At 63.3% G+C, this 56,144-nt stretch carries 53 protein-coding genes (2 of these 53 cut by a window edge); 27 read left to right on the top strand and 26 right to left on the bottom strand.

The window, feature by feature from the left end; all coding sequences use genetic code 11:
* On the top strand, window positions 1-124 hold the 3' end of the coding sequence (locus AC5E6W_RS12270) for an alanyl-tRNA editing protein (protein ID WP_491752590.1). The gene continues 845 nt to the left of window position 1, outside the view; only the last 124 of its 969 coding nucleotides appear in the window; its start codon lies off the left edge, out of view; its stop codon occupies window positions 122-124.
* 1,111 nt (window positions 125-1,235) lie between these two features.
* Window positions 1,236-4,148: a replication restart helicase PriA gene (gene priA, locus AC5E6W_RS12265; protein WP_491752589.1), complete on the top strand. Its 2,913-nt coding sequence runs from the start codon at window positions 1,236-1,238 to the stop codon at window positions 4,146-4,148.
* Window positions 4,149-4,460: 312 nt separating this feature from the next.
* Here the strand turns inward: priA and AC5E6W_RS12260 are convergent, their stop codons facing one another.
* Entirely contained in the window at window positions 4,461-5,489 is a 1,029-nt protein-coding gene (locus AC5E6W_RS12260; protein ID WP_491752588.1) for a site-2 protease family protein, read from the bottom strand.
* A 53-nt stretch (window positions 5,490-5,542) separates the two neighbouring features.
* Entirely contained in the window at window positions 5,543-5,812 is a 270-nt protein-coding gene (locus AC5E6W_RS12255) for an HU family DNA-binding protein (protein WP_491752587.1), read from the bottom strand.
* Window positions 5,813-6,059: 247 nt separating this feature from the next.
* On the opposite strand from AC5E6W_RS12255, the gene dcd reads away from it, so the two are divergent.
* The 6 genes from dcd (at window position 6,060) to AC5E6W_RS12225 (ending at window position 11,177) form a co-directional block, all read left to right on the top strand.
* Complete coding sequence (dcd, locus tag AC5E6W_RS12250; RefSeq protein WP_491752586.1) at window positions 6,060-6,614, top strand: dCTP deaminase; 555 nt, start codon at window positions 6,060-6,062, stop codon at window positions 6,612-6,614.
* A 22-nt stretch (window positions 6,615-6,636) separates the two neighbouring features.
* The gene (locus AC5E6W_RS12245; protein ID WP_491752585.1) at window positions 6,637-7,329 is read left to right on the top strand and encodes a LuxR C-terminal-related transcriptional regulator; all 693 of its coding nucleotides are present in this window, start codon (window positions 6,637-6,639) and stop codon (window positions 7,327-7,329) included.
* Between the two features lie 297 nt (window positions 7,330-7,626).
* On the top strand, window positions 7,627-8,319 hold the full coding sequence (locus AC5E6W_RS12240; protein ID WP_491752584.1) for a lipid-binding SYLF domain-containing protein: 693 nt from the start codon (window positions 7,627-7,629) through the stop codon (window positions 8,317-8,319).
* A gap of 150 nt (window positions 8,320-8,469) precedes the next feature.
* Window positions 8,470-9,423, top strand: coding sequence for a lysophospholipid acyltransferase family protein (locus AC5E6W_RS12235; protein WP_491752626.1), 954 nt, complete (start codon window positions 8,470-8,472; stop codon window positions 9,421-9,423).
* 23 nt (window positions 9,424-9,446) lie between these two features.
* Window positions 9,447-10,385 (top strand): UDP-3-O-(3-hydroxymyristoyl)glucosamine N-acyltransferase, encoded by a 939-nt coding sequence (gene lpxD, locus AC5E6W_RS12230; RefSeq protein WP_491752583.1) that lies wholly within the window; start codon window positions 9,447-9,449, stop codon window positions 10,383-10,385.
* A gap of 93 nt (window positions 10,386-10,478) precedes the next feature.
* Window positions 10,479-11,177 carry a hypothetical protein gene (locus AC5E6W_RS12225; RefSeq protein ID WP_491752582.1) on the top strand — a complete coding sequence of 233 codons (699 nt, stop codon included), beginning with the start codon at window positions 10,479-10,481 and terminating at the stop codon, window positions 11,175-11,177.
* 85 nt (window positions 11,178-11,262) lie between these two features.
* Here AC5E6W_RS12225 and bshB1 read toward each other — a convergent pair whose 3' ends face one another.
* On the bottom strand, window positions 11,263-12,039 hold the full coding sequence (bshB1, locus tag AC5E6W_RS12220) for a bacillithiol biosynthesis deacetylase BshB1 (protein ID WP_491752581.1): 777 nt from the start codon (window positions 12,037-12,039) through the stop codon (window positions 11,263-11,265).
* 11 nt (window positions 12,040-12,050) lie between these two features.
* Window positions 12,051-13,646, bottom strand: coding sequence for a hypothetical protein (locus AC5E6W_RS12215; RefSeq protein WP_491752580.1), 1,596 nt, complete (start codon window positions 13,644-13,646; stop codon window positions 12,051-12,053).
* Between the two features lie 134 nt (window positions 13,647-13,780).
* On the opposite strand from AC5E6W_RS12215, the gene AC5E6W_RS12210 reads away from it, so the two are divergent.
* The 3 genes from AC5E6W_RS12210 to AC5E6W_RS12200 all read left to right on the top strand — a co-directional run bounded on the left by AC5E6W_RS12210 (window position 13,781) and on the right by AC5E6W_RS12200 (window position 17,043).
* On the top strand, window positions 13,781-15,691 hold the full coding sequence (locus AC5E6W_RS12210; RefSeq protein ID WP_491752579.1) for a bifunctional homocysteine S-methyltransferase/methylenetetrahydrofolate reductase: 1,911 nt from the start codon (window positions 13,781-13,783) through the stop codon (window positions 15,689-15,691).
* Window positions 15,691-16,011, top strand: coding sequence for an exodeoxyribonuclease VII small subunit (gene xseB, locus AC5E6W_RS12205; RefSeq protein ID WP_491752578.1), 321 nt, complete (start codon window positions 15,691-15,693; stop codon window positions 16,009-16,011). The genes AC5E6W_RS12210 and xseB overlap by 1 nt, the downstream gene beginning before the upstream one ends.
* A 432-nt stretch (window positions 16,012-16,443) precedes the next feature.
* Window positions 16,444-17,043, top strand: coding sequence for a hypothetical protein (locus AC5E6W_RS12200; protein WP_491752577.1), 600 nt, complete (start codon window positions 16,444-16,446; stop codon window positions 17,041-17,043).
* Window positions 17,044-17,086: 43 nt separating this feature from the next.
* On the opposite strand, the gene AC5E6W_RS12195 is transcribed toward AC5E6W_RS12200, so the two are convergent.
* From AC5E6W_RS12195 to AC5E6W_RS12185, 3 genes are all read right to left on the bottom strand, one after another.
* Window positions 17,087-18,115, bottom strand: a complete 1,029-nt coding sequence (locus tag AC5E6W_RS12195; protein ID WP_491752576.1) for a polyprenyl synthetase family protein — start codon at window positions 18,113-18,115, stop codon at window positions 17,087-17,089.
* 95 nt (window positions 18,116-18,210) lie between these two features.
* Window positions 18,211-18,711 carry a YajQ family cyclic di-GMP-binding protein gene (locus AC5E6W_RS12190; RefSeq protein WP_491752575.1) on the bottom strand — a complete coding sequence of 167 codons (501 nt, stop codon included), beginning with the start codon at window positions 18,709-18,711 and terminating at the stop codon, window positions 18,211-18,213.
* Window positions 18,712-18,797: 86 nt separating this feature from the next.
* Window positions 18,798-19,640, bottom strand: a complete 843-nt coding sequence (locus tag AC5E6W_RS12185; RefSeq protein ID WP_491752574.1) for a TatD family hydrolase — start codon at window positions 19,638-19,640, stop codon at window positions 18,798-18,800.
* Between the two features lie 130 nt (window positions 19,641-19,770).
* Here AC5E6W_RS12185 and AC5E6W_RS12180 point away from each other — a divergent pair, with 130 nt between their 5' ends.
* The 4 genes from AC5E6W_RS12180 to AC5E6W_RS12165 are packed head-to-tail and all read left to right on the top strand — an operon-like array spanning window position 19,771 to window position 21,335.
* Entirely contained in the window at window positions 19,771-20,181 is a 411-nt protein-coding gene (locus AC5E6W_RS12180; RefSeq protein ID WP_491752573.1) for a cupin domain-containing protein, read from the top strand.
* Window positions 20,174-20,686, top strand: coding sequence for a cupin domain-containing protein (locus tag AC5E6W_RS12175; protein WP_491752572.1), 513 nt, complete (start codon window positions 20,174-20,176; stop codon window positions 20,684-20,686). Before AC5E6W_RS12180 ends, AC5E6W_RS12175 begins: the two co-directional genes overlap by 8 nt.
* Window positions 20,687-20,730: 44 nt before the next feature.
* Window positions 20,731-21,012, top strand: a complete 282-nt coding sequence (locus AC5E6W_RS12170) for a ribbon-helix-helix domain-containing protein (protein ID WP_491752571.1) — start codon at window positions 20,731-20,733, stop codon at window positions 21,010-21,012.
* Complete coding sequence (locus AC5E6W_RS12165; protein WP_491752570.1) at window positions 21,009-21,335, top strand: type II toxin-antitoxin system RelE/ParE family toxin; 327 nt, start codon at window positions 21,009-21,011, stop codon at window positions 21,333-21,335. Before AC5E6W_RS12170 ends, AC5E6W_RS12165 begins: the two co-directional genes overlap by 4 nt.
* Before the next feature lie 77 nt (window positions 21,336-21,412).
* Here the strand turns inward: AC5E6W_RS12165 and metG are convergent, their stop codons facing one another.
* The 8 genes from metG to AC5E6W_RS12125 all read right to left on the bottom strand — a co-directional run bounded on the left by metG (window position 21,413) and on the right by AC5E6W_RS12125 (window position 35,391).
* On the bottom strand, window positions 21,413-23,836 hold the full coding sequence (gene metG / locus AC5E6W_RS12160; RefSeq protein ID WP_491752569.1) for a methionine--tRNA ligase subunit beta: 2,424 nt from the start codon (window positions 23,834-23,836) through the stop codon (window positions 21,413-21,415).
* 182 nt (window positions 23,837-24,018) lie between these two features.
* Complete coding sequence (locus tag AC5E6W_RS12155; protein WP_491752568.1) at window positions 24,019-25,554, bottom strand: MFS transporter; 1,536 nt, start codon at window positions 25,552-25,554, stop codon at window positions 24,019-24,021.
* Between the two features lie 173 nt (window positions 25,555-25,727).
* Complete coding sequence (locus AC5E6W_RS12150) at window positions 25,728-26,021, bottom strand: permease (RefSeq protein ID WP_491752567.1); 294 nt, start codon at window positions 26,019-26,021, stop codon at window positions 25,728-25,730.
* A 71-nt stretch (window positions 26,022-26,092) separates the two neighbouring features.
* Window positions 26,093-27,961, bottom strand: a complete 1,869-nt coding sequence (locus AC5E6W_RS12145; RefSeq protein ID WP_491752566.1) for a VWA domain-containing protein — start codon at window positions 27,959-27,961, stop codon at window positions 26,093-26,095.
* Between the two features lie 154 nt (window positions 27,962-28,115).
* Window positions 28,116-29,159, bottom strand: a complete 1,044-nt coding sequence (gene mtnA, locus AC5E6W_RS12140) for an S-methyl-5-thioribose-1-phosphate isomerase (RefSeq protein WP_491752565.1) — start codon at window positions 29,157-29,159, stop codon at window positions 28,116-28,118.
* Window positions 29,160-29,735: 576 nt separating this feature from the next.
* Window positions 29,736-30,626: a CPBP family intramembrane glutamic endopeptidase gene (locus tag AC5E6W_RS12135; RefSeq protein ID WP_491752564.1), complete on the bottom strand. Its 891-nt coding sequence runs from the start codon at window positions 30,624-30,626 to the stop codon at window positions 29,736-29,738.
* Between the two features lie 103 nt (window positions 30,627-30,729).
* Complete coding sequence (uvrA, locus tag AC5E6W_RS12130; protein WP_491752563.1) at window positions 30,730-33,936, bottom strand: excinuclease ABC subunit UvrA; 3,207 nt, start codon at window positions 33,934-33,936, stop codon at window positions 30,730-30,732.
* Between the two features lie 528 nt (window positions 33,937-34,464).
* Complete coding sequence (locus tag AC5E6W_RS12125; protein ID WP_491752562.1) at window positions 34,465-35,391, bottom strand: hypothetical protein; 927 nt, start codon at window positions 35,389-35,391, stop codon at window positions 34,465-34,467.
* Between the two features lie 264 nt (window positions 35,392-35,655).
* On the opposite strand from AC5E6W_RS12125, the gene AC5E6W_RS12120 reads away from it, so the two are divergent.
* The 3 genes from AC5E6W_RS12120 to AC5E6W_RS12110 all read left to right on the top strand — a co-directional run bounded on the left by AC5E6W_RS12120 (window position 35,656) and on the right by AC5E6W_RS12110 (window position 38,717).
* Window positions 35,656-36,732: a hypothetical protein gene (locus AC5E6W_RS12120; protein WP_491752561.1), complete on the top strand. Its 1,077-nt coding sequence runs from the start codon at window positions 35,656-35,658 to the stop codon at window positions 36,730-36,732.
* Between the two features lie 270 nt (window positions 36,733-37,002).
* Entirely contained in the window at window positions 37,003-37,650 is a 648-nt protein-coding gene (locus AC5E6W_RS12115; protein WP_491752560.1) for a nitroreductase family protein, read from the top strand.
* Between the two features lie 98 nt (window positions 37,651-37,748).
* Entirely contained in the window at window positions 37,749-38,717 is a 969-nt protein-coding gene (locus AC5E6W_RS12110) for an alpha/beta fold hydrolase (RefSeq protein ID WP_491752559.1), read from the top strand.
* A 128-nt stretch (window positions 38,718-38,845) separates the two neighbouring features.
* Here AC5E6W_RS12110 and AC5E6W_RS12105 read toward each other — a convergent pair whose 3' ends face one another.
* Window positions 38,846-39,469 carry a UbiX family flavin prenyltransferase gene (locus tag AC5E6W_RS12105; protein ID WP_491752558.1) on the bottom strand — a complete coding sequence of 208 codons (624 nt, stop codon included), beginning with the start codon at window positions 39,467-39,469 and terminating at the stop codon, window positions 38,846-38,848.
* A gap of 215 nt (window positions 39,470-39,684) precedes the next feature.
* On the opposite strand from AC5E6W_RS12105, the gene AC5E6W_RS12100 reads away from it, so the two are divergent.
* Together AC5E6W_RS12100 and AC5E6W_RS12095 are read left to right on the top strand one after the other, a co-directional pair.
* Window positions 39,685-40,875, top strand: coding sequence for a hypothetical protein (locus tag AC5E6W_RS12100; RefSeq protein ID WP_491752557.1), 1,191 nt, complete (start codon window positions 39,685-39,687; stop codon window positions 40,873-40,875).
* A gap of 62 nt (window positions 40,876-40,937) precedes the next feature.
* Entirely contained in the window at window positions 40,938-41,195 is a 258-nt protein-coding gene (locus AC5E6W_RS12095) for a glutaredoxin family protein (protein WP_491752556.1), read from the top strand.
* A 171-nt stretch (window positions 41,196-41,366) separates the two neighbouring features.
* On the opposite strand, the gene AC5E6W_RS12090 is transcribed toward AC5E6W_RS12095, so the two are convergent.
* The gene (locus AC5E6W_RS12090) at window positions 41,367-41,828 is read right to left on the bottom strand and encodes a MarR family winged helix-turn-helix transcriptional regulator (protein WP_491752555.1); all 462 of its coding nucleotides are present in this window, start codon (window positions 41,826-41,828) and stop codon (window positions 41,367-41,369) included.
* Between the two features lie 265 nt (window positions 41,829-42,093).
* Here AC5E6W_RS12090 and purB point away from each other — a divergent pair, with 265 nt between their 5' ends.
* Window positions 42,094-43,419 (top strand): adenylosuccinate lyase, encoded by a 1,326-nt coding sequence (gene purB, locus AC5E6W_RS12085; protein WP_491752554.1) that lies wholly within the window; start codon window positions 42,094-42,096, stop codon window positions 43,417-43,419.
* A gap of 96 nt (window positions 43,420-43,515) precedes the next feature.
* On the opposite strand, the gene AC5E6W_RS12080 is transcribed toward purB, so the two are convergent.
* The 4 genes from AC5E6W_RS12080 to AC5E6W_RS12065 all read right to left on the bottom strand — a co-directional run bounded on the left by AC5E6W_RS12080 (window position 43,516) and on the right by AC5E6W_RS12065 (window position 45,636).
* Window positions 43,516-44,289, bottom strand: coding sequence for an SDR family NAD(P)-dependent oxidoreductase (locus tag AC5E6W_RS12080; RefSeq protein WP_491752553.1), 774 nt, complete (start codon window positions 44,287-44,289; stop codon window positions 43,516-43,518).
* Between the two features lie 121 nt (window positions 44,290-44,410).
* On the bottom strand, window positions 44,411-44,794 hold the full coding sequence (locus AC5E6W_RS12075) for a DUF3175 domain-containing protein (protein WP_491752552.1): 384 nt from the start codon (window positions 44,792-44,794) through the stop codon (window positions 44,411-44,413).
* Entirely contained in the window at window positions 44,745-45,329 is a 585-nt protein-coding gene (gene tadA / locus AC5E6W_RS12070) for a tRNA adenosine(34) deaminase TadA (protein WP_491752551.1), read from the bottom strand. The genes AC5E6W_RS12075 and tadA overlap by 50 nt, the downstream gene beginning before the upstream one ends.
* Window positions 45,330-45,438: 109 nt before the next feature.
* The gene (locus AC5E6W_RS12065; protein WP_491752550.1) at window positions 45,439-45,636 is read right to left on the bottom strand and encodes a hypothetical protein; all 198 of its coding nucleotides are present in this window, start codon (window positions 45,634-45,636) and stop codon (window positions 45,439-45,441) included.
* Window positions 45,637-45,855: 219 nt separating this feature from the next.
* Between AC5E6W_RS12065 and AC5E6W_RS12060 the strand changes: the two genes are divergently transcribed.
* Window positions 45,856-47,022, top strand: coding sequence for a dipeptidase (locus AC5E6W_RS12060; protein WP_491752549.1), 1,167 nt, complete (start codon window positions 45,856-45,858; stop codon window positions 47,020-47,022).
* On the opposite strand, the gene AC5E6W_RS12055 is transcribed toward AC5E6W_RS12060, so the two are convergent.
* On the bottom strand, window positions 47,015-47,326 hold the full coding sequence (locus tag AC5E6W_RS12055) for a putative quinol monooxygenase (protein WP_491752548.1): 312 nt from the start codon (window positions 47,324-47,326) through the stop codon (window positions 47,015-47,017). The two genes, AC5E6W_RS12060 and AC5E6W_RS12055, sit on opposite strands and share 8 nt — an antisense overlap.
* A 309-nt stretch (window positions 47,327-47,635) precedes the next feature.
* On the opposite strand from AC5E6W_RS12055, the gene AC5E6W_RS12050 reads away from it, so the two are divergent.
* Window positions 47,636-48,289 (top strand): peptidylprolyl isomerase, encoded by a 654-nt coding sequence (locus AC5E6W_RS12050; protein ID WP_491752625.1) that lies wholly within the window; start codon window positions 47,636-47,638, stop codon window positions 48,287-48,289.
* Between the two features lie 104 nt (window positions 48,290-48,393).
* On the top strand, window positions 48,394-48,906 hold the full coding sequence (locus AC5E6W_RS12045) for a peptidylprolyl isomerase (RefSeq protein WP_491752547.1): 513 nt from the start codon (window positions 48,394-48,396) through the stop codon (window positions 48,904-48,906).
* A 70-nt stretch (window positions 48,907-48,976) separates the two neighbouring features.
* Here the strand turns inward: AC5E6W_RS12045 and AC5E6W_RS12040 are convergent, their stop codons facing one another.
* Window positions 48,977-49,237 (bottom strand): RcnB family protein, encoded by a 261-nt coding sequence (locus AC5E6W_RS12040; protein ID WP_491752546.1) that lies wholly within the window; start codon window positions 49,235-49,237, stop codon window positions 48,977-48,979.
* Window positions 49,238-49,523: 286 nt separating this feature from the next.
* Here AC5E6W_RS12040 and AC5E6W_RS12035 point away from each other — a divergent pair, with 286 nt between their 5' ends.
* Complete coding sequence (locus AC5E6W_RS12035) at window positions 49,524-52,493, top strand: M14 family zinc carboxypeptidase (RefSeq protein WP_491752545.1); 2,970 nt, start codon at window positions 49,524-49,526, stop codon at window positions 52,491-52,493.
* Between the two features lie 89 nt (window positions 52,494-52,582).
* Here the strand turns inward: AC5E6W_RS12035 and AC5E6W_RS12030 are convergent, their stop codons facing one another.
* On the bottom strand, window positions 52,583-53,428 hold the full coding sequence (locus AC5E6W_RS12030; RefSeq protein ID WP_491752544.1) for a transporter: 846 nt from the start codon (window positions 53,426-53,428) through the stop codon (window positions 52,583-52,585).
* A gap of 129 nt (window positions 53,429-53,557) precedes the next feature.
* Window positions 53,558-54,490, bottom strand: a complete 933-nt coding sequence (mdh, locus tag AC5E6W_RS12025; protein ID WP_491752543.1) for a malate dehydrogenase — start codon at window positions 54,488-54,490, stop codon at window positions 53,558-53,560.
* 150 nt (window positions 54,491-54,640) lie between these two features.
* On the opposite strand from mdh, the gene AC5E6W_RS12020 reads away from it, so the two are divergent.
* Window positions 54,641-54,892, top strand: coding sequence for a type II toxin-antitoxin system Phd/YefM family antitoxin (locus tag AC5E6W_RS12020; RefSeq protein ID WP_491752542.1), 252 nt, complete (start codon window positions 54,641-54,643; stop codon window positions 54,890-54,892).
* Window positions 54,862-55,332, top strand: coding sequence for a type II toxin-antitoxin system VapC family toxin (locus tag AC5E6W_RS12015; protein WP_491752541.1), 471 nt, complete (start codon window positions 54,862-54,864; stop codon window positions 55,330-55,332). The genes AC5E6W_RS12020 and AC5E6W_RS12015 overlap by 31 nt, the downstream gene beginning before the upstream one ends.
* 71 nt (window positions 55,333-55,403) lie before the next feature.
* Here the strand turns inward: AC5E6W_RS12015 and AC5E6W_RS12010 are convergent, their stop codons facing one another.
* Window positions 55,404-56,144 carry the 3' portion of a glutamine synthetase family protein gene (locus AC5E6W_RS12010; protein WP_491752540.1) on the bottom strand. 693 nt of this gene lie beyond the right edge of the window, so 741 of the gene's 1,434 nt are visible here — the last part of the coding sequence; its start codon lies beyond the right edge, outside the window; it ends in the stop codon at window positions 55,404-55,406.

Genomic DNA, 56,144 nt, shown 5'->3' with positions numbered 1-56,144 from the left:
GCTGAGTGTCGGGGCGGTGGATGTTCCGGGGCGGGTGGAGAAGCTTCTGGAGGAGCGGAAGGCGTTGGGTAAGGAAGTGAAGCGGCTGGAGCAGGAGTTGGCAGCAGGAAAACCGCGGCGGTAGGAGTTTCGTAGCGCTGATGCCCCCGTAGACCCGTAGAGGGAGAGCTTGGCTTCCCCGCGCACGTCGCTGGAAAACTATCCCGGAAAAGGCGGCGGAACGACGCGATAATCCTGTTCGTTCGGAAACGGGTAATCCTTCACCTGTTCGCATAGGTCCCTAACCGTATCTAGAAAATCCCGTTGCTCTGTTTCCAAGTCGCTCGGAGACATCGCATTAAGCATGGCCAAGAGTTTCACTGCGTTCTCGTTTGGTGTGAGTGTCACGCTTTCTCCCTTGCTTTACTTGCCGCACGGTGGCGGATATGCGTCCTTGATTGGAACGATTGTGAACCCTGGGGGTGGCGGAGGAAACGCCCCGGGGGTTACGCCCTGCTGCTCGTAGATGCTGGGAGCGATGAATTTCGGCATTGGGTCGCAAACCCTTCCGTTACCGGGGTCGAGAAGGTACGACGTATTCCCGAACCGCTCAAAGTGATGAGCGGGCATCTGGCGGCCAAAGATCCAGCCCGCAACCGCACCGAAGAGCCAAACGCCTGAGAGTATCGCAACAGCGAGCGATCTGCGCATGATTGAGCCTCTATCGTTGAAGTTCTAACCGATAGATTACTGGCGTTCTGGGCGGCTGGAGCGGAGAAATTCACGATGTTCCGCCAAATCCATGTGCGCTTGGAGCCCTGCCCGACTGAATGGCTGATAGGGAGTGCCGAAGACCGGAAGCAAGCTGATCGAATTCCTTCTGGCAATTGGGGCAAAATACGACCATATACATTGACGGGTCGAAATCTGGACGAAGGTCCGACGGCAGCTTCACTATCGGAATCTGCCAGTAGCATCCGTATCGTGGACAGTCTGCAATTAAGTAGCTCGCCATCGCGTTACCCGTGTGGGTTATACCGGCGGTCGCAACTCAGGTCAAGTGATCATTGGCGATTCGCAGACAGGGGCCATTGTTTCTGCGGCGTCACCCTTTGCGCCATGAAACATGGGCCGACGAACCCGGTGTGTCCGCTGTCGGCCGGTCGTGGGAAAGAGAAGCAGATCCTCTTCGAGGATGACAACCAGAAAAGCAAGAGCTACTCGGCTCGCACAGGGGGGAGCAGTAGGCTTGGAGTGTGAGCCGATTTGTCGATGTTGCGCTGCCTGTGCCGCTGGACCGTGCGTTTACGTACGGGCTGGGGGAGTTGGAGGCGTGCGTCGGGGCGCGGGTGCTGGTGCCGTTCTCCGGGCAGAAGCTGATGGGGATCGTGGTGCGGGTGCATGATGAGGCGCCGGTCGCTGACGATCCCAGCAAGCCGATTGAGGTCAAGCGGGTCGAGCAGGTGCTGGACGACGAGGGGCTGCTCTCCGACGAGCTGATGGAGCTGGGGCGGTGGATTGCGGTGTACTACTGCGCTCCGCTGGGCGAGACGCTGCGCGGGATGGTGCCGCTGATGGCGGAGGTGAAGCGGCACTTCGTGTATCGGATCGGCGAGCGAGGGCGGGCGGTGTTGTATGAGGGTGCGGCGAAGGGGTCTTCGCGGCGGTCTCGGCTGAGTGCCGAGGACCAGAACCGCGAGTATGCCGCGCTGAACTATCTCGAGGCGGGCGATGCGGTGAAGGCGGCTACGATCCGCAGCGCTACTGGCGCGAACAAGGCTCTGCTCGACGGCATGGTGAAGAAGAAGTGGCTGGTGCGCGAGGCGGTTGCGGAGTCGCGGGACGCTCGGCGGGTGGAGATGGTAGCTGCGCTCGTGGAGGAGGGCCAAGGGCCAAGGGTCAAGGGCCAAGAGGGCGAGGGGTCAGGGGCCAGGGCCCAGGGTTCAGAGGGCGAGGGTTCGGAGGTGGTGGTTGCAGAGTCGTCGCTCACGGAACCCACGTCTCAGACTCGAGACGTGGGGCACCCGGATGGTGCGGGTCTTGGGGAGAATGTCGATCGAGTTTTGGGTTTGGAGTCTGGAGTCCCGAGTTTGGGGTCGGGGAACGAGGGGGATGAGCCAGTGGGCCAGACTCCAGATGGCCAGATGCCAGCGGGATCGCGGCGGCTGCCGAAGCTGAATGAGAATCAGCTGGCAGTGATGGCGGAGCTGGCGGGGTGTGGCGGGCGTGAGCTGGTACGGGAGCTGCGGGTGCGGCTGGAGCGTGCGGATGTTCCGGATTCGACGCTGGGGACGCTGGTGAAGCGGGGTCTGGTGCGGCTGGAGGAGACGGCGCAGGCGTTCAGCGTGAGCGGGCTGGGGGGGCATGGACGCAAGTTTGCGCATGAGCATCGGCTGAACGAGGCGCAGATGGCAGCGCTGGCGACGATTGTGGCGGCGCTAGACGGCGAGGTTCCAGGGCCCAGAGATCAGGGGCAAGGGTCAAGGGCCAAGGGCCAAGGAGACGCGCTGCGGGAGACGCAGAGAGTAGACAGTAGACAGGAAGATAGGAAACAGAGCCCGGGCGGGTTTGTGCCGATGTTGTTGTATGGCGTGACGGGGTCGGGCAAGACGGCGGTGTACATTGCGGCGATTCAGCGTGCGTTGGATCGGGGCAAGAGCGCGCTGCTGCTGGTGCCGGAGATTGGGCTGACGCCGGGGACGGCAATGCACATGGTGGCGGCGTTTGGCGGCGAGGTCGCGTTGCTGCACTCGCAGCTGACCCCGGATGAGCGGGCCGAGCAGTGGCATCGGATACGGCGGGGCGAGGCGCGGGTGGTGATCGGGACGCGGTCGGCGGTGTTTTCTCCGCTGGAGAATCTCGGGTTGATCCTCGTGGATGAAGAGCATGACGGGGCGTACAAGCAGGAGGAGACTCCGCGGTATCACGGGCGCGATGTGGCGGTGATGCGGGCGAAGCTCGCTGGGTGCGTGGTGGTGCTGGGGTCGGCGACGCCTTCTCTGGAGAGCTGGCACAACGCGGAGGTGGGCAAGTATGCGCGGATCGACTTGCTGCAGCGGGTGGCGGACCGTCCGATGCCGGTGGTGGAGCTGGTGGATATGCGCGAGGAATTTCGCGCGACGGGGCAGGAGCAGATCTTCTCGCGGCAGCTGCTGGAGGAGACGCAGGCCACACTGGATCGTGGGGAGCAGGCGATCATCCTGCTGAACCGCCGTGGATACAGCTTTGTGGTGATGTGCCGCAAGTGCGGCGAGAAGATGGAGTGCGAGAACTGCGCGATTGCGCTGACTTATCACAAGGGCCAAGGGTCAAGGGTCGAGGGCCAAGGGGACGATGTGGCGCCGCCGGGGAGCCGGTTGGAGTGCCACTATTGTGGGTTCAAGGTGGGGGTTCCGAAGGCTTGTCCGCACTGCACGAGCGAGCATTTGTATTTTCTTGGTGCTGGGTCGCAGCAGGGCGAGGAGCGGCTGGCGGGGTTGTTTCCGGGGGCGCGGATTGGGCGCATGGATCGCGACACGGTGCGGACGCGCGGCGATATGGAGCGGCTGTTGGAGCGGCTGCACTCGGGCGAGATCAACCTGCTGGTGGGCACACAGATGATTGCGAAGGGGCATGACATCCACGGAGTGACGTTTGTGGGTGTGGTGGGTGCGGACTTTGCGCTGGGGCTGCCGGATTTTCGTTCGGCGGAGCGGGTGTTTCAGCTGTTGACGCAGGTGAGTGGGCGTGCAGGGCGCGGCGAGCTTCCGGGCAAGGTGCTGGTGCAGACCTATCAGCCGAGCCACTATGTGCACGAGTTCGCGCAGCACCACAACTTCGCGGGGTTTGCGGCGCGGGAGATGTACTTCCGGCGGGCGATGAAGTATCCGCCGCTGAGTGTGCTGGCGAATGTGCTGGTGCAGGGAGAGACGCTGGAAGAGGTGCTGGGCTGGTCGAAGCGGATTGGGCGGTGGTTGGAGCAGAAACGGTTTCCGGGCGTGCGGGTGCTGGGGCCGGCGCCGGCTCCGATCTCAAGGATCAAGCGGATCTATCGGTATCACCTGTTGCTGAAGGCGGAGCAGCGATCGAAGCTCGGTATGCTGCTGAAGGAGTTCATTCCGTGGCTGGAGGCGGAGGAGATTCCGAGGAGGAACGTGGTGGTGGATGTGGATGCGGTGCACCTGATGTAGCAGCGCTTCGCGTTAGCGGGTCGCGCTGCCGCTTGACCCGGTAGCGTCGCTTGCTTCGCTTGCGACGTTAGCGCTTCGCGTTAGCGGGTGTTGTGGCGCGGTGGGGAGATGTGGATGTCCTGGAGCCGGTTTGCGGGGAGGAGCTTTGCCCTTAGCGGCTGAAGCCGGATTGGTGGCAGGGCGTTGATTGTCGCGCCTGAAGGCGCGACCTGCCAATGGGGCTGAGTGAAGAGGACGGTCGTTCGCTGCCGCAAACGATACCCCACCCTTTCACGATGGAGCTGTGAAAGGATAGGCCACCCGGCGGGCTCGTCAGCGCTGGAGCTTCAATTTGATCCAGTGCAGGGCGATCTTACCGAGTGGTCGCATGAGCTCGAGCAGGCCGGAGTGGCCGAAGGGTCTTGGGGTTGCGCAGAGCAGGAAGATGGCGAGGCAGGCGGGGCCGAGGAGGGCTAACTTCCAGCTCAGCGGGGAGCGGTCGCTGATGAGCGGATGGCGCATGCCGGGCAGTAGCAGGAGGCAGGCCCAGAGGATCCAGCCGGCCCAATTGGTGAGGCCTAGCCCGATCAGAATGACGATGGTGCCCCAGGTGAACCAGCGATGCGCGCGGGGGAAGTAGGCGTAGAGGACGTGGCCGCCGTCGAACTGGCCGGCGGGCACGAGGTTGAGCGAGGTGATGAGGACTCCGACCCAGGCGGCGACCAGCACGGGGTGCCAGATCAGCGGAGCGGCGGCGTAAGGGTGCAGCCAGCCGTTGAGCAGGCGCAGCAGCAGCGGCATGTGGAACTGGACGAGTCCCGGGGCGAGTGGATGTCCGGGATGCGAGAGCTTGAGGCCGAGGATGGCCGCGGCGATGGCGACGAGGAAGCCTGCGACAGGTCCGAGGGCGCCGACGGCGAGGAGCGCGCGGCGAGAGGTGACGCGGCTTTTCAGGCGGATGATGGCGCCGGCGGTGCCGCTGAGCGAGGGAGCGGGGATGACGAAGGGGAGGGAGGCGCGGATGCCGTAGCGGCGTGCGGCGAGGTAGTGGCCCATCTCGTGGGTGAGGAGGATAGCCAGCAGCGTGAGCGAGAAGGGAAGGCCGCTGGCGGCGGCGTGGGCGTGGCGGAAGGCCCAGGCGTAGGGCAGCACGTCGTCGTCGGAGGAGATGGGAGGCAGGCCGGCGCGGAAGTTGGCCATGTAGCGCATGCCGACGACGGTGGTCGAGAAGAGGGTGACGACCAGCAGCAGGACGTGGATCCACAGCTGCGAACGGCGGGGACGCGCGGACCCAAGAGGCTGCCCCGTGATCTCGGGTGGGGTGGCACCGCTGCCGTCTTGCAGGATCGCAGGGGTTGCCATGGGCTGCGTGTGCCTTGGGTGGTTGGCTGCGCGTGGCGCGGCCTCAGGATCGACTAATCGAGGAGATGAAGTTCTTTGCCGGGCTTGAAGCGGACAGCTTTGCCGGGAGAGATGCTGACCTCGGCGCCTGTGCGCGGATTGCGTCCCACACCGGTCTTGCGGGGCTTGACGGTGAAGACGCCAAAGCCGCGAAGCTCGATGCGGTCACTGGCGGTGAGGGCTCGCTTCATGGACTTGAAGATGGTGTCCACGGCGGCCTCGGCCTTGATGCGCGGAAGCCCTGTGCGTTCCACGACCCGCTGGATGAGGTCCTGCTTGATCAAGAAGATCGCCTGCCTGTTCCCAGAACGCCTCGGCGCCCTGCTGGGGTGTAGCGTAGGAGTGCCCGCCTCCTCGATGGTAGGCAGGGCGATATAGCTTGTCAACGTTGAGGCGGGCAGGTTCAGCAGCCCACAGCGAGTTGCGATAGGCTCAAGTCAAGCGAGAATTCTGAATCATTGCGCCGGATCTGTGGACAGGGCATTGCCCGTCCGGGCACGGCAGTGTGAACAGTGGAGAGACAGCGAAACGATGTCGATCAAGAGTGATAGGTGGATCCGGCAGCAGGCCGTCGAGAACGGCATGATCGAGCCGTTCAGCGAGAAGCAGGTGCGTGAGGGCTGTATCTCGTATGGCCTGTCTTCCTACGGGTATGACCTTCGTGTGGCGGATGAGTTTGCGATTTTCACGAATGTGAACAGCGCGATCATCGATCCGAAGAACTTCGATGACCGGTCGTTTGTGCGGGTGAAGGCGGACAGCATCATCGTGCCTCCGAACTCGTTTGCGCTGGCGCGATCGATTGAGTACTTCAAGATTCCGCGCGATGTGCTGACGCTGTGTGTGGGCAAGAGCACCTATGCGCGCTGCGGGATCATTGTGAACGTGACTCCCTTCGAGCCGGAGTGGGAGGGGTTCGTGACGCTGGAGATCTCGAACACGACGCCGCTTCCGGCGCGCATTTATGCGAACGAGGGGCTGTGCCAGATCCTGTTCTTCCAGGGCGATGAGGCGTGCGAGGTGAGCTACGCGGACCGCAAGGGCAAGTACCAGGCGCAGCACGGAATCACATTGCCGCGGATGTAGACGCGGAGGGGCACGTCGGGCTATGGAGCAGGAAGCGGCCAATCCAACGCGCAGCAAGGTGGGCATAGTCGCGGCGGACCCGCTGCGCTCGCTGGGTCTCGAGGCGATCCTCGAGACGGAGCCTCGGCTCGAGCCGATTGTGATCGAGCTGGAGAGGGTGTTGTCCATCGACAACCTCGCGGCGGTGCTGGTCGACGAGCGCTCGACCGGAGATAAGCTGACCGATGTGATTGCACGCCTTCGCCGGGATCACGCGACGATGAAGATCATCGTGATGGGCGAGATGGGCGACCCGGAGCATGTGCAGGCGGTGATCGCGGCCGGCGCGAAGGGCTATCTTGCGGAGACGGCCGGCGAGAACGAGATCCGGATGTGTCTGGAGGTGGTGCTGGATGGCTCGGTGTGGGCACCAAGGAAGGTTCTTGCGCGGCTGATCGATGCAGGTGGAGTGCAGTCGTCCACGCAGACGCAGGGGCAGCTCTCGGGCGACTCTATGGAGAACAAGATGACGCCGCGTGAGCTGGATGTGCTTCGGTTGCTGATGGACGGGCGCTCGAACCGCGATATCGCGGTGGCGATGGGAATCGATGAAGTGACGGTGAAGGCTCATCTGGGCCGCATGCTACGCAAGGCGGGAGCGAGCAATCGCGTGGAGCTGACGCTACGGGCGATGGAGGAACGGCGCACGGCGCTCGGTCAGGCTTCGCGGCGTTGATGCGATGGCAGGGCGAGTGTGGCTTCATCGCGTATCTGAGAAGCCAAACGCATTCGCACCAAAGGTCTACAGTCCTAGGTACTCTTGCGAGGGGCAGAGGTAATCCCTCAAAGTCGAACGAGTACAGACCTGGGAGAAACGGGGTTGCGAGCACATCGCAACCCCCATTTTTTTTCCCGGTGCAACCAAGCATGGAAGCCATCCCATCTACCTTTGTGTGCGGCAGTTGCATGAGAGTGCTTATGAATGATTCATAGGCGGACCGCAGCAGAATTGTGTTTCGAAAGGTTGATAGTGATGAAGAAGCTGATTGGATTGACGTGCGCAATGGCGATGGGCGCCACCGCGGTTGTGTCGCAGGCGCAGGACGCGAAGCTGGGAGAGCGTCTTAACAACGCATCCGCAGTGCTGCATGAAGTGATGGGCTCGCCGGATAAGGGCATCCCGCAGTCGATCCTCTCCAGCGCATATTGCGTGGTTGTGGTTCCGGCCTACAAGAAGGCGGCTTTTGTCGTCGGTGGCCAGTATGGCCAGGGTGCGGCGACATGCCGTACGCCGCGTGGCTGGTCTGCTCCGGTGTTTGTCCGCGCTGAAGGCGGCAGCTTCGGTTGGCAGATCGGTGGTCAGTCGACTGACCTGGTGCTGGTGGCGATGAACAAGAATGGTCTCGAGCACATGCTGTCCAGCAAGTTCAAACTGGGTGGCGATGCTTCGGTCTCGGCCGGCCCGGTGGGTCGTAACGCGGCTGCGGACACGGATGCAAGCCTGCATTCCGAGTTCCTCACCTATTCGCGCAGCCGTGGTCTGTTCGCGGGTATCGATCTGACCGGTGTGGTGCTTTCGCAGAATGCGGATGACACTCGCTCTGAGTATGGCGCCAACGTCCCCTTCGAGGCGGTGCTGCATGGTCAGCAGGCGACTCCTCCGAACGCTGTCAACTTTGTACACACCGTGGCTCGTTACTTCGTCGTCGCTCGCGACGCGCAGTAACTCGGTAGACACAGCATCGACGTGCGTCATTGACGGACATCAGCGACGTTCAGGGGCGGCTTCGGCCGCCCCTTTGTCGTGCGTGACGTACCGGTTGGCGTCGTTTGCGTACACTGGAAGGCGTTGGGAACCACGAACCAAAACGTCCCGATGGTGGCGGCGGCGCCCGCGGCTGAGGCTGGTGCGAGCGTGCGGATTTCTGCGCGCGAACGGCTGGAGTATGTGTTGCTGCGTGGGGTGATGGCGGTCTTCGCCGTGCTGCCGAGAGATGCGGCACGGGCCCTGGGAGCGGCGATTGGCGCGCTGCTGTATCGCGTGCTGGGCAGGCTGCGGGGCGTAGGACAGCGCAACCTGGAGCTGGCTTTCCCGGAGATTGACGCCGAGCAGCGTGATCGTCTGCTGCGCGAGGAGTTTTGTTCGCTCGGCTGGCAGCTGGCGGAGTTTCCGCGCATGGCGCGGCTGACGCGGGAGTCGGCGTCGCATTATATCCGCTATGAAGGCCTGGAGAACTATCTTGCCGCGAGGGACAAGGGACGCGGCGTGCTGGTGCTCACAGGCCACATGGGCGCATGGGAGCTATCGAGCTTCTTCCATTCGCTGATGGGCTATCCGATGTCGATGGTGATCCGGCGGCTGGATAATCCGCTGGTGGATGAGCTGGTGAATGGCGTGCGGTCGATGCATGGCAACCGTGTGCTGCATAAGGACGACTTCGCGCGGGGTCTGCTGACGGCGATGCATCGGGGTGAGACGGTGGGCATCCTGATGGACACGAATATGACTCCTCCGCAGGGAGTGTTTGTGCCGTTTTTTGGCGTGGAGGCTTGCACGGCTTCGGGCCTCGCTCGCGTGGCGCTGCGGACGAAGGCGGCGGTGCTGCCGGGGTTCCTGCTGTGGGAGGCGAGCGAGCGGCGGTATGTGCTGCACTTTGGCGAGGAGCTGGTACTGGAGCGTACCGGCGACGGCGAGCGGGATATCGTGGCGAACACGGCGTTGTTTACGGCGACGCTGGAGACGTGGATCCGGCGCTATCCGGGGCAGTGGCTTTGGGTGCATCGGCGGTGGAAGACGCGGCCTGAAGGTGGGGAGAAGATCTACCGATGAGTGGCACCGCGGCAAAGCGAGCGATGAGATGCATCACGGTGCGCGAGATCCTCGGGCTGGCTGGAGTTCAGGGCGCGGAGAGTGTTGGCCCGCGGGAAGACGATGCGCGCGCGTTCTCGCGGCTGTCGGGCTTTGACGATGCGGAGGCGGAGTCGATTGTCTTTGCGCAGGATGAGGCTTCGCTGGCAAAGGCGCTGGAGAGCTCGGCTGGGTTGGTGCTTGCGAGGGCGGATGCGGCGAGTGGGGATGCTCGCGTACTGCGGGTGAAGCATCCGAAGCTGGCGTTTGCGCTGGTCGGGCAGTGGTTCGAGCAGTTCGAGGAGCGCGAGATTCATCCGGCGGCGAGCGTGGATCCTGCGGCGAAGCTGGGCGTGGGTGTGGCTGTGGGCGCGGGCGCGGTGATCGAGGCGGGTGCAGTGATTGGCGAGGGCTGCGTGATCGCGGCGAACGTGACGATCTACGGCTGTGTGACGCTGGGTGCGCGCTGCCTGGTGCAGGCGGGTGCGGTGCTGGGTGCGATGGGGTTCGGGTACGTGCGGGCGTCGAGCGGCGTGCATACACGCTTTCCGCAGCAGGGCACGCTGGTGATCGAGGACGATGTGGAGATTGGGGCGAACACGACGATCGACCGCGGAGCGCTGGGTGAGACGCGCATCGGCGCGGGGACGAAGATCGACAACCTGGTGCACATCGGTCATAACTGCCGGGTGGGGCGCAACGTGGTGATGGCGTCGCAGGTGGGGATCTCGGGGTCGTGCGTGATTGAGGACGGTGCGGTGCTGGCGGGGCAGGTGGGGCTGGGCGATCATGTGAGCATCGGGCCGGGAGTGATTCTGGGCGGGGCTTCGGGAGTCTTTCCGCACAAGCGGGTGGAGGGGCCGGGGGAGATGTTTATGGGGGTGCCTGCGGAGCCGGTGAAGGAGTATTTGAGGACGATCGCGAGGGTGCGGCGGTTGAAGTAGGCGGCGTGGCGTACGGGTGAGCTGTAGAGGGGCGAGGTTTTCAGGTGCTCAGGTGCGAGGGCCGCGTGGCGCATCGTATTGGTTGAGGGACACATGGCGGTTGTGGTCATTGGCGGGCATACGCGGAACATCGGGAAGACCAGCGTGGTTGCGGGGATCATTGCGGCGCTGCCGGAGCGGCGATGGGTGGCAGTGAAGATCACGCAGTTTGGGCACGGGGTGTGCTCGGCGAATGGCGAACCGTGTGACTGTGAGACGGCGGACCATACGATTGCGATCAGTGAGGAGCGGGAGCGGGAGTCGGGGACGGACTCGTCGCGGTATCTCGCTGCGGGCGCGGCACGGGCGTTCTGGGTGCGGACGCGGCAGGGACAGTTGCAGGAGGCGATGCCCCGGGTGCGGAAGCTGATCGCAGATGCGGCTGAGGCGGGAAGCGATGTGATTCTTGAGTCCAACAGCGTGCTGCGGTTTTTGCGGCCGGATGTGTTTGTGAGCGTGGTGGACGCGAGCGTGGCGGACTTCAAGCCTTCGGCGCTGCGGTATCTTGATCGCGCGGACGCGCTGGTGCTGACGGGCGGCGAGTTGGATCATGCGGCGTGGAGCGGGGTTGCGGCGAGTTTACTGCGGACGACCGTCGTACGGGTGCAGCCGCCGGCGTATGTGAGTGCGGAGCTGGTGGAGCTGGTCCGGGCGAAGCTGCCTGTGCTGTCGCCGATGGTCGCTGACAGCCGGCTGTATGCCGCGAGAGACGAGCAGCAGATCCCCTTCGGGGATGACAACAAGAAAGGCTAGACTCCTGCAGCGGGAAACGAAGAATTGTGATCGAGCTTGGAGCTTGGGGTTTCGAGTTGTCAGTCCGCCAGTTTCCAGATGCCAGTTAGATGCTGGGGGCGCCTAGCATCATGAGGTCGTCGACTCGTTCGACTTCTTTCTGGATGAAGGGTTCGGCGTACTTTACTCCGGCTAGCAGGCCGTAGTGGCGTGCCGTGGCGTACATTCGCTCGCGGATGTCTTCCTCGGGGACGAAGAGGCCGGCGCCGGAGAGCTGTTCGCCATACTGGGAGCGATAGGCCAGCAGGGATTCCAGACGCGTTTCGATGTGCTTGGTGATGTCGACGACGAAGGTGGGACGGATGTCGCTGTAGAGCGAGGCGTAAACGATCTTGTAGGGGCGATGGGGTGCGAGATCACTCACGCCGAGTTCGGGAGGGAATTCGGCTTTCCTGAGGCCGGCTACGAAGCAGGCTTCATAGCCAAGGGTGGATGAGCGGTAGTGGTCCGGATGGCGGCCTTGCCAGTAGGGGAGGATGACGACGCGGGGGCGCAGGCGGCGGATGGCTGCGGCGAGCTTGAGGCGGTTGGCCTGGGTGTTCTCCACGTTGCCGTCGGGAAGGTTGAGGGCTTCACGGTGGGTCACGCGGAGGATCGTGGCGGCGGCGGAGGCCTCGGCGGCGCGGTCGGCGGCGGTTCCGCGGGTGCCACCTTCGCCTTGCGTGAGGTCGACGATGCCGGTGCGCCAGCCGCGTTCTGCGTGAACGAGGAGGGTGCCGCCGCAGGTCTGCTCGACGTCGTCGCGATGGGCGGCGATGGCCAACATGTCGACGCCGGCCTGCGAGGAATTCGCGGCCGGCGTCGGGATGAGGCTTTGGATCATGTTTGGGATGGCTAGTTTGCGGTGTTGGTGGTCGCGTCGATGTAGGCGACGTCCAGCACGGTGCCCTGCACGGTGATGTTGTAGTTGTTCAGCTCCAGACCTGCGAGCGGCGTGGTGCCGTAGCCGGGCTCGAAGGAATTGGTGATGGCCGCACCGGTGTAGAAGGCGTGGATCTGTCCACCGTAGGCGGTATAGACCTTGCCGAAGGGCTCGACCCAGCAGAGGCCGGTGAGGCTGCCGTAGTAGTACTGGTTCTGGTCGGTGTTGGCGTAGGAGACCGGGACCGCCTTTACCGAAGCGATGTTGGACTGCACTACTGCCGGCACGATGGACGCGGTGGGAGCAGTGGTGCCGATGTTCATCACCATGGTGAGGCAGTTGTAGTTGCCGGCCTGGTCCGTATAGCCCTGCGAGGCCAGCTCCGAAGCCGCCTTGGCGGCGCGAACGCCGTTGGCGCACTGCTGGGAGCCGATCCAGAGGGTGTTGTTGTCGGCGAAGAGCATTTTGGTGTGGGTGCCGTCGGAGATCGCGATGGGCGAGCTGACGGCGCCGGTTGCGAGGTTGATCAAGGTGAGGTTGCCACCGAGGAGGCCGCTCGAGGTCACGTTCTGGCCGGCGACGTAGAGGTAGGTCGCGTCGGAGAGGACATCGGTAGCCCCACCGGGAACGGGGATGGGATTCGCGACGGGTAGGGAGACCAGCGGTTCCGGCTGGGTCGTGGGATCGACCGTAGGAACATTGTTGATGTTGAGGGCGCTGGCCTGCAGCTCGAGGACGCTGGCGGTGGTTCCACCGCACTCAGGGCCGCAGTTCACCACATAGATGGCACTGGCATCGAGCGAGGCATAGGCGTAGATGGGGTGGTCGTAATACTTGTTTGCCGCGGTCGCACTGCTGTTGGGGGTGGGTCCGACCGGTACGACGCAATAGGTGGGGAGCAGGAGAGGCTGGCAGTCGACCGCGCCCGGGGGCGGCACCGGAGTCAGGGACGCATTCAGCTTGATGACGCGATAGAGCACGTTGGAGTTCCGCACCATGGCCAGAACGACGGTCGCGCCGGGATTGACGAAGGTGCGATAGACGCCGGGGACGCTGAAGATATAGCTCGAGCCGCTGGCGTTCATGATGAGTTCGCCTGCGCCTTCGGCTGCGCCGGCAAAGATGGCTCCATTGGGGGCAGCAGCGACGCCGGCAGGGCTACCGCCGAAGCTGGCTACGGAACCATTGCTGGCCTCGGTGGCGTAGCTGACACCGGTCAACGAGCCGGCGCTCTCATCGAGAATGTAGCCCACCTGCTGCTCGGGATAGTTGAAGATCTGGATGGGATCAGTCGCCGAGAACCCGGAGATGGCGAAGCGAGGGATGGTGTTCTGCACGTTGGAGCGCAGGTCACGCAGACCGTCGAGGAGCTCTGCGCCACCGCCGCTGCTGCCTGTGGTGTACGTCGCCATCACGCGTTCGATCAAGCCGCTGGGTCCGGTGGTACGGCCAGCGTAGTTGTACGCGGGATTGTAATAAATCTTATTGGCGCAAGAAGTGAGCCCAAGTACGCCGACCGCCAGGGCGAGGGCGGCGAGAAGCTGGGCTGAGAACCTACTTTTCTTCAACGTAAATCACTCCAGGAACAACGCACTTCCGCGCTAAATTGGCCTATGCAGGCTATCGCTGAGTATAGCAGGGGGAGCCCTGCCGACCCGTTTGGATTGCCTGCCGCAGCGTTATACGATGGACGGATAGACCTATGCATACGTCATCGGCACCGACTGAAATCGACAGCTTGTTTTCCGGCGAGACCGTACTGTGCGACGGCGCGATGGGCACGATGCTGTACAGCTGCGGGGTGTTTATCAACCGCTGCTACGACGAGCTGAATGTGACCCAGCCGGAGCTGGTGCGCGGCGTGCACCAGGAGTATCTGCAGGCCGGCGCGGAGGTCATCGAGACGAATACGTTTGGCGCCAATTCCTTTCGGCTGGCGCACTACGGGCTGGCGGACAAGGTGCATGCGTTCAACGTGGCCGGAGCGAAGATCGCCCGGCAGTGCGCGGATGCGATCCACGAGAAGCAGGGCACGCGGGCGTTCGTTGCGGGGGCCATCGGCTCACTGGGTGAGGCGCTGACGCCGGTGGGGAAGGTAACCGCGGAGCAGGCCCGAGCGGCGTTCGCGGAGCAGATCAAGGCGCTGGCTGAGGGTGGAGTCGACCTGCTGATTGCGGAGACGATGATGAGCGTCGCCGAGGCCGAGCAGGCGATCCTGGCAGCCCGCGAGGTTGCGCCGCAGCTGAAGATCGTGGTCCTGATGACGGTGAATCAGGACGACAACTGTCTCGACGGGACCTCTCCGGAGGATGCGGCGCGGCGGCTGACGGCTGCAGGGGCGGATGCCATTGGCTGCAACTGCTCGACAGGGCCGGTGACGGTTCTCGAGGTGATTCAGCGGATGCGACCGGTGACGAATCTTCCGCTGGTGGCGATGCCCAATGCGGGCATGCCACGCGAAGTCGAGGGGCGGCACATCTACATGACGTCGCCCGAGTACATGGCGCGGAATGCGCGCAAGCTGGTGACGGCGGGGGCGAACTGGGTGGGCGGCTGCTGCGGGACGACTCCGGCGCACATTCGGGCGATCCGCAGCGAGCTGCGCGCGATGACGGCGCAGGCGGTTGGAGAGGCTACGGCGGGCAGGAATGCCGTGGCGAGTTCGGCGGGCAATGATGAGGGCTCGCTCGAGCCAGCGCCGCTCGAGGAGCGGTCGCTGATTGGGCGGAAGATTGCGCGCGGCGAATTTGTGACGATGGTGGAGATTGTGCCGCCGCGGGGCTTTGATCCTACGAAGGAACTTGCGGGTGCGGCGCTGCTGGCGCGCGCGGGGGTGGATGCGATTAACGTGCCGGACTCGCCGCGGGCGAGTGCGCGCATGAGCGCGGGGAGCCTGTGCCTGCAGATCCAGCAGAAGATTGGGATCGAGACGATCCTGCACTACACGTGCCGGGACAGGAACATCCTGGGGATTCAGAGCGACCTGCTGGGCGCGGCGTCGTCGGGGTTGAAGAACATCCTGTGCTTGACGGGCGATCCTCCCAAGATGGGGAACTACCCGGAGGCGACGGCGATCTTCGACGTGGATGCGATTGGGCTGGTGCGGATTGTGCAGGGGCTGAATCATGGGCTGGACATCGGGCGGAGTCCGATTGGCGGCTCGACGGGGTTCACGATTGCGGCGGCGGCGAACCCGGGCGTGCCGGATGTCGACCACGAGGTGCGGCGGTTTGCCGCGAAGGTGGAGGCGGGTGCGGAGTACTGCATCACGCAGCCGGTGTTCGACCTGCGCCTGCTGGAGACGTTCCTGCGGCGGATTGAGGGCTTTCGGATTCCGGTGATTGCGGGGATCTGGCCGCTGACCAGCCTGCGCAACGCGGAGTTCATGAAGAACGACCTGAAGGTAGCGATGCCGGAGGAGATCATGGCGCGCATGGCGTCGGCGAAGGACAAAGAGGCTGGGTTGGCCGAGGGACTTGCGATTGCTCGCGAGATGCTGACGGCAGTTCGCGGCGATGTGCAAGGGGTACAGGTGAGCGCACCGTTTGGCAAGTACGGCGCTGCGGTGGAAGTGCTGGGTCTGTCTGTGAGCCAGAGCGCGGAGGTGGCCTGATGGCGACTGCGAAGCCGAGTACTGCAAGGCCGAGTTTCGAGCAGCAGATTGCGGAGCTGGAGACGGTGGTCGATCAGCTGGAGCGGGGCGATCTTCCGCTGGAAGAGAGCGTGGGGCTGTTCGAGCGCGGGATGGTGCTGTCGAACGCGTGCCGGGGACAGCTGGCGAGTGCGGAGAGCCGGATCCAGGTGCTGCTGAACCCTAGCGAGGACGGGCCGGTGGAGGTGGAAGACCTTGCGCTGGCGGTGGCGGAGGGCGAAGGGGATGAGGATGGGGATGATTCCTTTGACTCGATTGATGACGAAGAGGACGAGGAGTAAATGACTCCATCGATCAAACAACGGTCATCATCTTCCGACGACGCCGTTTGGCGGACCGTCGAAGCATGGCGCGAGAATGAATGTCAGGCCAGACAGCCGCTTCTTGCGCGCTTCCGAGCGACACCTGAAGAGCTTGAACTTCGCGCCCGTGAGGGGCCAATCTCTACGATTACGCTCAATCAGGCTGTGACAACCGGATGCATTAAGGAGTTTGGCGAATCCTTGGCGGCGTTGGGTTCGGAGGGGCTTCGGTTCTCGCGCTGGATTGATGCATTGCCAACAAGTGAGACGGAAGTGTATCTGAAGTGTAGAAGACGGCTCCCCTAGCTGGGCGCTATCGGCCGCGCCTGTTGGGTTTCTTGCTACCCACCTTATTCGAGATCGATAAAGATGGTTCGTTCGAGAACATCTCGCGTTCGTAACGGATCGCTAGTGTGGATCGCGACCTCTCTGCTCGGTCTCGTGATCTTGCTCTGCACTGCTTATTTGGTACGACCGTCGATTCGTGCCCACTATCTGTTTGGCAGACTCGAAGCACTCCAATTGGGACATTCCACATTCGAGGACGCGCAGCGGCTGGCCAAGCAGATCGGGGCCAAGCCCTATGGTCCGTGCGACCGGTCTGTGTGCGAGTGGGACGTGAGGATGGACAACTCAGAGCTTCCGCAATGGTGGAGAGGCTTAGGCGAAAGCTTCGTGGTTTCCTTTACCGTGAAGAACTCGGTAGTTGTGCGCAAGAACACTGGTTTCGGGATAGGAAGAGTCGACTCATTCAGTCCGTCATCCGTGTCGCTGGAGGAGCAGGAACAGTGGCGTCATGAGCCTGGGCGGGAACAGGTGCCGGTCCAGGCGGGCTGGATGACCACGGAACTGTATCGCTATTACCAGTTCCAAGTGCGCATGACCCCTAAGGCTTCGGCAGAGGACCGGCAACGTTACACCGCATTCGCCTACAGTTGCTTCTGGAAATACAAAGGTTGCAGCGACGCTAGGGAGTTGCTGCCAACAGCAGATTCGTTTCCCACGGAATAGGAGGTTAACCCGTTTGTGCAGCGCCACTCACCCGGCGTCGCTTCTACCGGTCGCGGCTGGTGACGAAGCCTGGCACCCAGAGGAGGGCGCGCTTGTATTCGTTGTCGGGAAGCTCGGCGATGGACTGGCGGGCGGCTTCGGCGTAGGCGCAGGCGGTGTCCATGGCGTAAGCCAGCGAACCGTGGCGCTGGAGGATCTCGAGGATCTCCTCGTGGGTGACGTGCTCGAAGCTGCGGTCGGCGAGGACGGTGCGGATGGCTTCGCGGTCCGCTCCTGTACCGCGCTCCAGCGCGTGAATGACGGCGAGGGTGGCCTTACCTTCGCGCAGGTCGGAGGCTGCGGGCTTGCCCAGGACATCGTCGTTCGCGGTGAGGTCCAGCATGTCGTCGATGATCTGGAAGGCGAGGCCTAAGTTGCGGCCGTATTCGCCGAGCGTTTCTTCGTCAGCGGTGATCGCCTCACCGGGCTTGGCGATGGATGCTTGGGCCGATGGTGACGCGGAGATCGCTGCGCCTAGCTGCATAGAGACTTTGAAGAGGCAGGCGGTTTTGCGATAGATGAGGTCGAAGTACTCTTCCTCGTTGATGAGGTGCCCGAGCTTTTCCATCTGCAGCAGCTCGCCTTCGACCATCTGCTGGGTGAGCGAGATGAGCAGGTCGAGGACGCGGAAGTTGCGCTCGTTGAGTGCGGTCTGGAAGGCTTCCATGTAGAGCCAGTCGCCGGCGAGGACGCACTTGGAGTTGCCCCAGGTGGTGTTGGAGCTAGGGCGGCCGCGACGGGTGGAGGCTTCGTCGATGATGTCGTCGTGGACCAGCGTGGCGGTGTGGAGCATCTCGACCACGGCGCCCATGCGGATGCGGGCTTCGCCCTTGCAGCCCAGCGCACGCGCGGCGAGCAGCAGAAGCATAGGGCGGATGCGCTTGCCGCCACCGGTCATCAGGTAGTTCGCGATGTCGGTGACAACCTGGACGGGGGACTCGGCCTGGCGGGAGAATTCCTTCTCGACCAGCGCCAAGTCGTCACGCAGCAGGTCGAAGACCTCAGCTGCCGTCGCAATGGAGATGGGACTCACGCATATCCAGAGTAGCAGGTCGAGGGCGGGGAGCAAGGTCCGAAAGAACTGGGGCCGAACGGTCCGGCCCCTTTTGCTCCTGTGATGGAAATCACTTAGTTGGAGCGGAAGTTTGTGAACTGGAGATCGAGGCCGAGATCCTTGCCGCGCAGCATGGCCATGATCTCCTGGAGCACATCGCGATCCTTGGAGGTGACGCGGACCACGTCGCCTTGAATGCTGGCCTGGGCCTTCTTCTTGGAGTCCTTGACCATGGCGACGATCTTCTTCGCGACCTCGGTGCTGACACCCTGCTTGAGCTTGATCTTCTGGCGGACGCTGGAGCCCGCGGCGGACTCGATCTTCTCGTACTCGAGGTTCTTGAGGGGCACGTTGCGCTTGACGAACTTGTTCTGCAGGATGTCGATGACGGCCTTGAGGGTGTACTCGTCTTCGCTGGCGAGCTGCACCACGTCCTGGCCTTCGAGGACCATGGTCGACTTGGAGTTCTTCAGGTCGAAGCGCGTTGCGAGTTCCTTGGTCGCCTGGTCGATGGCGTTCTTGACTTCCTGCACGTCTACTTTGCTTACTACGTCGAAACTGTTATCGGCTGCCATAGGTATCTCTCTCTCCTCAACATTGTAAGGATGCGCGTTCTCGGCGCGTGGTCGCTGTCCATTGTGCCACGTGGCGTGGCGAGGCTTTATGCTCGCGCGGTACTGGGGAACAACCGCTCGAAGTTGGTGGTGGTCTGGGCGGCGATCTCTTCGGGGCTCGCGCCGCGGAGGTCGGCGAGGAAGCGCGCGGTAATCGATGTGTGGGCGGGTTCGTTGCGCTGGCCGCGGAGCGGGATGGGCGTGAGGAACGGGGCGTCGGTCTCGACGAGGATGCGGTCGGCGGGCGCGGTCTTGGCGACGGCCTGGATGGCGGTCGATTTGGGATAGGTGAGGTTGCCGGCGAAGGAGAGATAGAAGCCTGCGGCGAGCGACTGCGCGGCTTGCGCGGCGTTGCCGCTGAAGCAGTGCATGATGCCGGGAAGGCCGGTGGGCACCCAGTGCTTCTGGATGAGGTAGATGAGGTCGTCGAAGGCGAGATGGGGGTTGCCGGCCTGCTCGAATTTTTGTTTGGCCTGGGGTGTCGCCAACTCTGATGTCCGGCAGTGGATGGTGATGGGCTTGCGCGCCGCGGCGGCGATCTCCATCTGGGCGAGGAAGGCTTCCTGCTGGATGGCGGGGTCGGGATTGTCGAGGTGGTAGTAGTCGAGGCCGATTTCGCCGATGGCGATGCAGCGGGAGTCGGCAGCCAGATTGGCGAGCTTCGAGAGGGCTGCGGCATCGGCGCGGTGGGCTTCCTGGGGGTGGATGCCGGCGGTGGAGAAGATGTTTTCGTGCTCGCGGGCGATTTCCAGGGCGCGGTGCATGTCGTCGGGGCCGTTGCCGATGCCGATGGCGAGCAGGCGCGTCACACCGGCGGCGTTGGCGCGGGCGATGACCTCGGGAAGGTCTTCGTAGTCGTCGAGGTGGCAGTGGGAGTCGGTGAGTTGCATCTCGTTCAGGGTATCGCGGAGTAGTTGCCGGTCGTGGTTTCTGTTGAGCTATGAGCGACGAGGGCTCGAGCGTTGAGGAAAGGCGGGGGCTTCGTGACGAGTGATGCTTTGGCGCGATAGGATGTCTGCCATGTTGGAAATCGGACAGACAGCTTCTCCATCTCCCACGCCGCATGCGCCGACGATCACTCCGGCGTCGCGGGTTTTTCTGTTGCATGAGATTCCTGCTCGCACGTCACCCAGCGGGATTGAGGGCTGGGATTTTGGCGGCGGACAGCTGACGACGGGCGAGTGGGTGAAGGCGCATGAGACAGCGCAGCCGGCGAGCGCGTCGCCGAATCCGGCGCATCGCATCGAGCATACGGAGCTGATCTGTTTGATTGAGGGCGAGCTGGAATACATGCACGACGGCGCGACCGACCACTGCGTGGCGGGGGACATCCTGCTGGTGGCGAAGGGGACGTTCCATCAGCTGCGCAACGTGGGGACGACCACCGCACGGTACTTCGTGCTGGCGATTGGAGGGGATGTCCATGTCTAGCGCAGAGGTGGGCGTGAAGGGATTGGAGCAGCCGACGCGGCGGGAGATGCTGGCGCTGATGACGGCGTTCGCGGCGATGGCAGGAGCTGAGGGTGTGCTGGCGCAGACGGCGATGCCGGGCGTTGATCTGTCGAAGGCGCGGGTCTTCCGGTTTGCGGAGTTGAAGGAGCACAAGAACGACAACGGCGGTTGGTCGCGGGCGGTGGTGGAAGGTGCGTTGCCGACGGGGGAGTGGATCGAGCTGCACCAGTCGATGGTGCCTCCGGGCAAGATGCCGCACCCGCCGCACAAGCACTCGAACTCTGAGTTCATTGTGCTGCGCGAGGGGACGATCCAATACCTGCGCGATGGCAGCCGCGAGGAGCTGCATCCGGGGGATGTGATCTACACGGCGTCAAAGCAGCCGCATGGGATGTTGAATACGGGAACGGTGAACGCGGTGTACTTTGTGCTGTCGGTGGGGGTGAAGGATACGGCGGTGTTTGTGGAGTTGAAGGCGTCGTAGGGGTGGTGGTAAGAAGTAGTAAGATTTGCTCCAGGAGATTCGCGATGTCGGACGTGCAAAAGGTCAGTGTGGCGTTGACGGGCGAGCAGATCGCAGCGCTTAAGGCTGCTGTCGATACGGGGGAGTACGCGACGACGAGCGAGGCCGTGCGCGAGGCGCTGCGCGACTGGCAGTTCAAGCGCGAGCTGCGTGGCGAGGATCTGAAGCGGCTGCGCAGACTGTGGGCTGAGGGAGAAGCGAGCGGGCCTCCGCAAGAGGTCGATTTCGCAGAGGCGAGGGCAGAGGCTCGGCGGCGCTTGAAGAAGGTAGCCGCGAAGGCATCGTGAGCGCGAAGCTGCACTGGACGCCTCAGGCTCGAGAGGATTTGATCGAGATTTACGTGACGATAGCTCTTGAGAACGAAGCCGCTGCGGAGCGTGTCTACAACGAGATCGAAGAACGGGTCGTCATGCTTCGGGAGCATTCTCGATTGGGTGTGAGACGGCCAGAGATTGCTCCCTCCGCACGTATGCTCGCGTTCGGAATGTATCTGGTGCTCTATAAGACAACGCCGGACAGTGATGAGGGCGGGGTGGAGAGCGTCGAGATCGTTCGCGTGGTGCATGGGCACCGCGATCTAAGCCACATCTTTGCGGATGAGGCGAGTTAGTGCACGCAGATTCCCTTCGAGAATGACAACAAGAGAGGCCCGCATCGAATCGATGCGGGCCTCTCTTGTGTGTCGAGCTACTTGAGGCGGGTTCCTACGGGGACGCCTTCGGGGACGGTTGCCAGGAAGGGCTTGCCGCCTTCTTCGCTGGCGGCGAGGAGCATGCCGTGGGACTCGATGCCGCGCATTTTGCGGGGGGCGAGGTTGGAGATGATGATGATGCGGCGGCCGATGAGTTCTTCGGGGGTGTAGAACTCGGCGATGCCGGAGAGGATCTGGCGCGGCGGCAGGATGTCGCCGAGGGAGACTTCGAGGCGGAGGAGCTTGTCGGCCTTGGGGATGCGCTCGGCGAGGGTGATCTCGGCGATGCGGAGTTCGATTTTGATGAAGTCGTCGATGGAGATGAAGGGCGAGGGTTCAGGGTCCAGGGCCAAGGGGCCAGAGGTCGCGACGGTGGCGTGCGTGGGCTCAGAGGGCGCGGCTTCGGTGCGCGTGGTGGTGGCGTTGCTGCCGGCTACGGAGAGCGTGCTTGAAGGGTCGGCGTCAATCGCTCGGGGTGCGGCGGCGGGGCTGCTGGTCTCTTCGGTGGTTGCTGCTGGTGTGGGGTTTTCCATTTCGATCATGAGGTCTGCGAGTCCTTTGTCGGCGCGGGGGAGTACGGGGCTGAGGGCGCCGAGTTTGGTGTGCGGAGCGAGCCCGCTGAAGTGCAGGTCGGCGAGCTCGCCGCTGGTGGCGGCTTCTTCGATGCTGCCGAGGCCGAGCTGCGCCCATACCTTTGCGGTGACGAAGGGGCAGTAGGCGTGGAGCGCGGCGGTGGCCCAGCGGACGGCTTCGGCCGACATGTAGAGCACCGTGGCGAGGCGGCCGAACTGCTCGGGGTCTTTGGCGAGCTTCCAGGGGGCGTTGGAGGTGATGAAGCCGTCGGTGATGGTGATGAAGGCGGCGATCTCGGTGAGCCTGGCGCTGAACTCGGTTTCGCCGAGCTGGTTGAGACGCGCGAGCATGGCGTAGGCGGCATCGCCCAGAGCGCCGGGGTGGAAGCCATCCTTGGTCGCTGCGGGGCCTTCGAAGATGGGCGTGGGGATCTCGCCGTCGAAGTACTTCTCGATCATCGAAAGCGTGCGGCTGACGAGGTTGCCGTAGCCGTTGGCGAGGTCGGCGTTGTAGCGGGTGACCATGGCGTCGAAGGAGAAGCTGCCGTCCTGGCCGAAGGGGATCTCGCGGAGGAGGAAGTAGCGGAGGACGTCGGCGGCGAAGTGGTCGCGCTCGGTCTTGGTGCTCTCGGGGAATTGCTTGGCGTAGACGTGCTCGCCGAAGGCTTCGAGGATGGTTTCGGAGCGGACGACGTTGCCGCGGGACTTGGACATCTTGGCGTTGTCGAAGAGGAGCCAGCCATTGGCGGTGATGCGCTTAGGCGTCGGGATGTCGGCAGCCATGAGGAAGGCGGGCCAGTAGACGCAGTGGAAGCGGGTGATCTCTTTGCCGACGAGGTGGAGGTCGGCGGGCCAGTAGCGGGCGAACTCGGCCTGGTCGGTGGCGTCGGGGCTGCCGTAGCCGACGGCGGTCATGTAGTTGGCGAGGGCGTCGAGCCAGACGTAGACGACGTGCTTCTGGGTGGCACCGGCGGCGGTGAGGATGTCGTCGGGGACGGGGATGCCCCAGGTGAAGGAGCTGCGGGAGATGGAGAGGTCTTTGAGGGCGCCGGGGACGTAGTAGCCATCGTCTTGGGCGCTCTTGCTCGTTTTCCCAACCAATCCGTGTTCGAGTCCCCATTTCAGAGACGTTCGCACAACACCGTAGAGGCCGTCCTGCTCATCCTCAGCAGAAATTCTCCACGGATTCCCGGCACGATCAACGAGTGTTCCCTTCGCGTTTTGCTCGTTGAATTTCGCATTTACCAACCGCAGGTCGCCACTCAAGAAACTCAACACTTCGTTGCGCGCGGTCGTTGGCTCGATGGTGAGCTCGCCGGACTCGATCAGGGCGATAAGCTTTTCCTGGAAGGCGCTGAGCTTGAAGAAGAAGTTCTCTTCGGTGACTTCTTCGAGGATGCGGCCGCAGTCAGGGCAGGGGGTTCCTACGGGGGCGTCGACGAAGGCTTCGTCGGAGACGCAGTAGGCTCCGGTGTACTTGTCGAGGTAGATGAAGCCCTTCTCGTACAAGGTGCGGAAGAGGTGTTGGACGCCGCGCTTGTGGCGGTCGTCGGTGGTGCGGATGTAGCGGTCGTAGGTGAGGCCCATGCGGTCCCAGAGGGCGCGGAACTGGGCGGAGACCTGGTCGGCGAACTGCTGCGGCGGGATGCCCGCGGCGAGGGCGGAGCGCTCGATCTTCTGGCCGTGCTCGTCGGTACCGGTGAGGAAGAAGGTGTCGTCGCCTCGCTGGCGGTGCTGGCGTGCGAGGACGTCCGCAACGATCGTGGTGTACGCGTGGCCGATGTGGGGCCGGGCGTTGACGTAGTAGATCGGGGTGGTGAGGTAGAACTTTTTGGGCTGCTCGGACATATGGGCTCAGCAGCCAGTTTACAGGGGGCGAGGGCCAAGGGATTAGGGCCAAGGGTCCAGAAGGCCGTAGGGGCCAGGTGCCTGGCCGGCAGGCAGGCAGCGGGTCCTTCGCTACTGTCAGGATGACAATTTCTCGAGGCGTGCGTACGTTCTGGCTTCTTGGTCCCTGAACTGGCCGCTTGTCAGGCCATCTCGGGCTCGCGGGGTGGGCCGAGGCGGGGCACGAGGAGCTGGAAGATGAGCAACGAGAGCAGGTAGGCGCTAGCGGCCATGGAGAAGACCAGCAGCTGGTGCAGCGAGAGATTGCGCTTCACGACCCAGGTAAACGCCGCGCCGCCGGCGGCTCCAGCGGCGCCGCCGATGCCTACGACGGTGGATATTGCGGAGGATGGGAACATGTCGCTGGGAGTGGAGAAGAGGTTGGCGCTCCAGCCCTGGTGGGCGGCGGCGGCGAGCGCGATGAGCAGTGTAGCCGGCCAGGGATTGGCAGGGAAGATGGCGCTCATGTGGGGAACGAAGACCAGCGGCAAGACCAACAGCGCCATGGCGAGCATGGCGAACTTGCGGCCGGCGTTGGTGGTGTGGCCGCGGCTCATGTGCCAACCGGAGAGCGAACCGCCGCCGATGGAGCCGACGGAGGAGACGACGTAGACGGTCACGATGTACACGTAGGCGTGTTTGAGGTCGAGACCGTAGTTGCGATTGAGGAACTGGGGCAGATAGAAGAGGTAAAACCACCACACGCCGTCGGTGAGGCCTTTGCCGATGAGGAAGGCGTAGCAGCCCTTGTGGAAGAGGATTTTGGGCATGATGGAGGTGGGGGACTTGCTCCGGGAGAAGCCCAGCAGCACGAGCCCCGGGATGATGCCGATGAGCAGGGCGACGACGGGGAGCGGGATGCCGAGCCAGCTGCCGGACGCGTGCTCGGCAAACATGACGATGCCCGGAAGGACGCCTAGACCGAGGACCACGGGGATAAGGACCCTGGGCGAGAGACGGAACTCGCGGGGGACTTCCATGCCTTCGAGAACGGGCGCGAGATCGCGCTGCGTGGTGGTCGAGGCGCGATGGTACTTGTTGTAGGGAAAGACGAGCCAGAGAAGCAGCCAGGCCATGCCCATGGAGCCGGTGGCGATGAAGGCGGAGCGCCATCCCCAGCGTGCGGTGACGGTGGTGATGATGATTGGCGCCAGGAAGAAGCTGACGTTGGAGCCGGAGTTGAAGAGGCCGACGGCCTTGGCGCGTTCGTTGGTGGGGAACCACTCCGAGACGGCCTTGATGGCGGCGGGGAAGTTGCCACACTCGCCGAGGCCGAGGAAGATGCGGGCGACGCAGAAGCCGGCGACCGACGTTACCAGGGAGTGGCTCATGGACGAGAGCGCCCAGATGGCGATGGCGAGGGCGTAGCCGGTCTTGGTGCCGAGCTTGTCGATGATGCGGCCGACGAAGAGGAAGCCGACGCCGTAGGCGAGCTGAAACCAGATCAGGACGTTGCCGAAGTTGTTGTCAAAGACCGGCTGGTGAAACTTGTCTGCCAGCGAATTCCAACCCATGAACGGGACGTTGTGCAACTGCGGCTCGATGAATGAAAAGACCGAGCGGTCCATGTAGTTGATGGTCGTGGCCAGGAAGAGCAGGAAGCAGACGAACCAGCGCATGGAACTCGCTTCGGGAGCGTTGACGGTGAACTCTTCGGCGGTGCTGTGGGCAGCGGACATGCGGGAACCTGACTCCGAACAGATGGGGTGGCTGCTGCCTTCTTGGCGCGTGAAACTCGTAAGCCTGAAAGGGAACGCTGCCAACGAGGATCGCGGGCGGGACATACGCATGTCAAGCCAACATCCCATGCAGCCTGACAGGCTGCGGCGAGGTACTCCGACTATCGCGCAGTTTACATGGAGACGAACCAGGGATAGATGAGGAAGAAGGCGATGAGCACAGCGACCATGAGGTCGGCGTAGAGCAGCAGAAGCACGCCGCCGTGGTACCAGCTCCAACGCTTCTGGAGGCAGCGTGCGGTCTCGGCGGTGCCCCACATACTGAGGAGCAGTGGAGGGATGAGCCAGAGCGTGGGACGCATCTCCGCAGCATGGGAGAGGAGCACGGTGGAGACGAGGCTGAGGCCGACCAGTATGTTGCCGCGAAGCAGCGATCTGTAACGAAGATGGAAGTGGATCGACCGCAACGGGAGCCTCAGTGGTTGGATGAGGCCGGCTGGCCCGGGATGCTTGCGGGCAGCGTCCGTGTGCGGTCTTGTTACGGCTTTGCGGGCGCGGGCTTATCGGATGAGGCTGCAGGGGCAGGGGGTTTTGCGGCATCAAGGGGCGGTAGCCGGTTGATGCGGGAGGTGGGGATCTCGACCACGCCGAAGTGATTGGTGGCGAGGTCATGCACGCCGATGCGGAGGAAGGTTTCACCCTTGGCCGGGGTGCTGATCTGTGAGTGGTACTGGATGCCGCTCTGCATGAGCTGCTTGAACTTGTCGGCCCCGAGCTTGATCTGCGCGGTCTGGCCGGCGACGTTGAGCAGGTTGCCATCGGCGTCGTAGAGATCGATCTTGACCTCGATGCTGTCGCTGAGGGTGTTGTCAGGGTTCTTGGTGAAGCTGAAGTCCCCGGTGAGTGCGACGAGGTCGACCTGATAGCGGCGGAAGGGTGGCTTCAAGGGCTTGGTGGGATTGAGCACGTTGCCGGGCGCGAGCGTGTCGTCGGGTTTGTCGGAGACGGGTACGACGCGGAGCTTGATGAGGATGTCGTTGGGTGTGGGCGCACCGCGCTGCATGGCCAGACGGGCGTAGTTGGAGGCTGAGCCGGGCGCTGCGGCGGCTGCCTCGCTGAGCGATGCCGCCTGGTCGGGCTTCTTCGCGCTGTTGGGGTCCACGGCATAGTAACCGCGGCGGTAGGTAAGCGTGAGGCCCTGCTGCTTCGCCGCGTCGCTGAGGCTCACCTTGATGTTGCGATAGCCTCCATTCCAATTGTGGTTAGCCGGGCTGTAGGTGAGGGTGTAGTAGTTGGAGCCGGAGTCGATGGCCCTGGCGGTGGCGTCGGCGAGGCCGTTGGTGTTGTAGTAGGCCTGGCCGCCGGTGGCTTCGGCCATCTGGCCCATGGTGGAGTGCTCGTCGGCCTGGCTCTGCGAGAACTTCTGGACGTCGGCGGAGAAGGCTGCGGGGTTCTTCACGTACTTCGAGCCGCTGTTGGCGGCGCTGAGAGCGGGCAGGACCATCAGGCCGCGGGCATCGACGGGGAAGACGGCGACCTGGGCGCGGGTGAGCAGGTTGGTGGTCTCGCGGAACTCCTCTTCCATATCCGCCATGACGGCGAAGGGATTATTGATGGAAGGATCGGGAGAGAGCGATAGCGGGAACGATCCTGAAAACCAGATGAGATTCTTGCGGCCGGGGAAACCGCTGAGGTAGTGGGCGAGGGCGTTGAAGGAATCGAGTGTGTAGCGGACGCGCATCTGCGTCTGGAAGCTCTGGCGCTCGGCTTCGAACTGCTGGAGGCTGGCCACGACTTCCGCGGGCGCGTCGGCATCCGCGGCGGTGTCGGCGACGTTGGGAGTATCGCCGTTGGTGCCGACGGGGTCGTCGAGCAACGAAGAGGCGCGAGGGGTGAGCTTGTGCTCGACGGCGTCCTTGAGGGTTTCGGGGTCGGAGGTGAAACCCTGCAGGAGGTAGAGGCGGGAGCTCATGCCGAAGATGGCCATGTGGGTGCCGGGCTTGGCCTTCTTCACGAACTCGGCGAGTTGATTGCGTAGAAACGACTGGTCATTCATCGGCGTGTTGAGAGTGTCGATGAAGAGGACATTCAGGGTGGAGTCGGGCGGGACGGCGGTGTAGTTGGTGAACATGCCCGGCGGCATGGGCGGCAGGGCGGGGCCGGTGGGGTGATCGTCGGCGCGATGCTCCTCGAAGTGGCGAACCTGTTGCGGGGTCTTGTCTTCGGTGAGGACCAGATCGCTCTGCTTGAGACCGTGGATGGGGTTGCCGTTGCGGTCTGCGACGCCGACATCGACGATGACCAGCTGGGTGCCGGTGTGGAGGATCGTCGTTCCTGGTGGAGGTTCCTGCTGGGCCGGCGCGGTCTGAGCGTGGGTGCAAAGCGCAAACAGAAGCGCGCAGCCCAAGGATAGAGGGCGATGCAAGGAATGGAGCCGCAGGACGGAGAGCATACGGGCAGCAGCCTCGAGCCGATAAGGTGACAGCAACGGCGGGATGATTCCTGCAGCATACAACGTGCTGCAGGAATCTCCGGTTGTCTTTCGTCGGCTGTGAGGCGGGCTACTGCTGGGCGGCGGCGGCGATGGAGTCGCTGTACGGTGCGCGCAGGACGCCGCGCTCGGTGATGATGCCGGTGATGTATTTCGCTGGCGTGACGTCGAAGGCGGGGTTCTCGATGCGGACGCCGTTGGGGGTGACCTGCTTGCCCTGGAAGTGGGTGACCTCGGTGGCGGCGCGCTGCTCGATGGGGATCATGTCGCCGTGGGCGGTGTCGGGGTCGATGGTGTTGAAGGGGGCGGCGACGTAGAACGGGACGCCGTGCTCCTTGGCGAGGATCGCGACGGAGTAGGTGCCGATCTTGTTGGCGGCGTCGCCGTTGGCCGCGATGCGGTCCGCGCCGACGATGACGGCGTGGATGCGGCCCTTGCCCATGAAGTAGCCGGCCATGTTGTCGCAGATGAGGGTGGTGGGGATGCCGTCGTGGACGAGCTCCCACGCAGTGAGGCGTGCGCCCTGGTTGAAGGGGCGGGTCTCGTCGGCGAAGACGTCGATCTTTTTGCCGGCCTCGACGGCGGCGCGGATGACGCCGAGGGCGGAGCCGTAACCGCAGGCGGCGAGCGCGCCGGCGTTGCAGTGGGTGAGCACGGTGGCTTCGTCGGGAAGCAGGGCCGCGCCGTTCGCGCCGAGGATCTTCAGATTGGCGATGTCCTCGTCGTAGAGCTGCTGAGCGAGGGCAACGCACTCGGCCTTGATGGCAGGGATGGGTGTGTTGCTGGCGGCAAGCGAGGTGTAGAGGTTGCGCACCTGCGCGATGCCCCAGAAGAGATTCACGGCCGTGGGGCGAGTCTCAGCCAGGGTGCGGCAGACCTCGTCGACTTCGGATGTGAGATCGGGGAGCGTCGTGGCGGTGGAGCGATCGATGCCGAGGGCTACGCCCATGGCGGCGGAGACGCCGATCGCCATCGCGCCACGCACGATCATGTCGCGGATGACGGTGGCCACCTGCTTGTAGTCGGTCGCGAGAACGTAGGTCTCTTCGAGGGGGAGTTTAGTCTGGTCGAGGAAGCGGACGCCTTCAGACGTCCATTCAAGCGTAGGAATCATGCCGCTTCCATTGTACGTGGAGCGAGGCGTGGCTGGGCAGGAGCCGCGACTTCGAGCTCGACGGCTACAGGGAGACGATTAGCAGGAATCGACGGAGGCAGGCGTGGCAGCGATACGGCTTCAGCCAGAACAGGGGCTTTTCGTAAAACTTACGTCGAGAACGAGCGATGTCACCTGACTCGCAACTGGGACACTTGAGCGAACGCGCTGGCATGGTGGAGTCCTGAGAAGTTGATGTTGCGATCTCGACCTGCATCCGGGCGGGCGTGGATGCGCTTGTGTGATGTCGCGATGAACGCGGGAGCCCAAGGAAGCGGCGCACGGCGACAGTGACTGCCATCGGCAGCACTTATTTGCTTTTCGTTTCTAAAGTTCCCGGTGAGCTGCTGGAAACAGTGTGCGCTATCTTCTTTGCGATAGGAATAACATGTTCCACCACCCCGTGAAGCAGCCGGGACGAGTATCTTACGACGGTCCGGGATCTCGTGACCCGATAGTTCAAATTCGGGAAGACTGCCAGTTAGACCTGTTTCGCGGAACGTGGCCACGCGGACGGCGTTACCGTCCGGGGAATGGCTAGCTCCCGAGGCGCTCGAGGTGACGGAAGGCGCCGGTGGAGATGCAGATCTCGAGGAAGATCAGGGAGTCGTAGGCGACGTGGACCAGGCCGGCTGCGGCGACGGAGCGGTAGCGTACGCGCACGTAGCAGAAGACCAGTGAGGGGATGAGGAGCACGATGAGGGCTCCGACGGACCAGTGGAGCTGGGGCCCGTGGATGGAGACGAACAGGGCGCTGGTGACGAGCGTGGAGAAGATCCACGCGCCACGGGTGATCTCGGTGGTCTGCTGCCAGCGCTGAACCGCGGCGGGAGTGCGCTCCAGGCTGAGCCAGTCATAGGCGGTGGCGAGAGCGGGGAGAAGGAAGCCACGGAAGCCGATTTCTTCGTAGACCGGCACGAAGAGGCTGCCGAAGATGGTGGTGACCCAGGCCGCGAGGGGATTGCGGAAGAGGCTGAGGATCTCGGTCTCTTTGGGCAGCTTGACGAAGGGGAGATGTTCGCCGAGCTGGGCGAGGCCGCTCAGCGCGAAGCCCAGGAGCAGAAGCTTCCACCAGTGCAGCTGGGCCTGACGCCAGGTCCAGTGGATGCCGTCGAGGAAGCTCCGGCGCCACAACAGGGGAAAGAGCGGAAAGGAGATGGCGAGCGCCACGACGTAGCCCAGCAGCTGGCTGGCGCCACTGATGTAAAGCCGCTCCTGGTAGTCGGCCATTACCGTGCGGCGGAAGGCGATAAAGAGCAGGATGGCGATGCCGGTGAAGCAGGCGATCGTGAGCGCCAGAAAGAGCAGGGCGTGGCCGAGATGGGGAATACGCCTGGCGAGGCCGTGATCCTGCGCCGGGTCGGTGTCGTGCTGCACGTCAAGCACCTGGTCTGCGCGGACCGGCTTAGGCAACGGAAGATCGCTCATGTCCTCGCTATGATCGCATCCCGGTGCGAAGGAACGGAAGCAAACGAAGGTGGGAGGGTGAAGAGACGCGCTGACTCCGATTCAGGTGCGTGCGACCTTTGATTTAAGTGCGCGCAGCCTTCTTTGCGGCCTTCTTTGTGGCGGACTTCTTCTTCGCGACGGGGCCTTCGGCGGGCTTTTCCTTGGAGGCCTTGGGAACGCCCATCTTCTTTTCGGGCTTGATGAACTTGGGCTTGGGGGCTTTCTTCTCGAGGTCGGGAAGGTCGGCGGGTGGGGGAAGCTGCGCGAGCTGCGGGCCGGCGGCGTCGTAGTAGCGGGCGAGGAATTGGCCGGTGTGGGACTCGGCTACCTGGGCGACGAGTTCGGGCGCGCCCTGGGCGATGATGCGGCCTCCGCCTTCGCCGCCTTCGGGGCCCATGTCGATGAGGAAGTCGGCGTTGCGGATGATGTCGAGGTTGTGCTCGATGATGAGCACGGTGTTGCCGAGGTCAGTGAGGCGGTGCAGGACTTCGAGGAGCTTGCGGACGTCGTCGAAGTGGAGGCCGGTGGTGGGCTCATCGAGGACGTAGAGGGTGCGTCCGGTCTGGCGCTTGGAGAGCTCGCGGGCGAGCTTCATGCGCTGGGCTTCGCCGCCGGAGAGCGTGGTGGCGGACTGGCCGAGGTGCACGTATCCGAGGCCAACATCGACGAGGGTCTGGAGCTTGATCGCGACGGCGGGGATGTCCTTGAGGACGGGCAGAGCGTCTTCGATGGGCAGGTCGAGGATGTCGGCGATGGAGTAGCCGTTGAACTTCACGCCGAGGGTTTCGGTGTTGTAGCGGCGGCCGTTGCAGACCTCACACTCGACGTAGACGTCGGGGAGGAAGTTCATCTCGATGCGGCGCTGGCCGTCGCCCTGGCAGGCTTCGCAGCGGCCGCCCTGGACGTTGAAGCTGAAGCGGCCGGGCTTGTAGCCGCGTTCGCGCGATTCGGGCAGCATGGCGAAGAGGTCGCGGATGGCGGTGAAGACGCCGGTGTAGGTTGCGGGATTCGAGCGCGGGGTGCGTCCGATGGGCGACTGGTCGATCTGGATGACCTTGTCGAGCTGGTCGGCGCCGTGGATGGCCTTGTGCTCGCCGGGCTCTTCGCGCGAGCCGTAGAGTTCCTTGGCGAGGGCGCGGTAGAGGATGTCGTTGACGAGGGTGCTCTTGCCGGAGCCGGAGACGCCGGTGACGACGGTCATGACGCCGAGCGGGAAGTGGGCGGTGATGTCCTGGAGGTTGTGCGAGCGAGCGCGTTCGACGGAGAGCCAGCGGCCGGTGAGGGGGCGCGGGGCTTTGTCGGGAGTGGGGCGGGTGACGATGTCGATCTCGCCGGAGAGGTACTTGCCGGTGACGGAGTCGGGGTTCGCCATCACCTCGGCGGGTGTGCCGGAGGCGATGAGCTCGCCCCCGTGTTTGCCTGCGCCGGGACCGAGGTCGAGGAGGTAGTCGGCGGCGCGCATGGTGTCTTCGTCGTGCTCGACGACGAGGACGGTGTTGCCGAGGTCGCGGAGGTCCTTGAGCGCGGAGATGAGGCGCTGGTTGTCGCGTTGATGGAGGCCGATGGAGGGCTCGTCGAGGACGTAGAGGACGCCTCTTAATCGAGAACCTATTTGAGTGGCTAGCCTAATGCGCTGGCCTTCGCCGCCGGAGAGTGTTGCCGCTGAGCGCGAGAGAGATAGATAGCCGAGGCCGACGGCGTTGAGGAACTCGAGACGCTCGATGACCTCGCGCTGTAGGCGGTCGGCGATGAGCTTGTCGCGGCCGACGAAGTGCATGGACTGCGCTCCGCGCAGGGCGCGAGCGAGCGAGAGGCCGGTGAAGTCGGCGATGGAGAAGTCGCGGCGCGCGTTGGAGGCTCCGAGGGGCTCGGTGTCCTTGTCCTCGACGGCGGTGGGCGCGTGCTCGAGGGAGTCGGCGAGCGGGATCGTCACGGCGAGCGACTCGGGGCGAAGGCGCGCGCCGTGGCAGACGGGGCACTCGGACGCGGACATGTACTGCATCATGTAGTCGCGATAGCCGTCGGACTTGGTGTCTTCGAGGGTGGAGCGGAGCCAGGCGAAGATGCCGTGGAAGCCGGTGCGGGCGGTCTCGCCGCGGGGAGGGCCGTAGAGCAGGAGGTGCTGATGCTCCTTGGACAGGTCCTGGAAGGGGAGCTTGAGGTTGATCTTGTAGCGGTCGGCGGCGAGCTTGATGAGGCGGTGCAGATACTGCGAGGCGGAGCCAGGACCCATGGCGCCATCGAGCAGAGGCTTGGACCAGTCGGTGATGGTCTTGGCGGGGTCGAAGTCGTAGATGGAGCCGAGGCCGTGGCACTCGGGGCAGGCGCCGTAAGTGGAGTTGAAGCTGAAGCTGCGGGGCTCGAGCTTGGGCACGTTGATGCCGCAGTCGGGGCAGGCCATGGAGGAGCTGTAGAGGGTTTCCTCGTAGCCGCCGCCGGGGACCTGGGAGCCGATGAGTACGAGGCCGTTGGCGAGCTGGAGGGCAGTGGCGATGGCGGCTTGCAGGCGGCGGGTGTCGAAGACAGGGCCAAGGGCCAAGGGATCAGTGCCAAGGGAGTTGCTCTCCGCTTCGATTCCTTGACCCTTGGCTCTTGGCCCCTGGCCCTTGACTGCTTCGTCAGCGGGCAGGGCCTTCAGGATGATGCGATCGACTACGGCTTCGAGGGTATGGTTCTTGCGCTTTTCGAGGCGCATGCCTTCTTCGATCTCGGTGATCTCGCCGTCGATGCGGACGCGGTAGCCCTTCTTGTCGAGGGCTTCGAGCTCTTCGCGGAACTCGCCCTTGCGACCGCGGACTACCGGGGCGAGTACGGTGACGCGCTCCTGCGGCGCTCCGGATTGCTCATGGAGGATGGCGCGGGCGACGACCTGTGCGACGATCTGGTCGGCGGACTGTCGCGAAATGGGACGGTGGCAGTTGGGGCAGTGGGGCTGGCCGACCGAGGCCCAGAGCAGGCGAAGGTAGTCGTAGATCTCGGTGATGGTGCCGACGGTGGAGCGCGGCGAACGCGAGGTGGTCTTCTGCTCGATGGAGATGGCAGGCGAGAGGCCGTCGATGGAGTCGACGTCGGGGCGCTCCATCTGGTCGAGGAACTGGCGAGCGTAGGCGGAGAGGGTTTCGACGTAGCGGCGCTGGCCTTCGGCGTAGATGGTGTCGAAGGCGAGCGAACTCTTGCCGGAGCCGGAGAGGCCGGTGACGACGGTCAGCGTGTTGCGCGGGATGGAGACGGAGACGTCGCGCAGATTGTGCTGGCGGGCGCCGCGGACGTGGATGTGGGTCAGGCTCATGCGGGAATCAGGGCCGAAGTGGCCAAGACTCTAGGATACAAGCTTTCGGGCGGGGACTGTGCGGAGCGGGCCGACGGCCGTTTCGCGAGGGGAACGCAGCATTGGGACGGGAACCGGGGAAAGCAACAGAGTTTTACACGTCTGATGCCATTTTCCTGCGCGATTCGGGCACACTATCTGAGGTTGCGCCGCATCCTACGGGCTATTGTGAGTCGTAAATCGGCGGCGTGGCTTGGGCCCTACCAGGAGTTTTGTTGATGGTTACGTTGATGCTGTCGTGTGCGATCGCTGTTTCCCTGGCGATTGGTGTGTTGTTCGCCTACGCGCTTTGCCTTGGTTTGTTCCGCGTGTTCCGCTGGCATTCGATCTCGGCTGCGCGCGAGCGTATGCAGACCGCGTCTACGGGATCCACGAGCGTCGTCATCGGAAACTAGCTGGATCGTTGGCGCAACGCCTCGCACGGGGCGATCTCGACCCGTGGCCGTGGTTCCGCTGAAGTTTGGAAATGTCGAAGTATCTTGCGCCGCCCTACTGGGGCGGCGTTGTCGTTGTGGGCGGGGGTGTCGTCGTGGTGGACCCCGAGCCGTTCTGCTGCTGTTGTAGCTTGAGCAGCTGCTGATAGATCTGGTCCGGCGTCTCAACACCGTTGGGCGAGGTCGCGGTGGTGGTGGTGCTGGAGGGCGGCGGGTTCGGCGAGTCCACGATGCCCTGCTGCGTCTCGGTCGTTGTGGTGGGGGTGGGCAGCGAATCCGCCGGCACCGAGTTGGTGGTGGGCATGGTCGAGACGGTGTTGGTAGTGTTGTCAGGGCTGCCGAGGGGGTTGTTCAGCGGAGGATTACCAGCAGGGACTCCGGAGTCATTGTTCGTGCTGCCGGGCCGCTGTTGCTGCTCCGGAGGCATGCGGGGACCTCCGCGACGGAGCGCGGGGGAATCGATGCGCGATGGCGGGGCAGTGTCCGAGTCTGAGGAATAGCTGGGAGTAGAGGGACTGGGCGGCGAAACCCCGCCGGTGCGCGGCGTCAGCACCAGCTCGACAGGACCGAGGCTGTCGTCTTCCTTGAGCAGCATGTTGGTGCCGGTGCCGTCGAGGAGCGTCGCGAGGACGTCAGAGGTAGCGGCGGGGCCATAGTGGCCGAAGACCCGCTGATCGCTGACGCCGCCGTGGATCTTCATGCCTGTGGCGACCGAGATCTCGTAGAGGATGTCGTTGAGGGAGGAGTTTTCAGCGCGGATGTCGAGCTGGCCGGCCGCGTAGTTCACCTGCGCACGGCGTGGGCGAGTGTCCTGGGTGCCGCTGGTGGTGGCGGACAGCGGCGCAGTGGCCGTCGGCTGTAGCGCGGTGGGCGGCGTGGCTGGAAGCTGGGCGTGGAGCGCCGCCGTGGCCATGGTCAGCAGCATTGCCGGCGTCAACAGAAACGTCGTGGAGAGCGTGGCGTGCTGGCGGTGGGCTGGCATCTGAAGTGTGGGACGTGGGCCGGGGCCTGAAGGTAGCCTACAGCGTTCGGGCGATCGTTGGGTGTCTATATGTAGGAGTGGCTGGACGCCGTGATGCTTGCTTCGTATGCTGGCCTGTGAGGGCCTTCTGATGAAGGCCGAGCCTTGCCTCAGCGGCTAAAGCCGCATGGTGATTGCAGCTTTATGGCGGGACTGAAGTCCCGCCCTGACAAAACGGAGATTTGTTACGAGGTTTCGTTGCGAGATTTCCTGGATATGCGCGGCATGACGCGCGAGGTCTGGATGCGGGACGATGAGGCGAGTCGGGTAGGTCAGATGGGATTCGAGGGTAAGGCTGTGAGGGGAACGTTGCGGGTCGCGAAGATTGTGGTGGGTGCGGTGGTGCTGGGAATGCTCCCGGCGGCGGCCCAGACCTGCACCACGCAGGCGAAGATGGCGGACGATGTGCGCTCTTCGCTGGCGGATCAGGCGCTGGCCATTGCGCTGGACATCAAGGCGAATAACGGATCGAAGATCCAGGCGGAGTCGGGGGCGGCGCTGGCGGGAAACTTTGCGCAGACAGCCTACCTGCTGCGGACGACCTCGGAGAAGATTGCCGCGGACTCGCTGGCGGTGACGCAGATCTACCTGCTGGACGCCTCCAAGGTGAGCGGTGGTGGAGAGGTGGACTTCTCCTGCCCGCTGGCGGCGACGGCTTCGGAGACGGATTTTACGTTCAGTACGCTGCCGGCGGGGACGTATGGCTTTGCGATGATCGAAGCGACGGGCCCGCGGCCATGGCTGGTGAGTCTGCTGCTGGAGCAGCAGGGCAGCGCCTGGAAGCTGGCAGGGCTGTATACGCATGCGCGATCGGTTGCGGGACGCGATGGGCTTTCGTACTGGAGCGCGGCGCGCGAGGCGGCGAAGGCCAAGCAGCTGTGGCGGGCGTGGCTGCTCTATGCGGAGGCGGATTCGCTGCTGGCTCCGGCGCCGTTTATCGACACCACCCACCTGGATAAGCTGCGCACAGAGCAGCGCGAGGCCATGCCGCCGGAGCTTGCGGATGGCATCAGCGCTCAGACCCCGCTGGTGATGAAGGATGCCAAGGGCGAGTCGGTGGCGTTCACGTCGATCGGGCCGGACAGCTCGGAGGATGGCTCGAAGCTGCGGCTGGCGCTGCACTATCGTGCGCAGCCGCTGGCCGATCCGGCTGCGGCCCGGGCACGTAACCTGGACGCGGCACAAACGCTGCTGGACGCTCACAAGGAGCTTCGTACGGGGATCGACACGGTCTTTGTCTTTGCCGACGTGGTCGACCAGCCGCCCTTTGCGACCGAGATTCCGCTCAGCCAGATTCCCTAGGCCTGTACCGACAGAAAAGCGTAGCCAACTCGAGGGGCATCCCATCTGCGGGCGTTGGCGAAGAAGCAGGTTTCTCCACTACGCGGGACGATGAAACTGTCCCGCTCCGGTCGAAATGACACATCTTGGGAGGTGGAGACTATGTCGATGCAACCTAGATCTGCGTTGCGGGCTGTCGTCGCCTGGGGCGTCTTCACCGTCTGTTGATGCGGGAAGGGAACCGCCTCCGCGGCTCCCCCCAAAGCTGTCTAAGGTGAGACACTAGGGCCGATGGGTACCACACTGAAATCACTCGCTCAGGCGATACGCGACCGCCGAGCGACGCCGAGCTTCGATGGAGAGCCGATCCCTGCCGGGGACCTGCGCCAGATTCTCGACGCGGGCCTCTCGATGCCGAGCGGCTACAACATGCAGCCCTGGCGCTTGATCGTGGTGCAGCATCCGGAGCAGCGCAAACGTCTGCGTGCTGCCAGCTACAACCAGGCCAAGGTGGAAGAGGCTTCCGCGGTAATCGTCGCGTGCGGCGACCGCGATGGCTGGCGTAAGGACCTCGACGAGGTGCTGCGCATGGGCCGCGCCGGCGGCATGAGCGAGAGCTATGCGGCGCAGGCCGAAGAGACCGTGCCAGCGTATCTCTCCAGCTTCAATCCCGACCAGATGGATGGGTGGCTGAACAAGCACGTGATGATCGCCGTCACTGCGATGATGCTGATGGCCGAGGTGATGGGCTACGACACGGCGCCGATGGAAGGCTTCGAGGAGCAGAAGGTGTGCGAGACGCTGCGCCTGCCCATGAGCTACCACGTGGTCGCGCTGCTGGGGATTGGAAAGCACAGGGGGCCGGACAAGTACAACGGCGGCCGCTTCGACATGGCGCACACGGTCTTTGGCGAGGAGTATGGCAAGCCGCTGAAGTAACTTCGTTCCGCATGGGACTGTGGTGTGTTGCTGTATCGAATTTTTGTGCATAGCCGGTGCAGAGGCTGGCATCCTAGACAGCAAGCGAGAGGATTGAGATGCAACGAATCGGCCGGCTGCTGTTGGGGGTTTTCCTGCTTGCGATCGTGGTGGGCATTGCGTTCTATGCGCGCCCCTTGTGGGTGCTTCGGCAGGTGACGCACTTCGAGCTGTTCCTCTCCCGCGTGCAGAGCGATTACGTGATGACGCCGGAAGGCCGCGTGCACTACTACGATGCCGAGCCGCGCTTTGCTCCGGAGCATGGCATTCCACTGGTGCTGGTGCATGGGCTGGCCGACCGCGATGAGAGCTGGGCCCCGATGCTGCGCCGGCTGAAGCGTGCGGGGTTTCATGTGTATGCCCCGGATCTGCTGGGCTATGGGCGCTCGCCCAAGCCGGGCGACTCGGACTACTCGATCGCAACGCAGGAGAAGTTTGTTGCAGACTTTATCCAGGCGCTGGGACTGCAGAAGCCGGACATCGGCGGGTGGTCGATGGGCGGTTGGGTGGTGCTGAAGCTGGCGACGGATCATCCCGACATGGTGGACCGCGTGGTGGTGTACGACTCTGCGGGTGTGCGGCCGGATGTTACGGTTCCGAGCGATGCGTTTCATCCGAACGATGTCGACGGCATGCGCAGGTTGGCTTCGCTGCTGGAGCCTTCGGCGAAGCCGCTGCCGACGTTCGTGGCCAAGGATGCGCTGCGCGTGCTGGGCGAGCAGCAGTGGGTTGTCGACAAGGGCGTGGCGTCGATGAATACGGGCCGAGACCTGGTGGATGCGCAGCTGCCGCAGCTTCAGAATCCGTTGCTGATCGTGTGGGGAAGTGGCGATGCGATGCTGCCGCTCTCGGTGGGGCAGAAGATGCACACGCTCGACCCGCACTCGGAGCTGGATATCGTCGAGGGCTGTGGGCATCTTGCGCCCAAGACGTGCTCGGGCCGGGTGGCGCAGGCGACGGCGGACTTCCTGAAGTCCAACCCCGCGCCGAGCGGTGGCGTGCGGACGCTGGCGGCGATGAATAGGTAGAGCGGGGTACGTTCTACGTTGTCCGTTCTACATGGGAAGAAGAGAAAACGGAACGGACATCGAGTCGTGGGTTGAGGGACTGGAGCTGCGAGTCACGGCATGCTCGGACAACTGACAACGGAGAACGTCTACTCTTTCCCCCACACATACGCTCCGGGCTGTTCGAGGCCGATATGGGCGAGGACTCGCTGCACGTAGGTGCGGACCATTTCGTCCATGGACTGGGGCCTGGAGTAGAAGGCTGGGATCACGGGGAAGATCGTCGCTCCGGCTTCGGTGACGGCGGTCATGTTGCGAAGGTGGATGAGGTTCAGGGGCGTCTCGCGGACGCAGAGCACCAGGCGGCGGCGCTCCTTGAGGCAGACGTCGGCGGCGCGCTCAATGAGGTTTGACGCGAGGCCGTGGGCGATGCCGGCGAGCGTTCCCATGGAGCAGGGAATCACGATCATGGCGTCGACGGGGTAGGAGCCGGAGGCGATGGCCGCGCCGACGTCCTCGTGCGCGTGCTGGATGATCTTCTGGCTGGGGTGGCCGAGGAGCTTCTCGGCGAGTTCGTGGCGGGCGGAGATTCCTGTCTCTTCTGCCAGTACGCGCAGCGCGGAGGGCGAGGCGACGAGGTGCACACGCGCCACGCGGGGATCTGCATCCAATGCACGCAGGGCTTCGGTCGCCAGGATGGCTCCGCTGGCGCCGGTAAAGGCAAGCACAACAATCGTTTGCCCCTGCTTCCGCGGGCTATCTTCAGATTCCATCCACTCTATCTTTGCACCGGCCTGCGCGCTTTGCACTACCCCGCGCGACTTTACCGGCGGCTTTTGTTTAAATGAAAGTGCGGTCTTTCATGGCACAACGAGGCCGCGGATTGCGTCCTACCCGTTCAAGTGGTGGCGACGAGAGGAACGGAGACGAGCGTCCTGCCGGGCTCGCAGCGTCTGTGGTCGAACTTCGAGGCTCAGGGAGAACAGGAGTGACTGGACGACGACAGGCTTGCCGGAACCAGGAGCCGGGGCGGGACGGCCGGCATCAACGCAGCTGGGGCAGGGGATGGACAACTGCCGCGCTTGCGATCGCGTTCCAACTGGTGGCCGTGGGATCGCAGGCCTCCGTTGCGCTGCTGGTGGAGCAGCCTTACGGTCATCTCGGGACGTTCGATCCGGGCGGGCATTCGGCCATTTATCTTGACCACGTCTGTGCAGCGACCCCGGTGAAGCTTCGACCTTGCGCGCCGGATGAACTGGGCGTCGTGATCAGCCGCTATGACGGCATCCAGCACCTGGACTGGGTGGCGATTCCACTGATGGGCTATCTCTATGCTGTCGACTCGGCGGATGAGATTCCTGTGGCGATGGACCGTCAGCACGAAGTGGCGCTGCGCGATCAATACAGGCGGGCGCACCTGGAGTCGGTGGCTCCGGATCTTGCCGATGGCAGAGCTCCGGCAGGGAACTGGTATGAGCTGGCTGGATCGGCGTATGACCGGGCGATCTATGGCTTCAGCGTGAAGAGCACTCCTGAACAGGATGCGGGCCTGATTGCGATGTTCAACGACCGCAGGAACGTCGAGCGCTACAACGGGGCGTTTGCCAACTGCGCGGATTTTGCGCGCGTCACGATCAACCGCTTTTATCCGGGTGCGATTCGCCGGAACTTTGTCGCGGACTTTGGCGTGACGTCTCCCAAGGCGGTGGCCAAGCAGCTGACGAAGTATGCCGCGCAACATCCTGAGGTGGAGTTCGAGGTGTTCAAGATCCCGCAGGTGCTAGGATCGTTGCCGCGCAGCCATGCTAACGAGGGGGTGAGCGAGGCGCTGGTGCGGCACTATGGCGTGCCGATCGTGCTGGTCTCGCCGATCACCGCGGGATTGATGCTGGTGGCGTACGTCGGCGGCGGGCGATTCGAGATGCCGAAGCATGCTCCGACGATGGATGTGGGCCTGCTCGAGGCCGAGGCGAAGATCATGCCCGCGGCGGTCGCACCGGCGGGCGGGCCCGAGCAGGACGCCTTGCTGCGGCGGCCGTTGATGTTGCCTGAGTCGCTGGCCGGGCTGCCGCTGGCGACGCCTCCCCCGATGCCACGGGTGGAGCTGGTAGCCCAGCCTTCGGCGGAGCTGACGCCGGTCCTGGGGTCGGAACAGCTGCGGAAGGTGATTCAGCCGTAGGTCGCGGACCGGCGCGGCGCGAGCGCTTCTCGTGTGGCCCTGGCCAATGCGACAATACGCGCATGGAACTTCTGCTCTATTCGGCCGACTGGTGCCGTGATTGCCGCGAGGCGAAGCGCTTTCTCAACAAGCACGAGATCCCGTACCGCGAGATCGACATCGAGCGAGAGCCTGGTGCGGCGGACGCGGTGATTGCGGCGACAGGGAAACGGGCGATTCCGCAGTTCGTCATCGATGGCAGATGGGTGCAGCCCTACCGGCCCGGGCAGGGCTTCCTCCATGCGGAGATGGCGCAGCTTTTCGGCGTCGAGCACCGCTAGCTCTTGCAGTCGGTTTGCAGATCGCTGAAGAGCACGCAGGCTGACCGCGCCTTTGACTGTATGTGGGGAACCGCCGCGTATCGTTCGTGACCGCTTTGCGCGGGCCGTGCGGACGGTGGGGAAGGTCCTGCTGCCCGCGGGGGAGACGCACCCGTCGGACGCTGGCCGACCTTAGTTTGCTTGTGACTCGCTGCCAGTCGAGAGTTCACTGGCCTGGGACAGCTCCTCAAGCGCCAGCCGGAGGGCCTCGCTGCGCGGTGCAAGCTCCTTGAGGTGTTCGAGGACGAGGCGCTGGAGGATCTCTTCGCCCTGGGCTGTAAGTAGGACCAGCGACCGGCGGAGGTCCTTTTCGTCGTGTTCGCGGCGAACCAGGCCCTTGCGCTCGGCGCGATCGACGAGTTCCACCATGCTGTTGTGCCGGAGGATCATTCGCTCCGCGAGATACCCGATGGAGGCTTTTTGTCCTTCGGGCATCGAGGCGATGACCTGCATGAGTTGATATTGCTGAGCGGCGATGCCAACCCGTTCGCTGGCGATCTCGCTGAAGCTGAGGAATTTACGGAGTTGAAAGCGGAATTCCGCTAAGGTGCGCAACCGGCTGAGATAGGTCCCGTTGCTGTGGTTGGTATCCATGGAAAATGTAGCCTCGTCTCCTCAGAGAGCGCGACGCATCAATCCAAAGCAAAAAATCTGCTTCGAGTTGAAACTTTATAGCGCGCTAATTCGTAATCGTTCCCTCGTTCATATCAGCCCCGAACACAAAAGTCCAACTTCTTTCGATATTTGCAATCCCATTCCTGCATCCCGGGGGTTCGGAGCGTCCCGAGCCTGCACATCCGGGAGCTCCGCGGGGCGGAATTGGGTCATCCCCCGGCAGGCCTCCCGTTACACTGGAAGTATGATTCCCCGTTACACACGGCCAGAGATGGCCGCCCTGTGGTCCGAACAGACCCGATTTGCCAACTGGTTACGCGTCGAGCTGGCTGCGACGGATGTGCTGGCGGAGGCCGGCCTTGTCCCGGCTCAGGCCGCCAAAGAACTGCGGCAGCATGCGGCGTTCACTATACCGAGAATCCACGAGTTGGAGAATGACCTTCGTCACGACGTGCTGTCCTTTACGACGTGCGTGGCGGAGCATGTGAAGGCGGCCGGGTCGGACTCGGCGCGCTGGCTGCACTTCGGACTGACCTCGACGGATGTGGTGGATACGGCGCAGGCGCTGACGCTGGTGGAGGCTTCGGCGATCATTCGGCGCGGCCTGGTCGGGTTCCGCGAGACGTTGCGAACAAGGGCGATCGAGTTCAAGCACACGCCGACGATCGGGCGCACGCATGGCGTGCATGCCGAGCCCACGACCTTCGGGCTGAAGCTGCTGCTGTGGTACGCCGAGATGGGCCGCAATCTCAAGCGCTTCGATCTGGCGTCCGAAGATCTCCGCGTGGGTAAGCTTTCGGGGGCGGTGGGAACGTTCGGGCACCTTGAGCCACAGCACGAGGTTGCGATCCTGAAGAATCTCGGTCTGGAGCCGGCGCTGGTTGCGACGCAGGTGCTGCAGCGGGATCGCCATGCGGCGTACCTGGCGACGCTGGCGGTGATCTGCTCGACGCTGGACAAGATCGCGACGGAGGTCCGGCATTTGCAGCGGACGGAAGTGCGCGAGGCCGAGGAGTTCTTCTCGCCCAAGCAGAAGGGCTCGAGCGCGATGCCGCACAAGCGCAACCCCATCACGGCGGAGCAGATCTCGGGCCTGGCGCGCGTGGTGCGGGGCAACGCGCAGGTGGGCTTTGAGAATGTGGCGCTGTGGCACGAACGCGATATCTCGCATAGCTCGGCGGAGCGCGTGGTCATTCCTGACTCGACCACGCTGACGGACTACCTGTTGCATAAGACCGACAACATGATCGCGAAGCTGCTGGTGTATCCGAAGCGAATGCTGAAGAACCTCGAGGGCACGGGCGGGCTGGTGTTCTCCGGGCAGCTGCTGCTGGAGCTCGCGGCCGCTGGGCTATCTCGCGAGGACGCGTACAAGCTGGTGCAGTCGCAGGCGATGGAGGCGTGGCAGGAGGTCGATGAGCCGGGCGCGAAGACCTTCCGCGAGCGCATGGAGAGCAATCCCACGGTGACTGCGACGCTGACGCCGGAACAGATTGCGAATGCGTTCGACTACACGCGGCAGCTGCGTAATGTGGATGCGATCTTCGAGAGAACGCTCGCGGCAGGGTAGAGCAAGTGATTGGGTGTTCGATGTTGAATGTTGGGTCGATTTCTCCTAACACCGAATACCTAACATTGAACGCCGTAGCTCACTGTTCTTTGTAGTTCACTGTTCTTTGTAATTCCGCATCAGGCCGCCATCCATCACGTAAGTGGATCCGGTGACGTAGGCGGCTTCGTCGGACGCGAGGAATGCGGCGAGTGCTGCGACTTCTTCGGGCTTGCCGAGGCGCCCCAGGGGGATGTTTGCGAGCAGGGGATTGAGCTTGGAGGGATCGTTGAGGAGCGCCGTGTTGATGGGCGTGGAGATGGCTCCGGGCGCGATGTTGTTCACCGTGATGTTGAGCGAGCCTAGCTCCATGGCGAGGTCGCGCATGAGCATGCGCAGAGCACCCTTCGACGCGCAGTAGGTGGAGAAGTGGGGGAAGACCATGTCCTCGTGGACCGAGGACATATTGAGGACGCGACCGGGCTTGTTGGCGTTGCGCAGCCTGCGCACGAATGCCTGCGTAAGGAAGAAGACGCCCTTAAGGTTTACGTTGAGCACGGCGTCGTAGTCGGCCTCGGTGACGTCCCAGAAGTCGGCGCGTTTCTCAATGCCGGCGTTGTTCACGAGGATGTCGCAGGAGCCGAGCTGCTGCCATGCTTGTTCGATGAGGTTGTCGCAGTCGGCGAGGATCGAGACGTCCGCCTGGACCATGACGGCCTTGCCACCAGCCGCATGGATCTTGTCTACGGTGGCCTGCGCTTCTTCCGGATGATCGCGATAGTCGACGACGCAGTCTGCGCCTTCCTGCGCGAGACGCTCCGCGATGGCCTGACCGATGCCGGAGCCCGAACCAGTGACCACCGCGACCTTGCCTTCAAGACGACCTGCCATGGTTCCCTCTTCCTTGCGTTGTGTTATCCCGGATGGGATGGCCTGAGCGGCAGAAGCCGCTTCGAACCCTACGGGCTTTCGTCACGGCTGAAGCCGTGACCTGCCGTCCGTGCTAAGACTTCTAACGCTTCTTCCTGGTGTCCTTCGTGGAACTCGCGTCTTCGCGCTTGCGCACGATGTTCTTTGCCTTATCGAGGGCCTGCTTGCGCTCTGCGGGCAGATTCTTGCCTGCGCGGTTTTCGTAGAAGCTGAGCATCTGCATTGCCTGACCGGGGCCGTTTGGCGAAACGCTCGGTTTCAGCATCTCGTCGGCGATTGCCCCCGGGCTCTTCTTGAAGAGGCCCGCAGAGGGATGCGTGGAGTCCGAGGTGACCTTCGCGGACCAGCGGCGCGAAGCGGGAGTTGCGCTTTTCTTCGCGGACTTTTTTGCGACAGACTTCTTCGCGACAGACTTTTTAGTTGGGGCTTTCTTTGCCGACTTCTTCGTTGCTTTCTTCGTCGCCATGGCCTGCCTCCTGGGAACGGTGCTCCACGGTGTGAGATGCAGCCTCGGGCGGGGACGTGTTAAGGCGTGTGGACCATGATGCTCGTTTGCGACGGAAGAACTCGCTGAGCAAAGGGGAGGTGGTCTCGGTGAGCAGGCCTTCGCTGACCTCAACGCGGTGATTGAGGGCTTCGTGATTCATCACGCTGAGGACCGAACCGCAGGCTCCGGCCTTGGGGTCACGAGCAGAGTAGACGAGGCGTGTGAGGCGCGCGTGAAGGATTGCGCCGGCACACATCGCGCACGGCTCGAGCGTGACGTAGAGCGTGCAGCCGAGCAGGCGGTAGTTGTTGAGTGCGCGGCCGGCCTCGCGCATAGCGACGATCTCCGCATGCGCGGCGGGATCGTTGGAGCGGAGCACGGAGTTGTTGCCGCGGCCGATCACTTCGCCGGTCGCAGAGACTACGATGGCGCCGACGGGAACCTCGCCTTCGGCCTCGGCAGCATGGGCCTGGTCGATGGCCATCTGCATGTAGTCGAGGTCGGTGAGGCTCATGGAGACAAGGATAGCTTGGAGGGGGATGGAGGCTTAAACAGAAGAGCCCCGCGCCAAGCGGAGCTCCTTCTGCACTGTCGGAATAGTACGCCCGGAGGTTGTGCGTTCGCTACTTCGTGAAGATGGAATCTCCGGGAATTTTTTCTTCGTTGTCGTGGATTCTGTTCTGGGCTCGCTTGGCGCCTTGCATCGCTTCGCGATCGACGCGTTCTTCCGGTGTGGCGTCAACGCTGGAAGGGGCACCGGTCTCAATGGCTTCGTGCGAAGGACGGGCTGCGGTCTTGGTGGAGTCTAATCCAGATGCCATGGTTCACCTCACTCCCCTAGATGGATGGCTGCAGAACGTATCGGGTTGCCGATCACCGAGCATCCGTTCCTGACTTGTGGATTGATTTGGTTGCCTTCTGGCAGATGTTGAGATGAGTGTCATCACAAGAGCGGCGAGCGCATCGCAACGCATTGGTAGAATGGAGACTTCGCGTGAGAGTGAGTGGGGACTGCACTCGTATTCGCGATGTCGAGATATATGGGACATTCGGACGATTGGGAAGAGTTGCAGCGCGAAGCGATTGTGATTGACGGCCATGCGGATACACCGCAGCGCTTCGTGGATGAAGGTTGGGACATGGCCGATCCGGTGGGGACGGGCATGGTGAGCCTCGACACAGCGCGTGCCGGTGGGCTCGATGCGGAGTTCTTTGCGATCTGGGTGGATCCGCATGAATGGCCGGGGCGCTTTGGAGAGCGGGCTGCGGCGCTGCTGGGCGGAGTGAAGGAGCAGCTTACGAAGCATCCCGACGCGATGGTGTTGGGTGTGTCCGCGGAGGACATCGTTGCGGCGAAGGCGGCGGGGAAATTCTGTGTGCTGCTGGGGCTCGAGGGCGGCCACGCGATTGAGGCGAGCCTGGAGAAGCTGCGCGCGTTCTATGCGCAGGGCGTGCGCTACATGACGCTGACGTGGACGAACACCCATGAGTGGGCCGACAGCTCGGGCGACCTCGAGGATGCGACCGTGCAGCATCATGGAGGGCTGACGGCGTTCGGGCGTGAGGTCGTGGCGGAGATGAACCGGCTGGGCATGATGGTGGACGTCAGCCATGTCTCGGATGCCACGTTCTGGCAGGTGCTGGAGTGTTCGACGGCTCCGATCATTGCGAGCCATTCGAGCGCGCGGGCGCTGAACGGCGCGTTGCGGAACCTTACCGATGAGCAGCTGCGCGCGGTGGCTGCGAAGCGGGGCATCGTGATGGTGAACTTCTATGCGTCCTTCGTCGATGAGGCGTTTCGCGAAGGTTGGCGCGCGACCGAGGCGATGCGCAAGCCGTTGTATGAGGCGGCGGATCTTCCGTATCGCGAGCGCGGCGTGCCTGCGCCGTACGCGGCTTCGCTGGTGGTCGATCGGGCCTTCTACGCGGAGCATGTGGGCAAGTTGTTTCCGGCGCCGCGCTTCGAGGCGTTGATCGATCACTTCGATCACATTGCGAAGGTGGCAGGCATCGAGCATGTGGGCGTGGGTTCGGATTTCGATGGCTTTGCGACGCTGCCGGAGGGAATCCGCAGCGCCGCGGACCTGCCGAAGATACCGCGCGCGCTGCTGGAACGCGGGTATTCTGCCGAGCAACTGAAGCTGCTGCTCGGCGGCAATATGCTGCGGGTGATGCGTGAGGTTGCGGCCGTTGCGGGCGCTAGTTGAAGACGGCGGAGTCCTTGGTCGCGAGCACGTCCATCTTCTCGACCTGCAGCACATTGCTGAAGAGTTCGGGTGCGCGCGCCATCAAGGCTGTGGCGACGTCACCGTGCAGGTGCGCCTCGCGGCCTTCCTGATCGTGGAAGGTGCCGAAGACGGCGTAGACGCCGTGCGTGATCCTGACGCCATACCATGTGTTGGTGGTGGCTTCCGTGCGGGCCGCCTCTGCGCGCTGCTTCAGGAAGACCTCGGCTTCGGCTTCTCTCCCTGGTTTTGCCTTCAACATGACCCATAGTGCAAACCTTGACATCGCGAACGTTCTCCTCGGGCGATTGGGTGGATGGGATGACGCCGGGTTTTTCCCGGAGTCCAGTGATTCGGTTCGATCATTTTTGCCTGTAGCTGGATATCCTGAAGGTGCCGTGCGGTGGCGTTTTCCTCGGAGAAGACGCTCGTCCGATTCAGTCATGGTTCACACCGAGAGGGAAAATGATCTAGCCTCTAAGATGGCATGATGCGTGTGACGTTACCTTCGCTACCCTGGTTCGCGGCTATGAGCTTTGCCTTGTCCGCAGCCGCGCAGACCTCCACTCCACCTCCTCAGACAGCGCCTGCGGATCTGCCGGACGCTCCTTCTGCGACAGTACACGAGGCGCCGCCCGCGGTACCGACCGGTCCCACGGTTGTTTTCGATACTTCGATGGGACGGTTGGTTTGCCGACTCTTTGACAAGGAGGCGCCGATCACCTCCGCGAACTTCGTGGGCCTGGCCACCGGCACCAAGGAGTTCATCGATCCGGTGACGACCAAGAAGGTGACGGGCGTGCCGTTCTATGATGGCACCACGTTTCATCGGGTGATTCCACAGTTCATGATTCAGGGCGGGGATCGTGTTGGCGATGGGACCGGAGACGCCGGGTACTACATCGAGGACGAGATCTCGCCTTCACTGCGCTTCGACGTTCCGGGCCGTCTGGCGATGGCGAACTCCGGACCGAACACCAACAGCGCGCAGTTCTTCATCACGGAGGCCCCGCAGCCGGACCTGACGGGGCACTACACGATCTTTGGGCAGTGCGATGAGCACACGGTGGTGATGGTGATGTCGATTGCGCGGGTGCAGCGCGGCGCGAACGACAAGCCAGTGACGCCGGTGGTGCTGAAGAAGGTTACCGTGCTGAAGCCGGGACAGCCGCTGCCGCCAGATCCGAACCCAGCTCCTGCTCCCGCTGCAGTCCCAGCCGCTGCTCCCGCTACGCCGCCGGCACCATAGCTTCTGGGCAACCCTGACGTCCAGCTTCCGAGCCTCCGGCCCGGTGGGCGCATCCAAACCTTAGAGATTCGTACGAGAGAATCAGCAAAGAAAGAGGAAACGTAATGGCATTGACCGCAGTATTCAAGACATCGGAAGGCACGATCAAGGCAAAGCTGTTTGAGGCCGAGGCTCCGTTGACGGTAGCGAACTTCGTGGAGCTGGCCGAGGGTACGAAGGAGTGGAGCGCACCGACGAAGAAGGCCGGCCAGACCAAGCTGTACGACGGCACCATCTTCCATCGCGTGATCCCGGACTTCATGATCCAGGGCGGCGACCCGATGGGCTCCGGCATGGGCGGCCCGGGCTACAAGTTCGCGGACGAGACCAAGGGTTCGCCGCATCACTTCAAGGCGCCGGGTAAGCTGGCGATGGCGAACGCGGGACCCAACACCAACGGCTCGCAGTTCTTCATCACCGTGACGGACACCAGTTGGCTGACGGGCAAGCACACCATCTTCGGCGAAGTGACTGAGGGCTACGACATCGTGGAGAAGATCTCGAAGGTCGCGCGCGACGGGATGGACCGCCCGAAGACTCCGGTGGTGCTGGAGTCGGTGACGATCGAGCGCTCGTAAGAGATTGCAACGCAAGAAAACGAAAGGACCTGCCTCAGGGCAGGTCCTTTCGAGCGTTACTTACGCAGCGTTAGCGGCCGTTGGCCACGATGATCGAAGCAATGACGCCGGTGGCAACGGCGGCCATGACGTAGTTGCCGTCGACTTCGCGCCATTCGTAGCCGCGGCGCGGCGCATTGAGATGGTGGGAGCGATAGTCAACCTGCTGGCCGCGATTCCAATCGTCCGGCTGCATGCGGTGGCCCTTCTTCCAGTCATTGTGCTGTACGTACTGGTGGGGCTGATGATTGTCGCCCTGATTTTCGTGATGATCGTCCGGACGTTGTGCCATGGACGCCAAGGACTGTCCGAGAATCAATCCTGAAAGAAGTAGACCTGTTGCTAGCTTGTTCATCATTTCTCCGTTTTTGAAGCCAAGCGTCGCAATCGCCTTAGAAGGTTAGATGCAACTGCTGCGCACCAACGAGGGGCTTTCGCAGCAAAGTGACACGTACCCCTGGGGTTGCCTCGGCGGCAGCGCAAGTTGCGTTTTACGACACTTCCTGTAGTTTGTATGCATGCTGAAATTCACTGTTTTGGTTCGCCGTAGCGGCGCGCTTGCGCTATTGTGTGGCCTTTTGCCTGCCACGTTTGCTCTTGGACAGAAGCCGGCGGCCAAGCAGCCGGATGATCCGGACTACACCGCGAAGATCAAGGAGTACCTGACGGATCCGCGGTTCTCGACCGAGCTGGTGGATCATCTTCCGGCGTCGAAGACGATTCCCACGCCGCTGAAGTTCCTGGGCTCGATGCCGGGCCAGCCGGGCGAGCTGTATTACGCCGAAGACATCTATCGCTACTACCAGGAGCTGGCGAAGGATTCGCCGCGGGCGAAGTTCTGGAAGTTTCCGCTGAAGACCGAAGAGGGGCGCGACATGGTCGTGCTGGCGATCGGCAGCGAAGAGTCGATGAAGAACCTCGACAAGTACAAGGGCGAGCTGGCGGCGCTGGGCGATCCGCGCAAGACGACCGAGGAGCAGGCGCAGAAGATCATCCACACGTCGAAGCCGATCTACTGGATCACGTCGGGCATTCATTCGCCCGAGACCGGCGGGCCGCAGATGCTAGTGGAGCTGGCGTATCGGCTGATCGTGGAAGAGTCGCCGACGATCAAGAACATCCGCGACAACGCGATCGTCTTCATTACGCCGGTGGTCGAGCCGGATGGCCGCGACAAGCAGGTGGACACCTACTACTACGGCAAGAAGACGGGCAAGACCAAGCCTCCGCTGATGTACTGGGGCAAGTACGTCGCGCATGACAACAACCGCGATGGCATGGGCCAGCTGCTGCACCTGACGCAGAACATTACGGCGGGCATGCTGGAGTGGCACCCGACGATCCTGCACGATCTGCATGAGGCGCAGTCGTACCTGTATGTGTCGACGGGAACGGGGCCGTATAACCCTTCGCTCGATCCGATTGCGATTGACGAGTGGTGGATGCTGGCCGAGACCGAGGTGATGGAGATGGCCAAGCGCGGTGTGCCGGGCGTCTTCACGTACGGCTACTACGACGGCTGGGTGCCGAACTATCTCTTCTGGATTGCGGAGTCGCATAACTCGTTTGGGCGCTTCTACGAGGTGCAGTCGTATGGGCCGGAGAACAATGCGAACCTGCAGCTTCCTGCGACGGCGACGAGCCGCGAGTGGTATCGGCCGAATCCTCCGCTGCCTTCGATCAAGTGGGGACCGCGTGCGAACACGGATATCCAGGAGTCGGCGATCCTGATCGCGCTGAACAAGGTGGCGACCGAGAAGACGTTGTATCTCGAGAACTACTGGATGAAGAGCAAGCGCAGCGTGGAGAAGGGCAAGGACGGCCCGACGTATGGCTGGGTAATCCCGGCGGCGCAGAAGCATCGCGTGAACACGGTCGAGATGGTGAATGACCTTCGCCACCAGGGTGTGGAGATTGAGGTCGCGCCGGCGGATGCGACCTATGGCGACGTGAAGGTGGCTGCGGGCGATTACATCATCCGCGCGGACCAGCCGTATCGCACGCTGGTGGACCTGTACTTCAGCCTGCAGAACTATCCGATCACGAACCCGATTCCGTACGACGACACCGGATGGACGATGCCGCTGATGCGGAACGTCACGGTGCGGACGATTACGGATAAGGCTGTGCTGGCGGGGGCTTCGAAGCCGATCCTGGTGGATGTGGTTGCGCCGGGCAAGATCGGTGGCACGGGTGACACGCTGGTGGTCGAGAACAACACGGACAATGTGCTGGCGACCTTCCGGTTCAAGAACCCGACGGTGAAGATGGAAGCGGCGGAGCAGGACTTCACGGTGGATGGACACAAGCTGCGGGCGGGTGCGTTCGTGGTGCGGGACACGGCGAATGCAGACGTGCGGAAGTCGATCGAGTCGCTGGGGCTGACGGCGTATTTCACGTCGGGCTTGACGGTGAAGACGCATCCGCTGACGGTGCCGCGCATTGGATATGTGCACTCCTGGGCGCGTACGCAGGACGAAGGATGGGTTCGTGCGGCGCTGGATCACTACGGCATCCCGTACACGTACTTTGCCGACCAGAAGCTGCGTGAAGGCCATCTGCGCGAGAAGTATGACGTGATCCTGCTGCCGTCGATCGGAGGCACGTCGGTGTCGCAGGTCAATGGCATTCCGAAGCTGCCGGGTGGCGATGCGGTGCCCTACAAGAAGAGCGAGCTGACGCCGAACCTTGGCGCCGAGGACTCGTCGGATGATATCCGCGGCGGCATGGGCATTGAGGGCGTGGCGGAGCTGGTGAAGTTTGTGGATGAGGGCGGCACGCTGATCACCGAAGGCTCGACGAGCACGATCCTGCCGGACTATGGCATTACGTCGCTGGTGACGGTGGAGCATCCGGGGAACCTGTATGCGAAGGGCGCGTTGATGCGCGGCATGATCTCCGACGCGCAGAGCCCGGTGATGTATGGCTACAACGGCACGCAGCTTCCGGTGTACTTCAGCCAGGAGCCAGTGCTGGCGGCAGCCGTGGGTGGTGGACGAGGCTTCGGAGGCGGCGGGGGTGGCTTTGGCGGCGGACGGACGGTGCCGGGTGTGGGTGTGGACATCACGCCCAACGCTTCACCGATTGCGCTCTCGCCGTTCAACCCTGACGTGAACGAGGAGACTCCGACGTCGGGGCTGCCGACTTTGGAGGCGGATGGCGCGGCGGCACGGGCTGCGGTTCGGCGGGGTGCTGGTGGTCGCGGTGGCGCAGGCGGAGGTGGTGGTGGAGGTCGCGGGGCTGAGGGCCCTGCAGAGCCTTCGCCGCGCGTGGTGCTGAGCTTCCCGTCGAACCCGAACGACATTCTGCTGTCTGGCGAGCTTGCGGGCGGCACGGCTCTCTCAGGCCGCGCGATGATCGTGGATCAGCCGTTGGGCCAGGGGCATGTCGTGATGTTTGCGATTCGGCCGTTCTGGCGCTGGCAGACGCAGGGCACGTTCGCGCTGGGCTTCAACACGATCATCAACTGGGATCACCTGGATGCGGGCAAGGCCGCGACGCCAGCTGGGCGTGGCGCGGCCCCGGCTGCTGGTGAGTCTCAACAGTAGTAGGAACGAACTGAGGAATGGAATCGCCCGCTGTTGGGCCTGTGGTGACTCCACGGGCCTGCAGCGGGCTTCTTGTTTTGCTGCCTGGGCTAGTGCGTGAAGGCTCCGAAGAGGTTTTCGGCGTGGCCTTCGTCCTTGGCCTTGTCGTCGTCCTTGCTCTTGGGCCACGTCCAGTAGGCGGCGAGATAGGTGTAGGTCTCGGGCGCCCAAACGATGCTGTGGCCGCCTGCAAACAGCAGCTGGAAGTGGTCTCCGAAGGCGTAGTAGCCTCCGAAGTCGGCGAGGATGGCGTGGTCGCCGGCAACGTCTCGCTGGCCTTCGGCTCCATGGCCGAAGAGCTCCACGCCGAGCACCAGCTTCTCGGTGAACTTGTGCTGGCTGAGGAAGCCGGCAAAGGGGTAGTTGTAGTAGCCGGTCTGCGGGACGACGGCCATGCCGCCACCGAGGTACTCGGTCCACTTATCGTCCTGGAAGCCCTTCTTGAACCAGACCGGGATGCGGTACCAGGTTTTGCCCACGCCGAGGCCGCGTGAGGAGTCGCCGGTGGGCAGCTCGACGAAGGGAAAGATGCCGGTCTCGGGGATTAGCTTCGACTCGGGCAGGAGCTTCACCTTGAGGCCAAGCTCCGTATCGCCGATGCCGTGGGTGACGGTGCCGTCGGGAGCGAAGACGTTGACGAAGGGCAGCACGAAGTGGAACTGCATCCGCGGCGCGATGCCGAAGTTCATCTCGTAGCTGGGGCCTGCGACGGCTGTGCCGGCATGCTGGGAGCTGTCGGAGAGCGAGAAGGCGTACATCTCGAAGTGGTGATAGTCGACGGGGTCAGGGTCGTCGGTCTGATAGGGCGGCCCGGCCTGCGCGCAGGCGGCGGAGGAGGCCAGGAGGAGACCGAGGAGTGAGAGAAGCCGAGAGGGGGCAGCGTACATCGGGAGCATGTTGTCACCGGATGGTTACAACGGCATGATCGGCGGCCTTGTTCACGATGACGATGTGTTCATTCGCGGCCGCAATGCGAGAGGCCCGCTCGAAAGCGGGTCTCTCGCTTGCATCGTGCTTGTAAGTCGTTACGCGACGCCAATGACGGTGCAGAGTTCCTTGACGGCGGCGGCGGACTTGTTGAGGGCAGTCTGCTCGTCTGCGGTGAGCTTGATCTGGATGATCTGCTCAAGGCCCTTGGCGCCGAGCTTGCACGGAACGCCGACGTAGAGGCCGGTGATGCCGTACTCGCCCTGGAGGTATGCCGCGCAGGGTAGGATCTTCTTCTTGTCCTTGAGGATGGCTTCAACCATCTCTACCGCAGCGGCGGAGGGAGCGTAGTAGGCGGAGCCGGTCTTGAGGTGTTTGACGATCTCTGCGCCGCCGTTGGCGGTGCGGTCCTCGAGCTCCTTCAGGCGGGTCGGCTCGATGAGCTCGGTGATGGGGATGCCGGCGACGGTGGAGTAGCGCGAGAGCGGCACCATGGTGTCGCCGTGGCCGCCGAGGACGAAGGCGGTGACGTTCTCGACGGAGACGTCGAGCTCCTGCGCGATGAAGGTGCGGAAGCGGGCGGAGTCCAGCACACCGGCCATGCCGATGACGCGCTCGCGGGGGATGCCGAGTTTCTTAAAGGCGGTCTGCGCCATCGCGTCGAGGGGATTGGAGACGATGATGAAGATGGCGTTGGGCGAGGCCGCGAGGGCCTTCTCCGCGACGTCGCTCATGATCTTGAAGTTGGTGTTGAGCAAGTCGTCGCGGCTCATGCCGGGCTTGCGGGCGATTCCCGCGGTGATGACGACGACGTCGGAGTTGGCGGTGTCGGCGTAATCGTTGGTGCCGATGAGCGCGACGTCGCGCTTCTCGATGGGCATGGCCTGGGCGAGGTCGAGCGCCTTGCCCTGGGGCACGCCTTCGACTACATCGATGAGCACAACGTCGGCCAGTTCCTTGGCTGCGATCCAATGTGCTGCCGTCGCGCCCACGTTGCCGGCGCCAACTACTGTTACCTTCTTCCGCTGCATGTTGTCTCCACTGAGAAAAGCTGCGTCATTGCGACTTTTCCATGATAGTCCCGGTGGTGGGAGCTTCGGCGCAGGCAGGCGATTAGCGAACCCGGTGTTCGGAAAGGGGAAGGGCGTAAACTGGTCAGGAAGCTGGTCAGGAGGCAATCGATGGGGACTTGGCAGCTACAGGATGCAAAGGCGCGGCTGAGTGAGGTAATCGATACGGCGAAGAAAAAGGGGCCACAGATCATCACGCAGCGAGGTGTAAAGACCGCTGTCGTCGTTCCGTTCGATCAGTGGGAAAGCCTGCAAGGGGCGCCCAAGCCATCTCTGCTTGAAATCCTGCTTTCTCGACCAGAAGGAGAACTCCCAATCCCGGACCGGAGGGGTTGGAAGATGAGAAAGCCCGTGAAGCTTTGAAGTATCTGCTCGACACAAACGTGTTGTCGGAGGTGGGCAAGCCCGTGTTGTCCGACGTGGACAATCCGCGCCGTCCCCACGGCGGGGTGTTGGCGTGGTTCACCGCGCATCATGAAGACGGATTCGGAATTCCGGTCATAGCGTTGTTTGAAATGCAGATGGGTGTGGAGAAGCTGCGACCGAAGGACCCAGTGCGGGCCGCGCAGTTTGAGTTCTGGATCACTCGTCTCGAAGGGGGCAGCGCAGTGATTCCGTTCGACTCTGCAGCGAGTCGTGAGACAGCGCGTCTACTCCGTGGACTCAAGTCGGACAAGCTTCCCGACGCCATGATCGCCGCGATGGCTCGAGTTCACGGACTCATTGTGGCGACACGCAATACACGCGACTTTGCCGACTTCGATGTCGAATTGGAAAATCCGTTTCTCTTCGGAAAGCCCTAGACTCCAGGGTGAGTATCAACACGAAGGGCCGGCGAGTGCCGGCCCTTCGTGGTTCTGCTGTAACTGGAGGTCTAGAACTGGCCCCAGAGGAGCTGGTTGTAGACCTCGTGATGGAACTGGACCTCGGAGGCTTTGACGATGGTGCCGAGCAGGCGCGGGCAGCGATCGGCTGAGCCCTGCTTCAGCTCGGCGTAGCGAGCCTTGACGTCCTCGCCCAGCAGCTCGGTGGTCCACTCGGCGGCCTTGAAGTCTTCGAGGGCCGTGTAGATGTTGTCGGGCAGGTAGCGCTCAGCCTGGCGGAGGTTCTTGATCTTCGCGACGTTGCCGCTGAGGCCGGTCTTGAAGACGGTGTAGAGGACGGCGTAGGGGTTGGCATCGGGACCGACCGAACGGACCTCGACGCGGGCCGACTTCTCGTTGCCGATGGGGATGCGGACCATCGAGCCGCGATCGGTGGCTGAGGCCTTGATCTGGTTCGGGGCTTCGAAGTGGGGATCGAGGCGGCGGTAGGCGTTCACCGAGGCGTTGAGCAGCAGGCAGATGTCGTTGCCGTGGGTGAGGATCTTGTCCACGAACGTCCACGCCATCTTGGAGATCTTCTCCTGGCCTTGCGGGTCCCAGAAGAGGTTCTTGCCGCTCTTGTTGGTGATGGACACGTTGGTGTGCATGCCCGAACCATTGACGCCCACGACCGGCTTGGGAAGGAAGCTGGCGGTCATTCCCATCTGGTTCGCGACCTGGCGGCAGATCAGCTTGTAGAGCTGGATCTGGTCGGCGGCGGCGACGGCATCGCCGTAGGTGTAGTTGATCTC

The sequence above is a fragment of the Bryocella sp. genome (genome assembly GCF_058498515.1).
Note: the sequence above shows the minus strand (reverse complement) of the source record. Positions and strands in the feature narration are given on the sequence as shown.

Bases quoted from the DNA above. Each gene is read 5' to 3' on its own strand.
- AC5E6W_RS12095 (WP_491752556.1), top strand. From the start codon at position 40,938: ATGGAACTTCTGCTCTATTCGGCCGACTGGTGCCGTGATTGCCGCGAG.
- AC5E6W_RS12075 (WP_491752552.1), bottom strand. From the start codon at position 44,794: ATGGCGACGAAGAAAGCAACGAAGAAGTCGGCAAAGAAAGCCCCAACT.
- AC5E6W_RS12060 (WP_491752549.1), top strand. From the start codon at position 45,856: ATGGGACATTCGGACGATTGGGAAGAGTTGCAGCGCGAAGCGATTGTG.
- AC5E6W_RS12105 (WP_491752558.1), bottom strand. From the start codon at position 39,469: ATGGAATCTGAAGATAGCCCGCGGAAGCAGGGGCAAACGATTGTTGTG.
- AC5E6W_RS12040 (WP_491752546.1), bottom strand. From the start codon at position 49,237: ATGGCACAACGTCCGGACGATCATCACGAAAATCAGGGCGACAATCAT.
- AC5E6W_RS12260 (WP_491752588.1), bottom strand. From the start codon at position 5,489: ATGGCAACCCCTGCGATCCTGCAAGACGGCAGCGGTGCCACCCCACCC.
- xseB (WP_491752578.1), top strand. From the start codon at position 15,691: ATGGCGACTGCGAAGCCGAGTACTGCAAGGCCGAGTTTCGAGCAGCAG.
- AC5E6W_RS12170 (WP_491752571.1), top strand. From the start codon at position 20,731: ATGTCGGACGTGCAAAAGGTCAGTGTGGCGTTGACGGGCGAGCAGATC.
- purB (WP_491752554.1), top strand. From the start codon at position 42,094: ATGATTCCCCGTTACACACGGCCAGAGATGGCCGCCCTGTGGTCCGAA.
- mtnA (WP_491752565.1), bottom strand. From the start codon at position 29,159: ATGATTCCTACGCTTGAATGGACGTCTGAAGGCGTCCGCTTCCTCGAC.
- AC5E6W_RS12245 (WP_491752585.1), top strand. From the start codon at position 6,637: ATGGAGCAGGAAGCGGCCAATCCAACGCGCAGCAAGGTGGGCATAGTC.
- AC5E6W_RS12135 (WP_491752564.1), bottom strand. From the start codon at position 30,626: ATGAGCGATCTTCCGTTGCCTAAGCCGGTCCGCGCAGACCAGGTGCTT.
- AC5E6W_RS12045 (WP_491752547.1), top strand. From the start codon at position 48,394: ATGGCATTGACCGCAGTATTCAAGACATCGGAAGGCACGATCAAGGCA.
- lpxD (WP_491752583.1), top strand. From the start codon at position 9,447: ATGAGATGCATCACGGTGCGCGAGATCCTCGGGCTGGCTGGAGTTCAG.
- AC5E6W_RS12210 (WP_491752579.1), top strand. From the start codon at position 13,781: ATGCATACGTCATCGGCACCGACTGAAATCGACAGCTTGTTTTCCGGC.
- AC5E6W_RS12030 (WP_491752544.1), bottom strand. From the start codon at position 53,428: ATGCTCCCGATGTACGCTGCCCCCTCTCGGCTTCTCTCACTCCTCGGT.
- bshB1 (WP_491752581.1), bottom strand. From the start codon at position 12,039: ATGATCCAAAGCCTCATCCCGACGCCGGCCGCGAATTCCTCGCAGGCC.
- AC5E6W_RS12190 (WP_491752575.1), bottom strand. From the start codon at position 18,711: ATGGCAGCCGATAACAGTTTCGACGTAGTAAGCAAAGTAGACGTGCAG.
- uvrA (WP_491752563.1), bottom strand. From the start codon at position 33,936: ATGAGCCTGACCCACATCCACGTCCGCGGCGCCCGCCAGCACAATCTG.
- dcd (WP_491752586.1), top strand. From the start codon at position 6,060: ATGTCGATCAAGAGTGATAGGTGGATCCGGCAGCAGGCCGTCGAGAAC.
- AC5E6W_RS12080 (WP_491752553.1), bottom strand. From the start codon at position 44,289: ATGGCAGGTCGTCTTGAAGGCAAGGTCGCGGTGGTCACTGGTTCGGGC.
- AC5E6W_RS12090 (WP_491752555.1), bottom strand. From the start codon at position 41,828: ATGGATACCAACCACAGCAACGGGACCTATCTCAGCCGGTTGCGCACC.
- AC5E6W_RS12120 (WP_491752561.1), top strand. From the start codon at position 35,656: ATGACGCGCGAGGTCTGGATGCGGGACGATGAGGCGAGTCGGGTAGGT.
- mdh (WP_491752543.1), bottom strand. From the start codon at position 54,490: ATGCAGCGGAAGAAGGTAACAGTAGTTGGCGCCGGCAACGTGGGCGCG.
- AC5E6W_RS12115 (WP_491752560.1), top strand. From the start codon at position 37,003: ATGGGTACCACACTGAAATCACTCGCTCAGGCGATACGCGACCGCCGA.
- AC5E6W_RS12020 (WP_491752542.1), top strand. From the start codon at position 54,641: ATGGGGACTTGGCAGCTACAGGATGCAAAGGCGCGGCTGAGTGAGGTA.
- AC5E6W_RS12225 (WP_491752582.1), top strand. From the start codon at position 10,479: ATGGCGGTTGTGGTCATTGGCGGGCATACGCGGAACATCGGGAAGACC.
- AC5E6W_RS12175 (WP_491752572.1), top strand. From the start codon at position 20,174: ATGTCTAGCGCAGAGGTGGGCGTGAAGGGATTGGAGCAGCCGACGCGG.
- AC5E6W_RS12240 (WP_491752584.1), top strand. From the start codon at position 7,627: ATGAAGAAGCTGATTGGATTGACGTGCGCAATGGCGATGGGCGCCACC.
- metG (WP_491752569.1), bottom strand. From the start codon at position 23,836: ATGTCCGAGCAGCCCAAAAAGTTCTACCTCACCACCCCGATCTACTAC.
- AC5E6W_RS12155 (WP_491752568.1), bottom strand. From the start codon at position 25,554: ATGTCCGCTGCCCACAGCACCGCCGAAGAGTTCACCGTCAACGCTCCC.
- AC5E6W_RS12185 (WP_491752574.1), bottom strand. From the start codon at position 19,640: ATGCAACTCACCGACTCCCACTGCCACCTCGACGACTACGAAGACCTT.
- AC5E6W_RS12125 (WP_491752562.1), bottom strand. From the start codon at position 35,391: ATGCCAGCCCACCGCCAGCACGCCACGCTCTCCACGACGTTTCTGTTG.
- AC5E6W_RS12180 (WP_491752573.1), top strand. From the start codon at position 19,771: ATGTTGGAAATCGGACAGACAGCTTCTCCATCTCCCACGCCGCATGCG.
- tadA (WP_491752551.1), bottom strand. From the start codon at position 45,329: ATGAGCCTCACCGACCTCGACTACATGCAGATGGCCATCGACCAGGCC.
- AC5E6W_RS12235 (WP_491752626.1), top strand. From the start codon at position 8,470: ATGGTGGCGGCGGCGCCCGCGGCTGAGGCTGGTGCGAGCGTGCGGATT.
- AC5E6W_RS12065 (WP_491752550.1), bottom strand. From the start codon at position 45,636: ATGGCATCTGGATTAGACTCCACCAAGACCGCAGCCCGTCCTTCGCAC.
- AC5E6W_RS12110 (WP_491752559.1), top strand. From the start codon at position 37,749: ATGCAACGAATCGGCCGGCTGCTGTTGGGGGTTTTCCTGCTTGCGATC.
- AC5E6W_RS12055 (WP_491752548.1), bottom strand. From the start codon at position 47,326: ATGTCAAGGTTTGCACTATGGGTCATGTTGAAGGCAAAACCAGGGAGA.